This window comes from Streptomyces sp. CB02959 (genome assembly GCF_002803155.1).
In the GTDB taxonomy this organism is placed as follows: domain Bacteria; phylum Actinomycetota; class Actinomycetes; order Streptomycetales; family Streptomycetaceae; genus Streptomyces.
Genome location: NZ_NNBP01000019.1, coordinates 115,343 through 170,079, shown reverse-complemented (window position 1 = coordinate 170,079; position 54,737 = coordinate 115,343). Strand labels below are relative to the sequence as shown.

Annotated in this window: 57 protein-coding genes, 1 tRNA gene and 1 riboswitch (2 of these 59 running past the window's edge); of the genes, 17 read left to right on the top strand and 41 right to left on the bottom strand. The window is 72.5% G+C overall.

The genetic code is table 11. The annotated features are described in order from the left end of the window. Positions 1 to 905, bottom strand: the 5' portion of a protein-coding gene (locus CG747_RS28350) for an ROK family protein (RefSeq protein ID WP_374701826.1). It extends 259 nt beyond the left edge of the window; 905 of the gene's 1,164 nt are visible here — the first part of the coding sequence; it begins with the start codon at positions 903 to 905; its stop codon lies beyond the left edge, outside the window. Between the two features lie 56 nt (positions 906 to 961). Here CG747_RS28350 and CG747_RS28345 point away from each other — a divergent pair, with 56 nt between their 5' ends. Continuing rightward, positions 962 to 2,122, top strand: coding sequence for a Gfo/Idh/MocA family oxidoreductase (locus CG747_RS28345; protein ID WP_100604677.1), 1,161 nt, complete (start codon positions 962 to 964; stop codon positions 2,120 to 2,122). 382 nt (positions 2,123 to 2,504) lie between these two features. Here CG747_RS28345 and CG747_RS28340 read toward each other — a convergent pair whose 3' ends face one another. From CG747_RS28340 to CG747_RS28310, 7 genes are all read right to left on the bottom strand, one after another. Beyond that, a complete protein-coding gene (locus CG747_RS28340; RefSeq protein ID WP_100604676.1) occupies positions 2,505 to 3,362 on the bottom strand; it encodes a fumarylacetoacetate hydrolase family protein in 858 nt (285 codons plus the stop codon). 138 nt (positions 3,363 to 3,500) lie between these two features. After that, on the bottom strand, positions 3,501 to 4,505 hold the full coding sequence (gene yidC, locus CG747_RS28335; protein ID WP_100604675.1) for a membrane protein insertase YidC: 1,005 nt from the start codon (positions 4,503 to 4,505) through the stop codon (positions 3,501 to 3,503). 142 nt (positions 4,506 to 4,647) lie between these two features. Then, positions 4,648 to 4,953 (bottom strand): DUF6412 domain-containing protein, encoded by a 306-nt coding sequence (locus CG747_RS28330; RefSeq protein WP_100604674.1) that lies wholly within the window; start codon positions 4,951 to 4,953, stop codon positions 4,648 to 4,650. 242 nt (positions 4,954 to 5,195) lie between these two features. Beyond that, positions 5,196 to 6,713, bottom strand: coding sequence for a sodium:solute symporter (locus tag CG747_RS28325; protein ID WP_100604673.1), 1,518 nt, complete (start codon positions 6,711 to 6,713; stop codon positions 5,196 to 5,198). Continuing rightward, positions 6,710 to 6,973, bottom strand: a complete 264-nt coding sequence (locus tag CG747_RS28320; RefSeq protein WP_100604672.1) for a DUF3311 domain-containing protein — start codon at positions 6,971 to 6,973, stop codon at positions 6,710 to 6,712. Before CG747_RS28320 ends, CG747_RS28325 begins: the two co-directional genes overlap by 4 nt. Before the next feature lie 65 nt (positions 6,974 to 7,038). Then, complete coding sequence (locus tag CG747_RS28315) at positions 7,039 to 7,839, bottom strand: class E sortase (RefSeq protein WP_257980800.1); 801 nt, start codon at positions 7,837 to 7,839, stop codon at positions 7,039 to 7,041. A gap of 84 nt (positions 7,840 to 7,923) precedes the next feature. Next, positions 7,924 to 9,300: a DUF445 domain-containing protein gene (locus CG747_RS28310; RefSeq protein ID WP_100604722.1), complete on the bottom strand. Its 1,377-nt coding sequence runs from the start codon at positions 9,298 to 9,300 to the stop codon at positions 7,924 to 7,926. A gap of 395 nt (positions 9,301 to 9,695) precedes the next feature. On the opposite strand from CG747_RS28310, the gene CG747_RS28305 reads away from it, so the two are divergent. Further along, positions 9,696 to 11,006 (top strand): SGNH/GDSL hydrolase family protein, encoded by a 1,311-nt coding sequence (locus CG747_RS28305; RefSeq protein WP_100604671.1) that lies wholly within the window; start codon positions 9,696 to 9,698, stop codon positions 11,004 to 11,006. Positions 11,007 to 11,022: 16 nt separating this feature from the next. Here the strand turns inward: CG747_RS28305 and CG747_RS28300 are convergent, their stop codons facing one another. From CG747_RS28300 to CG747_RS28285, 4 genes are all read right to left on the bottom strand, one after another. Continuing rightward, a complete protein-coding gene (locus CG747_RS28300; protein ID WP_100604670.1) occupies positions 11,023 to 11,733 on the bottom strand; it encodes a DUF1707 domain-containing protein in 711 nt (236 codons plus the stop codon). 9 nt (positions 11,734 to 11,742) lie between these two features. Then, positions 11,743 to 12,768, bottom strand: a complete 1,026-nt coding sequence (locus CG747_RS28295; RefSeq protein WP_100604669.1) for an ATP-binding cassette domain-containing protein — start codon at positions 12,766 to 12,768, stop codon at positions 11,743 to 11,745. A 40-nt stretch (positions 12,769 to 12,808) separates the two neighbouring features. Continuing rightward, positions 12,809 to 13,573 carry an ABC transporter permease gene (locus CG747_RS28290; protein ID WP_257980804.1) on the bottom strand — a complete coding sequence of 255 codons (765 nt, stop codon included), beginning with the start codon at positions 13,571 to 13,573 and terminating at the stop codon, positions 12,809 to 12,811. An 88-nt stretch (positions 13,574 to 13,661) separates the two neighbouring features. After that, positions 13,662 to 14,456, bottom strand: coding sequence for an ABC-2 family transporter protein (locus CG747_RS28285; protein ID WP_100604720.1), 795 nt, complete (start codon positions 14,454 to 14,456; stop codon positions 13,662 to 13,664). 334 nt (positions 14,457 to 14,790) lie between these two features. Between CG747_RS28285 and CG747_RS28280 the strand changes: the two genes are divergently transcribed. Beyond that, positions 14,791 to 17,055 (top strand): transglycosylase domain-containing protein, encoded by a 2,265-nt coding sequence (locus tag CG747_RS28280; protein ID WP_100604668.1) that lies wholly within the window; start codon positions 14,791 to 14,793, stop codon positions 17,053 to 17,055. Positions 17,056 to 17,093: 38 nt separating this feature from the next. Here the strand turns inward: CG747_RS28280 and CG747_RS28275 are convergent, their stop codons facing one another. The 3 genes from CG747_RS28275 to CG747_RS28265 form a co-directional block, all read right to left on the bottom strand. Further along, the gene (locus CG747_RS28275) at positions 17,094 to 17,414 is read right to left on the bottom strand and encodes a multidrug efflux SMR transporter (protein ID WP_018542256.1); all 321 of its coding nucleotides are present in this window, start codon (positions 17,412 to 17,414) and stop codon (positions 17,094 to 17,096) included. Positions 17,415 to 17,445: 31 nt separating this feature from the next. Then, a riboswitch (guanidine-III (ykkC-III) riboswitch) is annotated at positions 17,446 to 17,507 on the bottom strand. 55 nt (positions 17,508 to 17,562) lie between these two features. Next, a complete protein-coding gene (locus CG747_RS28270; RefSeq protein ID WP_048828920.1) occupies positions 17,563 to 17,865 on the bottom strand; it encodes a co-chaperone GroES in 303 nt (100 codons plus the stop codon). 128 nt (positions 17,866 to 17,993) lie between these two features. Next, a complete protein-coding gene (locus tag CG747_RS28265; protein ID WP_100604667.1) occupies positions 17,994 to 18,314 on the bottom strand; it encodes a DUF3618 domain-containing protein in 321 nt (106 codons plus the stop codon). Between the two features lie 268 nt (positions 18,315 to 18,582). Between CG747_RS28265 and bcp the strand changes: the two genes are divergently transcribed. Continuing rightward, a complete protein-coding gene (gene bcp, locus CG747_RS28260) occupies positions 18,583 to 19,050 on the top strand; it encodes a thioredoxin-dependent thiol peroxidase (RefSeq protein ID WP_100604666.1) in 468 nt (155 codons plus the stop codon). Between the two features lie 43 nt (positions 19,051 to 19,093). On the opposite strand, the gene CG747_RS28255 is transcribed toward bcp, so the two are convergent. Then, complete coding sequence (locus CG747_RS28255; protein WP_100604665.1) at positions 19,094 to 20,371, bottom strand: sensor histidine kinase KdpD; 1,278 nt, start codon at positions 20,369 to 20,371, stop codon at positions 19,094 to 19,096. Beyond that, a complete protein-coding gene (locus tag CG747_RS28250) occupies positions 20,371 to 20,877 on the bottom strand; it encodes a hypothetical protein (RefSeq protein WP_100604664.1) in 507 nt (168 codons plus the stop codon). The genes CG747_RS28255 and CG747_RS28250 overlap by 1 nt, the downstream gene beginning before the upstream one ends. Positions 20,878 to 21,329: 452 nt before the next feature. Here CG747_RS28250 and CG747_RS28245 point away from each other — a divergent pair, with 452 nt between their 5' ends. The 4 genes from CG747_RS28245 (at position 21,330) to CG747_RS28230 (ending at position 24,453) form a co-directional block, all read left to right on the top strand. After that, positions 21,330 to 22,871: an MFS transporter gene (locus CG747_RS28245; RefSeq protein WP_100604663.1), complete on the top strand. Its 1,542-nt coding sequence runs from the start codon at positions 21,330 to 21,332 to the stop codon at positions 22,869 to 22,871. Between the two features lie 115 nt (positions 22,872 to 22,986). Further along, entirely contained in the window at positions 22,987 to 23,640 is a 654-nt protein-coding gene (locus CG747_RS28240; protein WP_100604662.1) for an HNH endonuclease signature motif containing protein, read from the top strand. Next, entirely contained in the window at positions 23,637 to 24,359 is a 723-nt protein-coding gene (locus CG747_RS28235) for an HNH endonuclease (protein WP_100604661.1), read from the top strand. Before CG747_RS28240 ends, CG747_RS28235 begins: the two co-directional genes overlap by 4 nt. 10 nt (positions 24,360 to 24,369) lie before the next feature. Next, positions 24,370 to 24,453: transfer RNA gene (locus CG747_RS28230), tRNA-Leu, on the top strand. 60 nt (positions 24,454 to 24,513) lie between these two features. On the opposite strand, the gene rdgB is transcribed toward CG747_RS28230, so the two are convergent. The 4 genes from rdgB to CG747_RS28210 all read right to left on the bottom strand — a co-directional run bounded on the left by rdgB (position 24,514) and on the right by CG747_RS28210 (position 26,870). Beyond that, entirely contained in the window at positions 24,514 to 25,149 is a 636-nt protein-coding gene (gene rdgB / locus CG747_RS28225) for an RdgB/HAM1 family non-canonical purine NTP pyrophosphatase (RefSeq protein ID WP_100604660.1), read from the bottom strand. A gap of 9 nt (positions 25,150 to 25,158) precedes the next feature. Further along, complete coding sequence (locus CG747_RS28220; RefSeq protein WP_100604659.1) at positions 25,159 to 25,578, bottom strand: hypothetical protein; 420 nt, start codon at positions 25,576 to 25,578, stop codon at positions 25,159 to 25,161. Between the two features lie 226 nt (positions 25,579 to 25,804). Further along, positions 25,805 to 26,536, bottom strand: coding sequence for a ribonuclease PH (gene rph, locus CG747_RS28215; protein ID WP_100604658.1), 732 nt, complete (start codon positions 26,534 to 26,536; stop codon positions 25,805 to 25,807). A gap of 94 nt (positions 26,537 to 26,630) precedes the next feature. After that, positions 26,631 to 26,870 carry a glucose PTS transporter subunit EIIB gene (locus tag CG747_RS28210; protein ID WP_078487387.1) on the bottom strand — a complete coding sequence of 80 codons (240 nt, stop codon included), beginning with the start codon at positions 26,868 to 26,870 and terminating at the stop codon, positions 26,631 to 26,633. Positions 26,871 to 27,092: 222 nt separating this feature from the next. Between CG747_RS28210 and CG747_RS28205 the strand changes: the two genes are divergently transcribed. After that, positions 27,093 to 28,427 carry a PTS transporter subunit EIIC gene (locus CG747_RS28205; RefSeq protein WP_100604657.1) on the top strand — a complete coding sequence of 445 codons (1,335 nt, stop codon included), beginning with the start codon at positions 27,093 to 27,095 and terminating at the stop codon, positions 28,425 to 28,427. Positions 28,428 to 28,696: 269 nt separating this feature from the next. Then, positions 28,697 to 29,962 carry a PTS transporter subunit EIIC gene (locus CG747_RS28200; RefSeq protein WP_100604656.1) on the top strand — a complete coding sequence of 422 codons (1,266 nt, stop codon included), beginning with the start codon at positions 28,697 to 28,699 and terminating at the stop codon, positions 29,960 to 29,962. A 79-nt stretch (positions 29,963 to 30,041) separates the two neighbouring features. On the opposite strand, the gene CG747_RS28195 is transcribed toward CG747_RS28200, so the two are convergent. From CG747_RS28195 to clpS, 8 genes are all read right to left on the bottom strand, one after another. After that, positions 30,042 to 30,794, bottom strand: coding sequence for an MBL fold metallo-hydrolase (locus CG747_RS28195; RefSeq protein WP_100604655.1), 753 nt, complete (start codon positions 30,792 to 30,794; stop codon positions 30,042 to 30,044). 352 nt (positions 30,795 to 31,146) lie between these two features. Further along, the gene (locus CG747_RS28190) at positions 31,147 to 32,097 is read right to left on the bottom strand and encodes a PLP-dependent cysteine synthase family protein (protein ID WP_100604654.1); all 951 of its coding nucleotides are present in this window, start codon (positions 32,095 to 32,097) and stop codon (positions 31,147 to 31,149) included. A gap of 5 nt (positions 32,098 to 32,102) precedes the next feature. After that, positions 32,103 to 32,384 carry a MoaD/ThiS family protein gene (locus tag CG747_RS28185; protein ID WP_100604653.1) on the bottom strand — a complete coding sequence of 94 codons (282 nt, stop codon included), beginning with the start codon at positions 32,382 to 32,384 and terminating at the stop codon, positions 32,103 to 32,105. Positions 32,385 to 32,549: 165 nt separating this feature from the next. Next, the gene (locus CG747_RS28180) at positions 32,550 to 32,732 is read right to left on the bottom strand and encodes a putative leader peptide (protein ID WP_100604652.1); all 183 of its coding nucleotides are present in this window, start codon (positions 32,730 to 32,732) and stop codon (positions 32,550 to 32,552) included. Between the two features lie 181 nt (positions 32,733 to 32,913). Beyond that, positions 32,914 to 33,339: a Mov34/MPN/PAD-1 family protein gene (locus CG747_RS28175; protein ID WP_100604651.1), complete on the bottom strand. Its 426-nt coding sequence runs from the start codon at positions 33,337 to 33,339 to the stop codon at positions 32,914 to 32,916. 149 nt (positions 33,340 to 33,488) lie between these two features. Continuing rightward, entirely contained in the window at positions 33,489 to 34,937 is a 1,449-nt protein-coding gene (locus CG747_RS28170; RefSeq protein ID WP_100604650.1) for an amino acid permease, read from the bottom strand. Between the two features lie 351 nt (positions 34,938 to 35,288). Further along, complete coding sequence (locus CG747_RS28165; protein WP_100604649.1) at positions 35,289 to 35,882, bottom strand: DUF2017 domain-containing protein; 594 nt, start codon at positions 35,880 to 35,882, stop codon at positions 35,289 to 35,291. After that, positions 35,879 to 36,211 (bottom strand): ATP-dependent Clp protease adapter ClpS, encoded by a 333-nt coding sequence (clpS, locus tag CG747_RS28160; protein WP_180985729.1) that lies wholly within the window; start codon positions 36,209 to 36,211, stop codon positions 35,879 to 35,881. The genes CG747_RS28165 and clpS overlap by 4 nt, the downstream gene beginning before the upstream one ends. A 160-nt stretch (positions 36,212 to 36,371) precedes the next feature. Here clpS and CG747_RS28155 point away from each other — a divergent pair, with 160 nt between their 5' ends. Next, on the top strand, positions 36,372 to 37,700 hold the full coding sequence (locus CG747_RS28155) for a nicotinate phosphoribosyltransferase (protein WP_100604647.1): 1,329 nt from the start codon (positions 36,372 to 36,374) through the stop codon (positions 37,698 to 37,700). 127 nt (positions 37,701 to 37,827) lie between these two features. After that, entirely contained in the window at positions 37,828 to 38,424 is a 597-nt protein-coding gene (locus CG747_RS28150; protein WP_100604646.1) for an isochorismatase family protein, read from the top strand. A 34-nt stretch (positions 38,425 to 38,458) separates the two neighbouring features. Here CG747_RS28150 and CG747_RS28145 read toward each other — a convergent pair whose 3' ends face one another. Further along, positions 38,459 to 38,824, bottom strand: coding sequence for a hypothetical protein (locus CG747_RS28145; protein WP_308303807.1), 366 nt, complete (start codon positions 38,822 to 38,824; stop codon positions 38,459 to 38,461). Positions 38,825 to 38,947: 123 nt separating this feature from the next. Next, positions 38,948 to 41,338 (bottom strand): immune inhibitor A domain-containing protein, encoded by a 2,391-nt coding sequence (locus tag CG747_RS28140; RefSeq protein ID WP_100604644.1) that lies wholly within the window; start codon positions 41,336 to 41,338, stop codon positions 38,948 to 38,950. Positions 41,339 to 41,749: 411 nt separating this feature from the next. On the opposite strand from CG747_RS28140, the gene CG747_RS28135 reads away from it, so the two are divergent. After that, positions 41,750 to 42,064, top strand: coding sequence for a hypothetical protein (locus CG747_RS28135; RefSeq protein ID WP_100604643.1), 315 nt, complete (start codon positions 41,750 to 41,752; stop codon positions 42,062 to 42,064). 44 nt (positions 42,065 to 42,108) lie between these two features. Here the strand turns inward: CG747_RS28135 and CG747_RS28130 are convergent, their stop codons facing one another. After that, positions 42,109 to 42,942: an RDD family protein gene (locus CG747_RS28130; protein ID WP_100604642.1), complete on the bottom strand. Its 834-nt coding sequence runs from the start codon at positions 42,940 to 42,942 to the stop codon at positions 42,109 to 42,111. 105 nt (positions 42,943 to 43,047) lie between these two features. Beyond that, positions 43,048 to 44,508 carry an RDD family protein gene (locus tag CG747_RS28125; RefSeq protein ID WP_100604641.1) on the bottom strand — a complete coding sequence of 487 codons (1,461 nt, stop codon included), beginning with the start codon at positions 44,506 to 44,508 and terminating at the stop codon, positions 43,048 to 43,050. A gap of 253 nt (positions 44,509 to 44,761) precedes the next feature. On the opposite strand from CG747_RS28125, the gene CG747_RS28120 reads away from it, so the two are divergent. Beyond that, the gene (locus CG747_RS28120) at positions 44,762 to 45,238 is read left to right on the top strand and encodes an SsgA family sporulation/cell division regulator (RefSeq protein WP_100604640.1); all 477 of its coding nucleotides are present in this window, start codon (positions 44,762 to 44,764) and stop codon (positions 45,236 to 45,238) included. Between the two features lie 68 nt (positions 45,239 to 45,306). On the opposite strand, the gene CG747_RS28115 is transcribed toward CG747_RS28120, so the two are convergent. Together CG747_RS28115 and CG747_RS28110 are read right to left on the bottom strand one after the other, a co-directional pair. Further along, positions 45,307 to 46,818: an NAD(P)/FAD-dependent oxidoreductase gene (locus CG747_RS28115; protein WP_257980797.1), complete on the bottom strand. Its 1,512-nt coding sequence runs from the start codon at positions 46,816 to 46,818 to the stop codon at positions 45,307 to 45,309. A gap of 79 nt (positions 46,819 to 46,897) precedes the next feature. Further along, positions 46,898 to 47,188: a ribosomal protein L7/L12 gene (locus CG747_RS28110; RefSeq protein WP_100604639.1), complete on the bottom strand. Its 291-nt coding sequence runs from the start codon at positions 47,186 to 47,188 to the stop codon at positions 46,898 to 46,900. Between the two features lie 141 nt (positions 47,189 to 47,329). On the opposite strand from CG747_RS28110, the gene CG747_RS28105 reads away from it, so the two are divergent. Further along, positions 47,330 to 48,952, top strand: a complete 1,623-nt coding sequence (locus CG747_RS28105; protein ID WP_100604638.1) for a hypothetical protein — start codon at positions 47,330 to 47,332, stop codon at positions 48,950 to 48,952. A gap of 310 nt (positions 48,953 to 49,262) precedes the next feature. Here the strand turns inward: CG747_RS28105 and CG747_RS28100 are convergent, their stop codons facing one another. From CG747_RS28100 to CG747_RS28085, 4 genes are all read right to left on the bottom strand, one after another. Then, positions 49,263 to 50,360 carry a methyltransferase domain-containing protein gene (locus CG747_RS28100; RefSeq protein WP_257980796.1) on the bottom strand — a complete coding sequence of 366 codons (1,098 nt, stop codon included), beginning with the start codon at positions 50,358 to 50,360 and terminating at the stop codon, positions 49,263 to 49,265. 219 nt (positions 50,361 to 50,579) lie between these two features. Beyond that, entirely contained in the window at positions 50,580 to 50,789 is a 210-nt protein-coding gene (locus CG747_RS28095; RefSeq protein ID WP_100604636.1) for a DUF397 domain-containing protein, read from the bottom strand. A 46-nt stretch (positions 50,790 to 50,835) separates the two neighbouring features. After that, positions 50,836 to 50,967: a DUF397 domain-containing protein gene (locus CG747_RS49860; RefSeq protein ID WP_308303806.1), complete on the bottom strand. Its 132-nt coding sequence runs from the start codon at positions 50,965 to 50,967 to the stop codon at positions 50,836 to 50,838. Continuing rightward, positions 50,930 to 51,874, bottom strand: coding sequence for a helix-turn-helix transcriptional regulator (locus CG747_RS28085; protein WP_257980795.1), 945 nt, complete (start codon positions 51,872 to 51,874; stop codon positions 50,930 to 50,932). Before CG747_RS28085 ends, CG747_RS49860 begins: the two co-directional genes overlap by 38 nt. A 190-nt stretch (positions 51,875 to 52,064) precedes the next feature. Here CG747_RS28085 and CG747_RS28080 point away from each other — a divergent pair, with 190 nt between their 5' ends. Continuing rightward, on the top strand, positions 52,065 to 52,385 hold the full coding sequence (locus CG747_RS28080) for a hypothetical protein (RefSeq protein WP_146022165.1): 321 nt from the start codon (positions 52,065 to 52,067) through the stop codon (positions 52,383 to 52,385). Beyond that, on the top strand, positions 52,382 to 52,756 hold the full coding sequence (locus tag CG747_RS28075) for a hypothetical protein (RefSeq protein WP_100604634.1): 375 nt from the start codon (positions 52,382 to 52,384) through the stop codon (positions 52,754 to 52,756). Before CG747_RS28080 ends, CG747_RS28075 begins: the two co-directional genes overlap by 4 nt. Before the next feature lie 140 nt (positions 52,757 to 52,896). On the opposite strand, the gene CG747_RS28070 is transcribed toward CG747_RS28075, so the two are convergent. Next, on the bottom strand, positions 52,897 to 54,261 hold the full coding sequence (locus CG747_RS28070; protein ID WP_100604633.1) for an FAD-binding oxidoreductase: 1,365 nt from the start codon (positions 54,259 to 54,261) through the stop codon (positions 52,897 to 52,899). Between the two features lie 95 nt (positions 54,262 to 54,356). Then, positions 54,357 to 54,737, bottom strand: the 3' end of a protein-coding gene (gene hppD / locus CG747_RS28065) for a 4-hydroxyphenylpyruvate dioxygenase (RefSeq protein WP_374701825.1). 777 nt of this gene lie beyond the right edge of the window; only the last 381 of its 1,158 coding nucleotides appear in the window; its start codon lies off the right edge, out of view — the gene reads right to left on this strand; the stop codon is at positions 54,357 to 54,359.

Genomic DNA, 54,737 nt, shown 5'->3' with positions numbered 1-54,737 from the left:
CCCAGCACCCGGGCCGCCGCCGGCAGATCGTCGCGGGCCACCGCCGCCAGGCAGAGCGCCTCGACGCAGCCGCGCCGCCCGCAGTCGCACCGCGGACCGTCCAACTGCACCACCTGGTGGCCGAATTCGCCGGCGCCGGTGTGCGGTCCGCGGTAGAGGGCGCCGCCGAGGACCAGCCCGGCGCCGAGCCCGGTCCCCAGGTGGAGGTAGGCGAACGAGGCGCCGCCGGGCTCCTTGGGCGCACGGCTGAGGCCGAGGGCGGCCGCGTTGGTGTCCTTGTCCAGGACGACCGGCAGGCCCAGGGCCTCGGCGAGCGCGTCCCGCAACGGGAAGCCGGCCCACTGCGGGGCGCCGGTGACCTGGCGCAGCACGCCCGTCGCGTGGTCCAGCGGGCCGGGGCAGGCCACCCCCGCGCCGAGCACCGGCGGCCCGCCCGCCGCGTCCCGCAGCGCCGCGACCTCGCGGGCGGTGGTGGCCAGTACCGTCCCGGCGCCGGCGCCGAAGTCCAGGGGCGCGCGGCGGACGGCGGCCGGCCGGCCGGTGAGGTCGGCCAGGACGCAGGTGAGCTCGTCGCGGTCCAGGTGGACGCCGACGGCGTGCCGGGCGCCGGGGACCAGCCGCAGCACGGTGCGCGGTTTGCCGCCGGTGGAGGCGCGGCGGCCCGCCTCGGCGGCCAGCCCGTCGGCCCGCAACCGGGCGGTGATCTTGCTGACCGCCTGCGGGGTGAGGCCGGTCCGCTCGGCCAGTTCCAGGCGGCTCACGCCCTGCTCCCCCGCCGCGCGCAGCAGGCCCAGCACCAGTGCGGTGTTGTGCCCGCGCAGGGCGAGGAGGTTGGCGCCGGGGGCCGCGGTGCCCTCCGGGAGGGTGCCGAGGTCCGGGCGGGCGGGGTCGTTGTCGCTGCTCACCCCTCCATTCTCCGCACTGCTTGCACTTTGGCAACAGCGTTGCGAAAGTGGAGGGCATGAGCGACCCCGAAGCACCCAGCGCCCCCGCCGCCACCGCGGCCGCCCCCCGCACCGCGCCCCTCCGCGTCGGCCTGATCGGCTACGGCCTGGCGGGCTCGGTCTTCCACGCCCCGCTGATCGCCGCCACCGACGGGCTGCTGCTCGACACCGTCTCGACCCGCAGCCCCGAGCGGCAGGCGCAGGCCCGCGCCGAGCACCCGCAGGTCCGCACGGTGGCGAGCCCCGAGGAGGTGCTGGACCGGGCCGCCGCGGGCGCGCTCGACCTGGTCGTGCTGGCGTCCCCGAACAAGACGCACGTACCGCTCGCCACCGCCGCCCTGGAAGCCGGTGCCGCGGTCGTGGTCGACAAGCCGCTGGCCGCCACCGCCGCCGAGGCCGAGCGGCTCGCCGCCCTCGCCGACCGCCGCGGACTGCTGCTCTCGGTCTTCCAGAACCGCCGCTGGGACAACGACTTCCGCACCCTGCGGCGGCTGCTCGCGGACGGGGCGCTGGGCGAGGTGCGGCGCTTCGAGTCCCGCTTCGAACGCTGGCGGCCGCAGCCCAAGGGCGGCTGGCGCGAATCCGGCGACCCGGAGGAGCTGGGCGGGCTCCTCTACGACCTCGGCAGCCACCTCGTCGACCAGGCACTGACCCTCTTCGGCCCGGCGGTCTCGGTCTACGCCGAGGCCGACGTCCGCCGCCCGGGCGCCGAGGCCGACGACGACACCTTCCTCGCCGTCACCCACGCGGGCGGCGTCCGCTCCCACCTGTGGGTGAGCGCCACCGCCGCCCAACTCGGGCCGCGCTTCCGGGTACTGGGCAGCCGCGCGGGCTACGTGAAGTACGGCCTGGACCCGCAGGAGGCCGCGCTGCGCGCCGGCCGGCGGCCGGACACCGAGGGCGACGCCTGGGGCGTGGAGCCCGAGTCCGCCTGGGGCCGGCTCGGCGCCGAGGGAGCGCCCCCCGCGCCGGCGGCGGAAGCGTCCCCGCGGACCGGCGCCGGGCAGCCGGTGCCGACCCTGCCGGGCGCCTACCCGGCCTACTACGCGGCGATCGCACGGGCCCTGCGGGAGGGCGGGGCGCCGCCGGTGACCGCCACCGAGGCCGCGGCCGCGCTGCGCGTCCTGGAGGCGGCGAGGCGCTCCGCAGCGGAGGGGCGGACGGTGTCGCTGCGCTGAGTTTCGTTGTGCGTTGGGCGTCCCGCCGTGGGGGGGTGCCGTTTGCGCCTGCGGCGCGGGCCGCTGCGCGGGGCTGGTCGGGTGGGGTGCCGGGTCTGTGGGGTGGGAGAAAGGTGAGCGGGGGCACGCCTTGGTGGGCCACTGCGGGCCCGATCACCGAGTGGTGACCGGCCACCAGCCCACCCGCCTCAACCAGCCACCCCCCCCCGTCTCCCCCACCCCCTCCGGCCCGGCACCGGCACCCAACAGCCCCGCGCAGCGGACAACCGCCCGCCGCAGGCGCAACGGCGGGAAACCCGGGACATCCGACGACGCCCCGCGCAGCGGACCCGCAGGCGCAAAGCAGCAACCAACACGGCGGGAAAGCCGACAACGTGGGAAATCAAGCCGAACGCAGTGCCTGCCGCTGGCGGCCCAGACCGTCGATCTCCAGCTCCACCACGTCGCCCGCCCGCAGGTACGGCTTGGGCTCGGGCTGCCCCATCGCCACCCCGGCCGGGGTGCCGGTGTTGATGACGTCGCCCGGGTAGAGCGTCATGAACTGGCTCACGTAGCGGACCACTTCGGCCACCGGGAAGATCTGCTCGGCGGTCGTGCCGTCCTGCTTCAGCTCCCCGTTGACCCACAGCCGGACGCCCAGCGCCTGCGGGTCCGGCACCTCGTCGGCGGTCACCAGCCAGGGGCCCAGCGGATTGAACGTCTCGCAGTTCTTGCCCTTGTCCCACTGGCCGCCGCGCTCGATCTGGAAGGCCCGCTCGGAGACGTCGTGCGCCACCGCGTAACCGGCCACCGCCGCCAGCGCCTGCTCGTCGGTGTCCAGATAGCGGGCGGTCCGGCCGATGACCACCGCCAGTTCGACCTCCCAGTCGGTCTTCACGCTGCCGCGCGGCACGAGGACCGTGTCGTCGGGGCCGACGACGGTGTCCGGCGCCTTCATGAAGATGATCGGCTCCTCGGGGGTGGCGGCCCCGGTCTCCCGTGCGTGGTCGTGGTAGTTCAGCCCGATGCACACGACCTTGCCGATCCGGGCGACCGGCGGACCGATGCGCAGTCCGGTGGTGTCCAGTGCGGGCAGGTCACCGGCGTCCGCGGCGGCCCGGACGCGGGCCAGCGCGGCGTCGTCCGCGAGGAGCGCGCCGTCGACGTCCGGGACCAGGCCGGACAGGTCGCGCAGCACGCCCGCCCCGTCGAGCAGCGCCGGGCGTTCCGCCCCCACCGGTCCGACACGCAGCAGCTTCATCGTTACAACTCCCGTGGTCGAAGGGTCGGCCCAGGAGGGTCCTCCGAGGCCGGCCGATGGGGGACGGCCATCGAGCGATTTGGCCGATCCTCCAAGAAGGCGGTCCACTCCGCAAGACCCCGTTCACGGACTGGACCGTTACTGAGGGGTAGTAACGATCGGGTCGGCTCCGGCGCCGCGGCGGTCCGGGTCGACCGGCTGCTCCGGCGTGCCCCTCCGCGCCGCGGTGTTGGCCCTGGCCCGCGCCGCCTTCTGCCGCGCCGCCCGGGTCCTGGGCCCACCCCGCCGCACCGCCCGCGGCGACGGCGACGCGGGCTGGGACCGGGTCGGGGTCTGGGACTGGGGCTGGTTCTCAGGCTGGGACTGGGGCTGGGACTGGGACTGGGACTGGGGGGCGCTGCCCGCCGTCGGCTCGGGGGCGCCGGCCGGTGTGCGGTCGCGCTGCAGCAGGGCCCGCTCGCACGCCGTCCAGGTCGTGCTCGTCACCACGTACAGCGCGGCCGCCAACGGCACCACCGCCACGGTGATCAGGGTGCCGAAGGACAGCAGCGGCATCAGCTTGTTCAGCGCGCCCATACCGGGCGCCGTGGTGCCCGCGGCAGCGGCGGGGGCCGCAGCCACCGCCGCTGCCGCCCTGGCGCGCCGGTAGTTCCAGGTGGCGACCGCCGCGACCAGGGCGAACAGCGCGAGGTAGACCAGCCCCTGCGGCCCGGTCGCCCCGCCGTCGGCGAGCGCCTGCCGCCAGGTCCCGCCGAGCGGGGCGCCCAGCAGCGTATGGCCGAGCAGGGTGCCGTTCCCGGTGGAGAAGAGGTGGTACATCACGAAGAAGACCGGGAGCTGGAGAAGGGTCGGCAGGCAGCCGGCCAGCGGCGAGGAGCCGGACGCGGCGTACAGGTCGGCCGTGGCCCGCTGGAGCCGCTCGCGGTCGCCGCGGTGCTTGCGCTGGAGGGCGGCGAGCTGCGGGGCGAGGGCGGCGCGGGCCTTCTCACCGCGGGCCGCCGCGCGGGCGAGCGGGTGCAGGGCGGCGCGCACACCGAGGGTGAACGCGACGATGGCGGCCGCGGTGGCCGCGGTGCCGAAGAGCGGTTCGATGGCCTGGGCGCCGCGCGCCAGCGCCTCGCCGAGAAAGTCGAAAACGGACATGGGTGAGCCCTCCACGGGTCTCGTCGTGCCGAAAGGGAGATACGGCGTGACGGACCGCGCGGGCACGCACCGGCGCGGGGGTGGGGCGGATCAGGGCACGCGCCGGACGGCTGCCGGGCGTGGCGGGAGTGCGCCGGAGCGGCTACGCGGCCGCCGGGAGGGCGCGGCCGGGTGCTCGCGGGCGCGGGCGGCCGGCGGCATCGGGGTCGCGTTGCGGCAGGAACGCCGTACGGCGTTCACGGTCGCGGATGGCCGTGCGTATCCGGCCCGGTGGCACCGGGCGGGCGGCGGCGGCCAGGGCGAGGGCGCTGCACAGCAGCAGCACCGCGGCGGTGGTCGCGGCGGCAGCCAGTGTCGTCGTCAGACCGGCCTGCGCCAGCAGGAGTCCGGCGAGCAGGAAGAACAGCGCGCTGGTGTAGAGCCGCCAGGCATCGGCGATGCGGTACATCCGGCGTCCCCCTCCCCGCGCTCCCCCGCGCCTCGTCGTTCATCGGTCGTCGTTCGTCGATCGGCCCTCTTCGTGCGTCGATCCGACCGTCCGTATCAGAGTAACCGGACGTGCGAGCGGTTGCGACAGTCCGTTCGGGGATTCACTCTCGGCGGTGAACGGCGGTCCGTGGCGCGGCGGGTGGCCGCGGAGGGGGCCGGAACGGGACGGCCGCCGCGGCGCGGGGCCGCGGCGGCCGGTCGTCAGCGGGTGCCGCTCGCGGCGGCCTCGGCCCGGCGGAACTCGTCCTCCAGCGCCAGGACTTCGGCGTCCGGCCGGTCGTCGACCCGTTCCCGCGGGCCGAGCCAGGTCACCGCCAGGGTCACCAGTACGTTCACCGCGAGTCCGACGATCCCGGCGTTCACGCCCCACACCGGGTCGTGGCCGCCGAAGACCAGGACGCACACCAGGGTGAAGCCCGCCACCAGGCCGCTCACCGCCGCATATATCGTCAACCGCCGCCACACCAGGCCCAGGAGCAGCATCGGCACCAGTTGCGCCATGCCCTCGTAGGAGATCAGGGAGAGCCGGACCAGGGTGTTGGGCGCGGTGTAGGTGAGCGCCAGCGCGAGCGCTCCGGCGACCACCACGACCAGCTGCGACCAGAGCTTCTGACGGGACGCCAGACGGGGCACGGCGCCCAGCACGCTCCTGCCCCACATCGTGCCGATGACCAGCATGAAGACCGCCATCGGCACGATCGAGGAGAGCGCCGCGGCCACCCCGATCACCCCGACCGCCCAGGCCGGCAGGGAGTCCACGACCAGTTTGAACAGCGCCAGGTTGGACCCGGCGCCGGTCAGCCCCGGGACGACGAACAGCGCCGCCAGCCCCAGCAGCATCGGCACGAACAGCAGGACGTTGTAGAAGGGCAGGTACATGGCGTTGCGGCGGAGCACGTCGGCGTTGCGGGCGCCCAGGTAGCCGGCCACGGTGGTCGGGAAGATCACCACCGTCAGGGAGTTGATCAGCGTCGTGCTGATGAACCAGGACTGGCCCAGGCCGCCGGAGGCGTGGCCGGGAAAGGTCAGCCACTGCGGCTTCTCGGCCACGATCCGGTCCAGGAAGGGGCCGTAGCCGCCGAAGTAGTGCAGCGGGACGTACACCGCGAGGAAGCCGAGGGTGACGATGACCAGGATGTCCTTGAGGACCGACACCCAGGCGCTGCCGCGCAGTCCGCTGACGACGACGAAGCCGGTGGTCACCGCGAAGCCTATGAAATAGGCCCAGTTGAGGCTGATCGTGCCGTAGGAGATGGTCGAGACGACCACGCCCATGCCGGCGATCTGGAGCTGGATGTAGGGCAGCAGGCAGACGGTGGCCAGGACGGCGACGGCGGCGCCGAGCCAGGGCCGGCGGTAGCGGTGGGCGACGATGTCGGTGATGCCGACCAGGCCGTGGCGGCGGGCGTAGGCCCACAGCATCGGGCCGACGACGTAGCCGATCGCGTAGCCGCAGGACATGTAGGCCAGGACGTAGAGCACCGGCGCGCCGAAGTTGTATCCCCAGCCGGCCGCGCCGAGGTAGCTGAAGCTCGTGTAGCTCTCGCCGGCCATCAGCACCCAGATGAAGACGGTGCCCAGGCTGCGACCGCCCACCGACCACTCGGTCAGGCCCGCCCGGGACGTACCCGCCCCTCGCCCGCGGACCGCGAGCAGTCCCAGGACGACGGTCAGGACCATGAACGCGGCGAAGATCGCGGTGGAGACGGTGGCGTTCACACCCGGCCCCCGATCGGGCCGTCGTCCCGGCCGCGGCCCCGCCTGAGGTCACCGCGGCGCGCCAGCCACACCGACACCGGCGTCAGCAGGGTGGCGAGCAGCATCCAGAAGAAGAGGAACGGCAGGCCGAGGACGGTCGGGGTGACCCGGTTGACGAACGGCAGCACTACCAGGAACAGCACATACGGCAGCAGCAGCCAGAGCAGCGCGGGGCGCTTTCGGGATCCCGGGGGCGGGCCTCCGGGGGACTGGTTTGACACGTGGGAAGAGCCTAGGCGACGTCCCCGCCGGCCGGGAGGGGTCCTGGGCGGCCGGCGGTCCCCGCTCACCGCGGCTGCGCCGTCCGCAGCACCGCCCAGACGACCAGGCGGTAGGTGGAGGTGTACTCCGGTGTGCAGGTCGTCAGGGTGAGGTACGCGCCCGGGGCGGTGAAGCCGTAGCCGGGGTGGACGGTGCTGCGGGGGACGGGGGCGAGGACGGTGCCGTCGCCGGGGGTGGTCTCGGGCAGCGTCGCGCGGACCACGTAGGTGGCGCGGAGGCGGGCGGTCTCCAGGACGACGGTGTCGCCGGGGCGCAGCCGGTCGAGGTGCCGGAACGGTTCGCCGTGGGTGTTGCGGTGGCCGGCCAGCGCGGTGTTGCCGGTCCCGCCGGGCTGCGCGGTGTGCGGGTAGTGGCCGACGTAGCCCTTGTCGAGGACGGCGGTGCGGCCGATGCCCTCGGCGACCGGGGCGGTCAGGCCGAGGCGGGGGATGCGCAGGATCGCGTAGGCGAGGTCGCGGGGCGGGGTCGCCGGGGCGGTGTCCCGGCCGGACGGGGGTGCGGTGGGCGGCGTGCCGCCCGGCGGGACGGCCGGCCGCGCGGCCCCGCTACCGTCCGCCGGCGGGGCGGGTGGCGGCCCGGCCGCGGCTCCGTCCCGCCACTGCCGCTCCAACCGGCCGACCTGGTCGCGGGCCGCGTCCTGGGCCTCGCGGTTGGTCCACCACAGCTGGTGGACGACGAACAGCAGCAGGACGACGCCGAGCGTGACGGCCAGCTCGGCGCCGGTCCACAGGGCCCACACGGCCGGCGAGCGGCGGTCGTACCGCCCCCGCCGCCCCTGTACGACCACCGGTATCCGCTCCCGCACGCGGGCACCGTAAGCCCTCCGGCCGCAGCCTGCCAGAGGCGGTGCGGCCGGAGGTCCGGGCGCGCGGCCCGGTGCCCGGCCGGGTCAGCCGCCGAACGCCTGGGAGACGGCGTAGATGCACAGTCCGGCGAGGGCGCCGACGACCGTGCCGTTGATGCGGATGAACTGCAGGTCGCGGCCGATGTGCGCCTCGATCTTCTTCGAGGTGTGCTCGGCGTCCCAGCCCGCGACGGTGTCGGTGATCAGTGCGGTGATCTCGCTCCGGTACGTCGTCACCACGTAGGCGGCGGCGCCCTCCAGCCAGCCGTCGACCTTGCCTCGCAGCCGGTCGTCGGCGGTCAGCCGCCCGCCCAGGGAGAGCAGTGCCGCCCGCACCCGGAGCCGGAGTTCGCTGCGCTCGTCCTCGGCGGCGGCCACGATCATCGCGCGGACCGCGCCCCAGGTGGAGGCGATCAGGTCCTGCACCTCGCCGCGGCCCAGCACCTCGGACTTGAGCCGTTCGACCTTCTCGCGGGTGCCGGGGTCGGACCGCAGGTCGCCGGCGAAGTCCGTCAGGAAGCGGTCCACCGCGCCGCGCGCCGGGTGCTCGGGCATGTCGCGCATCTCGGTGACGAAGCGGAGGAGCTCCTTGTAGACCCGGTCGCCCACCTTGCGGTCGACGAACCGGGGGGTCCATCCGGGGGCGCCGCCGGAGACCGCGGCGACGACCGAGTCGCCGTGGTCGACCAGCCAGTCGTGGGCGCGGGCGCAGACCAGGTCCACCACCCGGGTGTGGCCGCCCTCGGCGACGATCTTCTCCAGCAGCGCGCCGATGCCCGGCGCGATCTCCTGGGCGTCGGCGCGGCGGGTGATGGCCTCGCCGACCACCGCCTGGACGTCGGAGTCGCGCAGCACGGTCAGCGCGCCGCGCAGCGCGGTGGAGAGTTCGGCGGTGACCCGGTCGGCGTTCCGCGGCTCGGCGAGCCAGGCGCCGAGCCGGGCACCGACGCCGACCGAGCGCAGTCGGCGCCGGACCACCTCGCCGGAGAGGAAGTTCTCCCCGACGAACTCGCCCAGGCTCTGCCCGAGCTGGTCCTTCTTGGTGGGGATGATCGCGGTGTGCGGGATCGGCAGGCCCATCGGCCGCTTGAACAGCGCGGTGACCGCGAACCAGTCGGCCAGCGCACCGACCATGCCGGCCTCGGCGGCCGCCGCGACGAAGCCGGTCCAGCCGCCCGCACCGGCCGCGCCGGCCCACTTCGCCAGCACGTACACCGCGGCGACGACCAGCAGCAGCCCGGTCGCCAGGGCCTTCATCCGGCGGACGCCCCGCCGCTTCTCCTCGTCGGCGGCGCTGTAGCCGAAGCCGCCGGGCACCGTCCGGCCGTCCGGGGCGCCGCCCGGGGCCGGCACCGGCTCGACGGCCCGCGCCGTCCCCGGCCCCTGCGGCCCCTCCGGCCCCTCCGTCAGGGTGTGTTCCATCCGCTCCACCACTCCCACCGTGTCCCCCGCCTTCCGTACGCCATCCGGTCCGCACCGCCCGTGCCGGCCGTACGGGCCGGTGCGGAGCGGGCCGCGCGGGCCGTCCCGGGTCGCCGGGATCCGGTCGTGCCGGCCGTACGCCCGTATGTGTCCCACAGTGCCCTACTCGCGGAACCCCCCACGAGTTCCCGGTGCCCCGGACGCCGGGTGCGGACCGGGGCGGCGGGCGGTCCCCCGGCAGTCCGTGGGATCATGGATCCCCGGCCGGACCGCGACGGCACCGCCGCTCGCCGGACGTCCGCAGTCCGAACCTCCCAGGTCCGGGCGTCCGCGTCCCGCCGCCCCTGTCCGCCCGGAGCGCGCAGCTCCGCCAGCCTCCAGGAGACGCCTCCGGCATGACCAGACGTGTGGGTTACACCCTGCTCGCCTGCCTGGCGGCGGTGGTGGTGCTGATCTCGGCCGTGATATTCGTCGGCTTCGGCGGCACCCGCGGCACCCCGGGCGGCGCTCCGCACGAACCGCGGACGTCGGCGGCGCCGGCGGTCTCCGGGCAGTGGGTCGGCACCTGGTCGGCGGCCGCGGCGTCGGCCGAGCCCGGCACCCAGGACGGCTACGCCCAGATGTCGATCCGGAACGTCGTCCACACCAGCGTCGGCGGCTCCGGCGCCCGGATCCGGCTCTCCAACCTCTACGGCACCCGCCCGCTGCCGCTCAGCCATGCCTCGCTGGCGCTGTCGGCGGGCAACGGCAGCCCGATCGCCACGGCCGGCACGATGCGGCGGCTCACCTTCGGCGGCAAGCCCTCGGTGACCCTCCCGGTCGGCGGCGAGATCACCAGCGACCCGGTCCGGCTGAGCGTCCCCGGCAACGCCGACCTGCTGGTCACCACGTACTCCCCGGCCCCCTCGGGACCGGCCACCTACCACCCGTACGCCCGCCAGACGTCCTACCTGGCGCGCGGCGACCGCACCGAGGACACCACCGGCACCGCCTACACCGAGCAGAGCCCCTACTGGCGCTATCTGACCGGTGTGGACGTGTGGACCACCCAGGCGCACGGTGCGGTGGTGGCGATCGGCGACTCGATCACCGACGGCATCACCTCCACCCCGGGCGCCAACCACCGCTGGACCGACTTCCTCGCCGACCGGCTGCGCGAGGAGCCGGGCGCCCCCCGCTACGGCGTCCTCAACGCCGGCATCAGCGGCAACCGCCTGCTGACCGACAGCAGCCGCCTCGCCCCCACCAACGGGCCCAGCCTGCTCTCCCGCCTGGACCGCGACGCACTGTCCCGTACGGGCGTGAAGGCGGTGGTGGTCGAGATCGGCGTGAACGACCTGTTCAAGGCCCCGCGCCAGCTCGACGCGCAGAAGATCGTCGCGGGCATGCGGGAGGTGGTGAGCCGGGCACACGCCCACGGGGTGCGGGTCACCGGCTCCACCCTCACTCCGTTCGGCGGGCACCGCGGCTACTCCCACCAGCTCAACGCGGTACGCGAACAGGTCAACCACCTGATCCGCTCCGGCGCCGTCTACGACGAGGTCGTCGACTTCGACCGGGCCCTGCGCGATCCGGCGCACCCGCTGCGGCTGCGGCCGGCCTACGACTCCGGGGACCATCTGCACCCCAGCGACACCGGCTACCGCGCGATGGCCGACGCGGTGGACGTCGGCCGGCTCCGGCAGGTCGCGCCCGCCGCGCTCTGACCGCGGCGGCCCCGCCTCAGCCCAGTTCGCGGCGCTCCCGGCGCTCCTGCTTGAGCCGCCGCCGCTCCTCCTTGCGCTCGGCCTTCAGGCGCCGCAGCTCCTCCTTGGGCAGCTTGCGCTCCACGCCGACGCCGCCCATCAGGGCCAGCCCCGAGACGATCACCCGGGGCGCCCCGGGCTCGCCCGGCACCCCGTCCTCCCGGGAGTCGAAACCGCCCATGATGCCCAGTCCGCGCACCTCCACCTCGACACCCGGCGGCACGATGACGTTGACGCCGCCCATCAGCGCCCAGATGCTGATCTCGACCTCCCGGCCGGCGAAGTCGGCCTCGCGCAGGTCGAGTTCGCCGCCGCCCATGAGGCACACCGCGGTGAACCGGCGCCCGATCGTCCACCGGCCCTTGCGTTCGAAGCCGCCCATGACCGCGATGCCCGACGTGGAGCCCCTGGCGTCCTCGCGGACCCGCTCGGACCAGGCCGTCACCGCGCCGTCCGGCGCCGGCTCCTTGCGGAGCGACAGCGGGGCCGGGGCCGGTGCGGCCGCCGGCAGGTCGGCGGTGATCCGCTCCAGCTCGCCGTAGGTGCGGGCCTGGTAGGCGGCGTCGAACCGCTCGTCGAACTCCGCCATGTCCAGCCGTCCCTCGGCGAGGGCGTCCCGCAGGATCTCGGCGACCCGCTCACGGTCGGCGTCGGAGGCGCGCAACTGGGGGAGGCGTTCGTCAGTCATACGGACAGATTAGAGCGCGGCCCGCGCCGAGTCGCCCGGCTCGCGGCGGGCGGCGCCACCGCCCGCGTACAGCTCGGCGATCAGGGTCTCGATGTCGGGTTCGCGGACCGAGAGGTCCACCAGCGGATAGCGCGCGGCGACCGCCGTCACCAGGGGCGCCGCGCTGCGCGCCGCCGGGAACGCCAGCCACTGCCGGGGGCCGTCCACCTTGACCGTGCGGGCCCCGGGGACGCCGTCGATGGGCGGGAGTTCCTCCGCCAGGTCCACCACCAGCATCCGTTCGCCGTCCGCGGCCGCCCGCAGCCCGGCCAAGTCCCCGTCGAAGACCAGCCGCCCGTGGTCGATCACCATCACCCGGCGGCACAACTGCTCGATGTCGGTGAGGTCGTGGGTGGTGAGCAGGACCGTGGTACCCCGCTCGGCGTTGACCTCGCGCAGGAACGCACGGACCTTGGCCTTGCTGACGACGTCCAGGCCGATGGTCGGCTCGTCGAGGTAGAGCACCTCGGGGTCGTGCAGCAGTGCCGCCGTGATGTCGCCGCGCATCCGCTGGCCGAGCGAGAGTTGACGGACCGGTACGTCCAACAGCGGTGCCAGGTCGAGGAGTTCGACGCAGCGGTCGAGGTTGGCGCGGAAGACGGCGGCCGGGACCCGGTACATCCGGCGCACCAGCTCGAAGGAGTCCTTGAGCGGCAGGTCCCACCACAGGGTGGTGCGCTGCCCGAAGACCACGCCGATCCGGCGGGCGAGGCGGGTGCGTTCGCGGGACGGGTCGACGCCGGCGACCCGCAGCCGGCCGCCGCTGGGCACCAGGATGCCGGTCAGCATCTTGATGGTGGTGGACTTCCCGGCGCCGTTGGGCCCGATGTAGCCGACCATCTCGCCGCGCGGCACCTGGAAGGTGAGGCCGTCGACGGCCCGCACCTCGTGCCGGGTCCGGCGCAGCCGGCCCGCCCGGCGCCGGACGGTGAAGACCTTCTCGACGCCGGCCACCTCGATCAGCGGCTCCGCGGCCACCCCGTTCGCGCCCTCCATGGCCGCAACTCCCTTTTCTTCTTGGCTTGTCGATGTGGTGTCAGCTGCCGGTGCTGCGATAGGCGCGGATGCCGTGCCGCCAGGCCAGCGCGGCGCCCGCGACCATCAGGGCGGCCACCGCCGGCCCCAGGAAGGCGGTCCAGACCGGCAGTCCGAGGGGGTAGGGGCGGCCCAGCAGCCACAGCGCGGGCAGCCAGTTGACGAAGGCCAGCGGGACGATGAAGGTGACCCCGCGCACCAGGTCCCGGGCGAAGACCGTCGGCGGGTACTGGAGCAGGGCGTTGCCGCCGTAGGTGACGGAGTTCTGCAGCTCGGCGGCGTCCTGCGCCCAGAACTGGAAGGCCGCGCCGAAGGTGTAGACCGCGCCGAAGATCACCGCGCCGGTCACCACCATCAGCGGCACCATCAGGACCCGCCCCGCCGTCCACTCCACGTCGAGCCGGCCGGTCGCCCAGAGCAGCACCAGCAGGCTCTGGGCGGTACGGCCCAGGCGGCGCAGCGCGAAGCGGTCCGCGGCGATCTGGACGTAGACCGGGACGGGGCGCAGCAGCAGGGTGTCGAGGGTGCCGTCGCGGATCCGGCGCCCGAGCCGCTCGACGTTGCCGACCGCCAGGTCCGCCAGGCTCAGCGCGAGCCCGCAGGTGCCGTAGAGGAAGGCGACCTCGGGGAGGGTGAAACCGCCGAGCGCGTCGACGCGGGAGAACATCAGCAGGATCGCGACGAAGTCCAGCCCGCTGGCGGCGAAGTTGCCGAGCGCCATCAGGGCGAACGACGTCCGGTAGGCGAGCGTGGAGCGCACCCACATCCAGGCGATCAGTCCGTACGCGAACAGCGCGTGCCCCAGGGCGCGCAGCCGGCCCTCCGGTGCGCCGAGGGGAGGGTGCGGGCGGGCGCTAGCCACCGTGGACCACCACCTTGCGGGTGGCGGCGGACTGCACCAGCCGTCCCAGTGCCAGCAGCGCCACCGCCCAGGCCGCCTGGAACGCCAGCCCGCGCAGCAGCGCCCCGCCGGTCCGCGCGCCGATCAGGATGTCGGCCGGCACCTGCAGGAGCGCCGCCCACGGCAGCAGTTGGGCAAGGTCGGCCAAGCCGCCGGGGAAGACCCGCAGCGGCAGCACCATCCCGGAGAAGAACATGCACGACAGCCCGCTGACCATGGCCATTCCGGAGCTGTCCAGCAGCCAGAACGCCGACAGCGCCACGAGGTAGCGCAGCGCGAAGCTGACCACCACGCCCAGCAGCGCCGACAGCAGGAACCAGCCCCAGGTCAGCGGGTTTTCGGGGAGCGCCAGCGGGAACGCCAGGGCGCCCACCGCCATCGGCGCCACCCCGCGCCCGATCAGCTGGAGCCCGGCCCGGCCCAGGTCCGCGGCGAGCCACCACAGCTGGAGGTCGGCCGGCCGGTAGAGGTCGACGGCGACGTCGCCGCTGCGGATCCGGTCCTGGAGCTCGTCCAGGCCACCGGTGGCGATCATGGCGGTGGCCAGCAGCGCCTGCCCCGCCCAGGCGAAGGTCAGCGCCTGGGCCTGGCCGTAGCCGCCCAGATGCGGCCGCTGGTCCCACAGGGCGAGGTAGGTGTAGGCGATGATGAAGCCGAAGACGGTGTTGGTGGCGACGCCCGCGACGGTGGCGACGCGGTAGGTGGCGTACCGCCGGAAGCTGCCGGCCGCCACTGCCCCGTACAACACGCCGCGCACCCCTCGCTCTTGGTCGACCCCGTCCGGGGTCATGCGGACGGCAAGGCTCCGGAGCCTAAGGCGCGCCTGCCGTGGGCACCATCGATTTATCACTCGTCCGGGTGAGGCATGGGCGCCATTCAGCCGGGCACCGGGCGGACGCGGGTGCGCGCCACGCCGGGCGACCGGGACGGATGATGCGAAAGTTACCTATCGGGTGTCCGTCACCTTTCCGGCACAGCGTAGAACACGCCGCACCGCACCCCGTACGACCCCGCACCGGTCCTGACACGACACCGCTCCGCCGCGGCACAACCTTCGGCGGCGGCCGAGGAGTCACACAGACATGAGCGACGACGCGCGGCACGACGGCACGGACAGCGAGCCCGACGAGGAGACCGCCGCCCGCCCCCGGCGCACCGGTTGGCGCCGGCTGCTGCCCACCTGGCGGATGGTGCTGGGGGCCGCCGTGCTCTTCCTGCTGCTGATCGTGGGCGGACTGACCGCCGGCTACCTCCTCGTCGACATCCCGCCCGCCAACAGCGCGGCGAAGGCGCAGAGCAACGTCTACCTCTACTCCGACGGCACGGAACTGGCCCGCGACGGCGACGTCAACCGCGAGAACGTACCGCTCGGCCAGGTCCCCAGGACCGCCCAGCGGGCCGTACTCGCCGCCGAGGACCGGGACTTCTACTCCGAGTCCGCGATCGACCCGGCCGCGATGCTGCGAGCCGCCTGGAACACCGTTACAGGCAAGGGGAAGCAGTCCGGCTCCACCATCACCCAGCAGTACGTCAAGAACTACTACCTCGGCCAGGAGCAGACCCTCACCCGCAAGGCCAAGGAGTTCTTCATCGCCATCAAGCTGGACCGCGAGGTGAGCAAGGACGAGATCCTTCAGGGCTACCTCAACACCAGCTACTACGGCCGCAACGCCTACGGCATCCAGGCCGCCGCCCAGGCGTACTACGGCAAGAACGTGGACGCCCTCACCACCGCCGAGGGCGCCTACCTCGCCGCGCTGCTCAACGCCCCCAGCGCGTACGACATCACCGCCCACCCCGAGAACCGGCCGCGCATCCTGGCCCGTTGGAACTACGTCCTGGACGGCATGGTCAAACAGAAGTGGCTCGGCCACGCAGAACGCGCCGGACTGGCCTTCCCCGCCCTCACCAAGGCGCGCGCCTCCGCCGGCCTCTCCGGCCAGCGCGGCTACCTCGTCGAGGCGGTCCGGGACTACCTCACCGACCACGACGTCCTCGACGAGGACACCCTGCGGGCCGGCGGCTACCGCATCACCACCACCATCGACCGCAAACGGCAGAACGCCTTCGTCAAGGCCGTCCGCACCCAGCTGATGGACCAGCTCAGCGACGGCCGCGAGGTCGACGGCTACGTCCGGGCCGGCGGCGCCTCCATCGACCCCGCCACCGGCAAGGTCGTCGCCCTCTACGGCGGCATCGACTACGCCAAGCAGTACGTCAACAGCGCCACCCGCCACGACTACCAGGTCGGCTCCACCTTCAAGCCGCTGGTCTTCGCCTCCGCCGTGCAGAACGGCTCGGTCACCCAGAACGGCACCCCGATCACCCCCCACACCGTCTACGACGGCACCGACAAGCGGATGACGGTCAGCCACGGCCGCCCCACCGGCTTCGCCCCCGGCAACGAGGACGACCGCTCGTACGGCCCGATCACCGTCACCGAGGCCACCGACAAGTCCGTCAACGCGGTCTACGCCCAGATGGGCATCGACGTCGGCCCGGACACCGTCCGCAAGACCGCGGTCGCCCTCGGGATCCCCGCCAGAACCCCCAGCCTGGCCAGCTCCCAGGGCGCCATCTCCCTGGGCACCGCGACCCCCAGCGTGCTGGACATGACCCAGGTCTACGCGACCCTCGCCCACCACGGCCGGCAGCTGCCCTACACCCTGGTCGACCGCGTCGCCAAGGACGGCGAGGCCCTCGACCTCCCGGAACGCGAGGAGACCACCGCCGTCGAGCGGGCCGCCGCCGACACCACCACCCAGATCCTGCGCAGCGTCGTCGACGGCGGCACCGGCACCGCCGCCCAGGGCGCCGGCCGCCCGGCGGCCGGCAAGACCGGCACCGCGGAGAACGACAAGGCCGCCTGGTTCGCCGGCTACACCCCCGACCTGGCCACCGTCGTCGCCGTCCTGGGCCAGCACCCGGAGACCGCCGTCCAGGAGCCGCTCTACGGCGCGGCCGGGCGGGACCGCCTCAACGGCGGCGACTTCCCCGCCCAGATCTGGGCCGACTACACCGCCGCGGCGCTCACCGGCCGCCCCGCCCACGACTTCGACCTGCGGCTCCAGGACGGCGCCGGGCCGAGCCTGTCCGCCTCGCCGTCCGCCGACGACTCGGAGTCGGCGAGCGCCTCGGCCCCACCGAGCACCGGCCCGTCCGGCAGCGCCGACCCGACCGGCACCGGGGCGCCGACCGGGACCGGCGCCCCCACCGGGCCGACCGGCGCACCGACCCTCCCGCCGATGCCCACCGACGTGCCGACGACCGACGCGCCCATCGAGGAGTTCCCGACCGTGGGCCCGCCCGACGTCGACGACTACGCGCAGCGGTGGGGCGGCGGATAGCGGTCGGAGGCGGGCCGGCGGCCGTCCGGCGGCCCGCGTCAGTGACCGGACGTGGCCTTCAGCCCGACCACGGCCACCAGCAGCAGGCAGATGAAGAAGATCCGCGCGGCGGTCGCGGGCTCGCCGAGCACCAGCATCCCGACCACCGCCGCGCCGGCCGCGCCGATGCCGACCCAGACGCCGTAGGCGGTGCCGATCGGCAGGGTCCGGGCCGCGTAGGACAGCAGCACCATGCTGGCGACGATGCCCGCGCCGGTGGCGACGCTGGGCCACAGCCGGGTGAATCCGTCGGTGAACTTCATTCCGATCGACCAGCCGACCTCCAGCAGGCCGGCGACGAGGAGCAGGATCCATGCCATGACGGCACCTCCGTGAAAGGACTTCAACAGGGGTGCGTCGTCTTGTCGTGACCCGGTACGGCGCGTCTCGTCGGGTTGCCCCCGAGGCTAGCAAAAGGCTCCCCCGCAGGTGGTGACGCGGGTCACCGCCTGCGGGGGAGCCGATCGACTAGAGGTACAGGCCGGTCGCGTCCTCCGCGCCCTCCAGGCGCTCGGCGGCCACCGCGTGCAGATCGCGCTCGCGCATCAGCACGTACGCCACCCCGCGCACCTCGACCTCGGCCCGGTCCTCGGGGTCGTACAGCACCCGGTCGCCCACCTCGACGGTCCGGACGTTCTGCCCCACCGCGACCACCTCGGCCCAGGCCAGGCGGCGGCCGACCGCCGCGGTCGCGGGGATGACGATGCCGCCGGACGAGCGGCGCTCGCCTTCGGGGATGTCCGTCCGGACCAGCACGCGGTCGTGCAGCATCCGGATCGGCAGCTTGTCGTGGGTGTCCTTGGCGTTATTCGGGCTCACGGCACGACCGTACCTGCCCGGCGGCGACGATCATGCACCGCGGGCCGGTTCGGAAGGGCCGGACGGCCCCCGCGAGCGGGCTACTTGTGCCGCTTCCGGGAGCCCAGCGCCAGCAGGCCCACCACGGCCACGCCGATCACGGCCACCGGGATGATCCGCTCCAGGCGGGGCGCCCCGTCCTCGGACACCAACTGGCCGCGCACGTCCGAGACCAGGCGGTTGACGGCCACGTAGGCCCGCCCCGCCGTGCGGTCCACGGCCGCGGACGCCTTCGCCTTCGCATCGTCCATGATCGTCTTCGGGTGCAGTCGAACGCCGATCTCGTCGAGCGTCACGGCGAGATCCTGCCGCCTGCGGACGATGTCCGCCTCGATCTGCGCAGGGGTCCTGGCTTCCGACACCGCGCCGCCTCCGTCATCTCGTGCCGATGCGTACAAGGGCCGGACACGTTCCGGATCTGCCCCGTACGGAACCGGCCACCGCGATCAGCGGCCGATTCGTGAAGGACAGTCTGTCAGCTCGCACCGGCGGGCGCCCCACAGCACCCCCGTTTCGCGCCGCCGGAGCGCCCCCCACCGCCGGCCGGCGCATGCCGCGGCGGCCCGCTGGCCTAATGTCGGGGGCGTACCGCCCCACCCTCAGGACCCTGCAAGGAGACGGAGACCCACCATGAGCGAGCGACTCCAGCCCGGCGACACCGCGCCCGCCTTCACGCTCCCCGACGCCGACGGCAAGCAGGTCTCGCTCGCCGACCACAAGGGACGCAAGGTCATCGTCTACTTCTACCCGGCCGCACTGACCCCCGGCTGCACCAAGCAGGCCTGCGACTTCACCGACAACCTCGACTTCCTCGCCGGCCACGGCTACGACGTCATCGGCATCTCCCCCGACAAGCCGGAGAAGCTCGCGAAGTTCCGCGAGAAGGAGGAGCTCAAGGTCACCCTGCTCGGTGACCCGGACAAGGAGATCCTCACCGCCTACGGCGCCTTCGGAGAGAAGAAGCTCTACGGCAAGACGGTCACCGGAGTGATCCGCTCCACCGTCATCGTCGACGAGGACGGCAAGGTCGAGCGCGCGCTGTACAACGTCAAGGCCACCGGCCACGTCGCCAAGATCATCAAGGATCTGGCGCTGTAACACCGTTACAGCCGTCGGGCCGGCGGCGGACCGGGCCGTGCCCCTACGGCGCCGCCACCGCCTCCGGGACCGTCACCACGGCCCGGTCCGGCAGCTCCAGCACGGCCTCGGCGCCGCCGCCCTCGGCGGCGCCGAACTCCAGCCGCGCCCCCAGCACCTCCGCCTGCCCGGCCGCGATCGTCAACCCCAGGCCGTGCCCCGTACCGCGCTCCGGCGCCGCCGTACGGAACCGCCGCGGCCCCTCCGCACGCAGCTCCGCCGGATACCCCGGCCCGTGGTCCCGCACCACGATCCGCGCTCCGGAGACCACCACCTCGATCGGCGGCCGACCGTGCTTGGCCGCGTTCGCCAGCAGGTTCACCAGCACCCGCTCCACCCGCCGCCGGTCCGTCTCCACGATCCGCGGCTCGCCCTCGACCGTCACCGACACCGCGAGGTCGTCCACCCCGCGCTGCCGCGCCGCCCGCTTCACGATCCCCCGGACCAGCGACGGCAGCTCACAGGCGTCCAGATCGGCCCGCTCCACCCCCGCGTCCAGCCGCGACACCTCCAGCAGGTCCTCCACCAGCCGCCGCATCGCCTGCGCCCGGTCCCGCACCAGCTCCACCGCCCGCGGCTCCGGCAGCAGCTCGGCCGCCGCCACCAGACCCGCCACCGGCGTCCGCAGCTCGTGCGCCACATCCGCGGTGAACTCCCGCTCGGCCTCCACCCGCGCCGCCAACGACGTCGCCATGTGGTGCACACTGCGCCCCAACTCGGCCACCTCGTCCCGGCCGTTGCTGGACAGCGCCTCCGCGTCCGGCGGCTCCCCCGCCGCGATCCGCCGCGCCGCCGCCGCGCTGAGCCGCAGCCGCCGCGACAACCGCTGCGACACGAACCACGACACCACCGCCATCAGCACGACCGTGCCGCACCCGGCGATCAGCAGCGCCCGGTCCAGCGCCATCTGCGCCGGATCGTCGGCCGGATACGCCGCCGACACCGACAGCGAGCGCGTCGGCCGGTCGGCGTCCCCGCCGACCCCGGTCGCCGCCCACACCCGCGGGTCGTCGCCCCCGCTGAGATACGTCCCCGAACGGTTGTGGAACACCGCCTCGCGCAGCGGCGACGGCAGCGTCGCGTCGTCCAGCTGCGCACCCAGCGCCAGCGTCCCGTCCCGCTCGTAGACGAGCAGGGCCGCACTCAGCCGCTCATCCTGATAGGAGCGGGCCGACCGCTCCCGCTCGACGTCCGCGATGTGGTGCACGGCGAAGCCGAGCACCACCACGGCCAGCGCCGTCATACCCGAAATGGCCAGCGCGATCCGGCCTCGAATGCCCATCACGCGAGGTTGTACATCTCCGTCGTGTCACCGAGCGGCGTGGAGCCCTCGTAGGTCACTTCCAGGCCCGTGAAGGCCCGCGCACCGTCGACCTCCTTCGCACCGTAGAGCCGGAACGTCGCCCGGTACCCGGCGTCCGTGCCGACCCCCGCCGCGGTCTTCTCGACCTGCACCACGCCCCGGCCCTCGGCCTCGTCGGCGTCATAGCGGTCCCAGGTGATCGCGGTGGCCACCATCCCGGCGTCGGCGCAGGTCAGCGTGATCACCTGGGGCCTTATCTCCGGCTCCCCGATCCCGCAGTCACGGACGCCCGGGAGACCTTCGGTCGGCTGACCGTCCGACTTCACGTCCTGGACGGCCGAGGTCTTCGGCGCGGCGTCCACCGCCGACGCCCGGTCCGACGCCTGGCCGAACCACACCCCACCGGCCGCCAGCGCGGTCACCACGACAAAGGCCAGCAGGGCGGTGCGCCCGCGCCTCCAGCGGGCCCCTTCGCGGTCGGTCATCACACACTCCTCCCGGGGCACCTTCGCCCCGTCAACCCCACCAGCAAACACGACCGCCGCGGCAGCCCCGCACCGGCCCGGAACCCGGCCACGGCGCTCCGACACCACACGACGGCCGCCACGTCCCGCGCCGAAAGGGCACCCTTCGACGGGCCTGCGACAAAAAAGTGCGGTTTCGTCACCGCCACTCTCCTCTCCCCCCGACACAGGCTGATTGCCCGAATGCCGCGGTGAACGCTCGGCTCTGTACCAGTCGTGTAACAAGCCACCGCCGCACGACAACCCTCCACCCCGTCTGACGTGCGCCGTACGGACCGGCTCCAGGTGACATACCGCGCGTTCGCCGGCCACAGTGTTTTGACCCGCCCTCCAGCGTGCAGGCGCACCCGTCGTAGCCCCAACGCCCCGTCCGCGTACCCGAACGCGCGCCGACCGACCGGGAGGACCACCGCGTGCCGCACCTCAGTACCGAAGACAGCCACTCCGCGCCGGAGCCGGACCGGGAGGCACGCAGACGCCACTGGGCGCTCTTCCGCGCCATCGACCGACGCCGCAACCCGCGGCTCCGCCGCACCGACATCACCGTCACCGACGAACCGACCGTCCGCCGCGCGGTGAAGGCCGCCGCCCTCGGCAACGCCATGGAATGGTTCGACTTCGGGATCTACAGCTACCTGGCCCTCACCATCGGCAAGGTCTTCTTCCCCGGCGGCAGCGCCACCACCAGCCTGCTGTCCTCCTTCGCCACCTTCGCCGTGGCCTTCCTCGTACGGCCCCTGGGCGGCGCCTACTTCGGCCCCCTCGGCGACCGCATCGGGCGCAAGAAGGTGCTCGCCCTCACCATGATCATGATGGCGCTGGGCACCCTCTGCATCGGCCTCATCCCGTCCTACGCGGCCATCGGCCTGTGGTCCCCCGCCCTGCTCATCCTCTTCCGCATGATCCAGGGCTTCTCCACCGGCGGTGAATACGGCGGCGCCTCGACCTTCATCGCCGAATACGCCCCCGACAAGAAGCGCGGCTACTTCGGCAGCTTCCTGGAGATGGGCACCCTGATCGGCTACACGGGCGCCGCGGGAATCGTCCTCGTGCTCAACACCGTGCTGGGCCCGGACGCCATGCTCTCCTGGGGCTGGCGCGTGCCCTTCCTCATCGCCGGCCCCCTCGGCCTGGTCGGCCTCTACCTCCGCCTCCGGCTGGACGAGACCCCGGCCTTCCAGAAATTCGAGGCCGCGCAGAACCACGCCCCCGCCGACTCCCCCGCCCGGACCGAGGAGGAATCCCCGCAGTCCCCCGCCGGCACCGCGGGAAAGAAGCTGGGCGAAATCCTCACCGGGCACTGGCCCGCGCTCATCCTCTGCATCGCCCTGGTCGGCGCCTACAACATCACCGACTACATGCTCCTCTCCTACATGCCGACCTACCTCACGGACACCCTCAAATACAACGAGACCCACGGCCTGCTGATCCTGCTGGTCACCATGGTCGTCCTCACCTGCCTGCTCCCCACGGTCGGGAAACTCAACGACCGCTACGGCCGCAAACCCCTCCTCATGACCGGGATGCTCGGCTTCCTGATCCTCGCCATCCCGGCGTTCCTCCTGGTCAAACAGGGCTCCCTGCTCACCGTTTCGTGCGGCACGGCCCTCCTCGGCCTCTCCCTCCTGTGCCTCCTGGGCACCATGTCCGCGGCCCTGCCCGCCCTCTTCCCCACCAGCGTCCGCTACGGCTCCCTGTCCATCGGCTACAACCTCGCGGTCTCGCTGTTCGGCGGCACCACCCCCCTGGTCATCACCGCCCTCATGGACGCCTTCGACAAGAACGTGATGGTGCCCGCGTACTACACGATGGGCGCCGCCCTCGTCGGCGTCGTCGCCGTCGCCTGCATGAAGGAGACGGCGCAGCAGCCCCTGGAGGGCTCCCCGCCCTCGGTCGCCACCAAGGAAGAGGCCCTCGAACTGATCGCGTCCCAGAACCCGGAACCGCGCTTCTGACCGCTCGCCCGACCGGCTCCGGCGTGACCGCAGGCCCCTTCGCTCGTTCTCCAGTTCGGCAGTCGGGAGAACGCACGGAGGGGCCTGCGGCTCTCCTGCCCACGAAGGGGGAGGCATGCCGACGAGTCCGTACACCCGCGGGCGGCTGGAGGCCGCCGCGACGACGTCCAGGACGCTGTCCGAGGCGCTGGGAAAGCTGGGGGTCGACCCGCGCAGCGCCAAGCGGAACTACCTCAGGGAACGCATGAGGAAGCTGGGCGTCGACACCGCGCACTTCGAACGGGAGGGCACGAAGTGGACGCGGGAGGCACTCCGGACCGCGGTGGCGGACTCGACGAACATGTGCGAGGTCCTGCGCCACCTGGGACTTGAGGTGGTCGGCGGACACCACACGCACATCAGCCGCCGGGTCAGGGCTTACGGCATCGACACGTCGCACTTCACGCCGCCCGCCCGACGCGGCAGGCCATGGCACCCGCGGACGCCCGAGGGCCTCCTCGTCGAGCAGCCGGCCGCCCGGGCCCGCCGCGTTCCCGGCGACCGCCTCAAATGGGCCATGACCGCCTCGGGGATCCCCGAGCGCTGTGCGCGCTGCGGGACGGGAGCGGTCTGGCGCGGACGGCCGCTGCCGCTCGAAGTCGACCACGTCGACGGCAACTGGCGGGACAACCGCCTGGCCAACCTGCGGCTGCTGTGCCCCAACTGCCATGCGACGACGGACACCTACCGCGGACGGGGCAAGGGGCGCTCCGGAGGCGGCGCCGCATGAGCGGTGGTGTGCGCTACACCCGCGAGCGGTTGGCCGAAGCGGCCGCGCGGTGCTCCGACATCGACGAGGTCATCGCGTTCTTGGGCACGCAGCCGTACGGCAACCTCCGCCGCCATCTCTTCCGCCGGTTCGACCACTTCGGGATCGACGTCGCGCACCTGCCCCGTCAGCGGCGGGCCACCGGGGCGTCCGGGAAGCCGGCCGCGGACGAACTGCGCCGGGCGGTCGCGGGGGCGACGTCCATCGCCGGCGCCCTGCGCGCGCTCGGCAGGGAGCCGTACAACAGCCGGCTCCGCGCGCTGTTTTCCGTGTGGGTCGCCGAGGACGGCCTCGACACCTCGCACTTCCTGGGGCAGGCGCACCAGCGCGGCAAGCCGGGGGCGACTCCTCCCAAGCGTCCGGAGGACATCTTGATCAAGCACGAGGGCAGGCGCCGGACGCGTACCCTCCTCCTGCGTCGGGCGCTCCGCGAGGTCGGCACCCCCGAGGCGTGCGCCGCATGCGGCGTCGGCCCGGAATGGCTGGGGAAGCCCATGACCCTGGAGATCGACCACATCAACGGCGACTGGCACGACGACCGTAGGGAGAACCTTCGCTTGCTATGCCCCAACTGCCATGCGGTCACGGACACTTGGTGCCGGGGCGGCCACCCGGACGGCCGCAGCCGCAAGAGCCGCCGATCCGCACCCGCCACGTCGGTGACGGGGCCGGTACGATGACTGGGAGCTGGCGGCCGTGGCGGAATTGGCCTACGCGCAGCACTTAGGATGCTGTGGGAGAAATCCCTTGAGGGTTCGAGTCCCTCCGGCCGCACTCACAAATGGCCTGCGAATCGAAGGTTCGACGCGCAGGCCATTGTGCTGTCCGGACGCCTCAGCCCAACAACTCCCGCACCACCGGTGCCAGCGCGCGGAACGCCTTGCCGCGGTGGCTGATGGCGTTCTTCTCGGCGGGCGTCAGTTCGGCGCAGGTCCGGCCTTCGCCGTCGGGCTGGAGGACCGGGTCGTAGCCGAAGCCGCCGGTGCCGGCGGGGGTGCGGCGGAGGACGCCGTCGAGGGTGCCCTCGACGACCCGCTCGGTGCCGTCGGGCAGGGCGAGGGCCGCGGCGCAGGCGAAGTGCGCGGCGCGGTGTTCGTCGGCGATGTCGGAGAGCTGGGCGAGGAGCAGGTCGAGGTTGGCCTGGTCGTCGCCGTGCCGGCCGGCCCAGCGGGCGGAGAAGATGCCGGGGGCGCCGCCGAGGACGTCGACACAGAGGCCGGAGTCGTCGGCGACGGCCGGGTGGCCGGTGGCCTGGGCGAGGGCGTGCGCCTTGAGGAGGGCGTTCTCGGCGAAGGTGACGCCGGTCTCCTTGACGTCGGGGACCTCGGGATAGGCGTCGGCGCCGACGAGTTCGACGTCGAGGTCGGCCGCGGCGAGGATGGCGCGAAGCTCGGCGATCTTGCCGGTGTTGCGGGTGGCGAGGACGAGGCGGCGGTGGGCTGCGGGGCGGTCGCCGGTTTGTGACTCCATGGGACGCGATTATCCCTTGTCGCCCGGGGTGCAGGCGGTGGTGATCCGGTTCGCCGCCTGGCCGATGGGAGTGAGGTCGGGGGCCCGGTTGTCGTCGATGGCCTTGCGGGCGTCCTTGATGCCGGCGTTCATCGCGGCGACGGCCTTGGTGAGCTCGGGATCGTCGGTGGACGCGCCGAGCTCGCGCAGGTCGCTGTCGAGGGCGTCCAGGGCCTTGTCGGCTTCCTTGGGGTCGTCGAGGGCCTGGTCGGCGGCCTTGCGGAGGTGGTCGACGCCGTTGACGAGGGTGCCGGCGGTGTGGGCGCAGTCCACGGCCTTCTGGACGGCTCCGCAGGCGGCCAGCAGCGGGAGCGCGAGGGTGGCGGCGGCCAGTGCGGCGAGCGCGGTGGCGGCGGGACGGCGCGGGCGGAGGCGGTGGGGGCGGGCCATGGGGCGTTTCCTTCCCTCGGGGCGTACGGGGGACACGTACGGGTGCCGGGAGCGGTGGTGCGGCACGGCGGTGGCGTACGGCGGGCTCGGCACCGAGGGAAACGCAGGGCGGGGAAAGGGGGTTGCCCGGTGAGCGGGGGCGGGGGCGTGAATCGGCCGGCGGGCGGACGGGGAAGCGGGGCGGAGGGCTGTGTTCCGGCCCCGCTCCCCCGGTGGGCGCGTCCGGTCAGAGGGTGCGGGCCAGCGCTTCCTGCTGGGCGGCGTCGAGCGAGGTGCAGCCGGCGACGGCGAGGTCGAGCAGGGAGTTGAGTTCGTCGCGGGCGAAGGGCGCGGCTTCGGCGGTGCCCTGGACCTCGACGAAGCGGCCGTCGCCGGTGCAGACGACGTTCATGTCGGTCTCGGCGCGGACGTCCTCTTCGTAGCAGAGGTCGAGGAGCGGGATGCCGCCGACGATGCCGACGCTGACGGCGCTGACGGTGCCGGCGAGCGGGCGGCGGCCGTGCTTGATGAGCTTCTTGCCCTGGGCCCAGTTGATGGCGTCGGCGAGGGCGACGTAGGCGCCGGTGATGGCGGCGGTGCGGGTGCCGCCGTCGGCCTGGAGGACGTCGCAGTCCAGGACGACGGTGTTCTCGCCGAGGGCCTTGAAGTCGATGACGGCGCGCAGCGAGCGGCCGATCAGGCGGGAGATCTCGTGGGTGCGGCCGCCGATCTTGCCGCGGACGGACTCCCGGTCGCCGCGGGTGTTGGTGGAGCGGGGCAGCATCGCGTACTCGGCGGTGACCCAGCCCTCACCGGTGCCCTTGCGCCAGCGCGGTACGCCTTCGGTGACCGAGGCGGTGCAGAAGACCTTGGTGTCGCCGAAGGAGACGAGGACGGAGCCTTCGGCGTGCTTGCTCCAGCCGCGTTCGATGGTGACGGGGCGGAGCTGTTCGGGGGTGCGGCCGTCGATGCGAGACATGGCCCCGACCCTATCGGCTGTACGAAGGGCCTCGTCTCCGGTGCCGGGAACGCCGAGAAGGCCGGAGACGAGGCCCTGTGTCATGAGCGGTGGCTCACATCATGTCTTCGATCTCGGCGGCGATGGGGTCGGCGTCGGTGCCGATGACGACCTGGATGGCAGTGCCCATCTTGACGACGCCGTGGGCGCCGGCGGCCTTGAGGGCGGCCTCGTCGACGAGGGAGGCGTCGTTGACCTCGGTGCGGAGGCGGGTGATGCAGCCCTCGACCTCCTCGATGTTGTCGAGTCCGCCGAGCCCGGCGACGATCTTCTCAGCCTTGGTGGCCATGTCCACTCCTGCTTGTCTCGGCCGTCGGCGGTTCCGCCGCGCGGTTTTCACACGGTAACGCACGTTCAGCCCAGCTCCGTGGGCGTTTGTCCGTCACCTGGCGAAGGATGGCGATCATCGGAGCAGGCGTCCGGGACGCACCCCGATAAATGGTCTACACCACCAGTATGCGGCAAGCGGCGGGCCGGGCGCCGCCGGGCCGGCGCCGGGAGCGGGCGGAGGGCGCGGATGAGTTCGGACGCAGCGGGCGCGGCAGCGGGGAAGGGGGCGGCGAGGCCGGCCAAGAGCCGGGCGGCGGGCCTCTTCCAGGGGTTGCAGAAGATGGGCCGCAGCCTTCAGTTGCCGATCGCGGTGCTGCCGGCCGCGGGCATCCTCAACCGGCTCGGGCAGCCGGACGTCTTCGGCGACAAGGGCCTCGGCTGGAACGACGTCGCCAAGGTGTTCCTGGGGGCCGGCGGGGGGCTGCTGGATTCCGGGCTGGGGCTGCCGCTGCTGTTCAGCATCGGTGTGGCGATCGGGATGGCGAAGAAGGCGGACGGCTCGACGGCGCTGGCGGCGGTGGCCGGTTTCCTCGTCTACTACGCGGTGCTGCACCAGTTCCCGGTGCACTGCCCGCCGGGGCAGGCGTACACGCAGGCCGGACTGTGGAGCGGGGTGTGCGTCGACGCGAAGGGGAAGGCGACGCAGGCGACGTTCCAGAACCCGGGGGTCTTCGGCGGCATCGTGATGGGCTTCCTGTCGGCGTGGTTCTGGCAGCGGCTGCACCGGGTGAGGCTGGTGGACTGGCTGGGCTTCTTCAACGGGCGGCGGCTGGTGCCGATCGTGATGGCCTTCGTCGGGCTGGCGTTCGCGGTGGTCTGCCTGTGGGTGTGGCCGCCGATCGGTGACGCGCTGACGAGCTTCAGCCAGTGGCTGACGGCGCTGGGCTCGTGGGGTTCGGGGATCTTCGGGGTGGCGAACCGGGCGTTGCTGGTGGTGGGGCTGCACCAGTTCCTGAACACGTTCCTGTGGTTCCAGTTCGGGGACTTCACCAAGCCGGACGGGACGGTGGTGCACGGCGACATCAACCGGTTCCTGGCGGGCGATCCGACGGCGGGCCAGTTCACCACCGGATTCTTCCCGATCATGATGTTCGCGCTGCCGGCCGCGGCGCTGGCGATCGCGCACTGCGCCCGCCCGCACCGCCGCAAGGAGGTGGCGGGAATGATGCTGTCGGTCGGGCTGACCTCGTTCGTGACCGGGGTGACCGAGCCGGTGGAGTACTCGTTCCTGTTCATCGCGCCGGTGCTGTACGGGATCCACGCGGTGCTGACGGGTGTGTCGATGGCGGTGTGCTGGGCGCTGGGGGTGCACGACAGCTTCAGCTTCTCGGCGGGGCTGATCGACTACGTCATCAACTGGGGGCTGGCGACCAAACCGTGGCTGATCATTCCGATCGGGCTGGCGTTCGCGGCGGTCTACTACGCGCTCTTCCGCCTGGCGATCACCGCGTTCGACCTGCCGACGCCCGGCCGGGAGCCGGACGAGGTGGGGGACGCCATGGAGCGGGACAACGTCGCGTAGGCCGCGCTCCCGGGTCCGGCCGCGGCCGGGGCGGACACCCCGGTTCCGAACCCCGCCCCTCCCCTTCGCTTCGGCAGCCTTTGGGACCTTTTCGGCTGCCATGAACAGGTTCGTGTATTCCGCGGGTTCCTCGCACCGCCTCCCCCGTGCTACAACAGGTCTACACCACTCACGGGTGTAGACCATACGGCCGATCCGGCCGAGTCCCCCGAGACGTCGCCACCCCCCACCCCTTGACCCGGGCGGCGTCTTGCCCACTGGAGGAAGTTGTGTCCACGGCCAGTGCCGCTCCCGCGGCCGACAAGAAGAAGGGTTCCGGCGCGATGGCTGTCATGCAGCGCATCGGCCGCAGCCTCATGCTGCCGGTCGCCGTGCTGCCCGCAGCCGCCCTGCTTGTCCGCCTAGGCAACAGTGACATGCTCGGCCGGGAGTCGTTCCCGACGGTCATCACCAAGATCGCCGGCTATATGGCCGCCGGCGGCGGCGCGATCCTCGACAACATGCCGCTGCTGTTCGCCGTCGGCATCGCGATCGGCTACGCGAAGAAGTCGGACGGCTCGACCGCGCTGGCCGCGGTGACCGGTTACCTGGTCTTCCAGAAGGTGCTCGCCACCTTCACCGACAAGAACCTGCCGAAGGTCGCCGCGGTCGTCGACGGCAAGATCGTCATGAACGACGCACCGGTCAACGCCGGCGTCCTCGGCGGTGTCGTGATGGGACTCGTCGTGGCGCTGCTCTACCAGCGCTTCTACCGCAAGAAGCTGCCCGACTGGCTGGGCTTCTTCGGCGGCCGCCGGCTCGTCCCGATCCTGTCGGCCTTCGCCGGCCTGGCCATCGGCATCGTCTTCGGCCTCATCTGGCCGGTGCTCGGCACCGGGCTGCACAACTTCGGTCAGTGGCTGGTCGGTTCGGGCGCCGTGGGCGCGGGCATCTTCGGTGTCGCCAACCGCGCGCTGATCCCCGTCGGCATGCACCACCTGCTGAACTCCTTCCCGTGGCTCCAGGCGGGCGACTACCACGGCAAGCACGGCGACATCGCGCGCTTCCTCGCCGGCGACCCCTCCGCCGGGCAGTTCATGACCGGGTTCTTCCCGATCATGATGTTCGCCCTGCCGGCCGCCTGCCTCGCGATCGTCCACTGCGCGCGCCCCGAGCGCCGCAAGGTCGTCGGCGGCATGATGCTCTCGCTCGCGCTCACCGCGTTCGTCACCGGTGTGACCGAGCCGATCGAGTTCACCTTCATGTTCATCGCGCCGGTCCTGTACGCGATCCACGCCGTGCTCACCGGCGTCTCGATGGCGCTGACCTGGGCGCTGGGAATGAAGGACGGCTTCGGCTTCTCGGCCGGCGCGATCGACTACCTCCTCAACCTGGGCATCGCGTCCAACCCGTGGGGCCTCGCCCTGGTGGGCCTGTGCTTCGCGGTGCTCTACTACGTGGTCTTCCGCTTCGCCATCACCAAGTTCGACCTCCCCACGCCGGGCCGCGAGTCCGACGAGGAACTGGCGGAGCTGCAGAAGGCCGAGGCCAAGTAGGCCGCACCGGCAGCGCCACCGACCGGGCCCCCCGTCCATGGAGGACGGGGGGCCCGGTCTTCTTGTCCCTCGGTGCCGTTCAGACCTCGTAGACCGCGCCGGCCTTGGCGACCTCGACCGGTCCGTCGTAGGCCTTCTGGGCGTCGCGGACGCTGATGTCCGGATCGGTCCACGGCGGGATGTGGGTCAGCACCAGCCGCCCCGCGCCGGCCTGCCGGGCGTGCTCGCCGGCCTCCCGGCCGTTGAGGTGGAGGTCGGGGATGTCCTCCTTGCCGTGGGTGAAGGACGCCTCGCACAGGAAGAGGTCGGTGCCCTCGGCGAGCCGATCCAGCGCCTCGCAGGGGCCGGTGTCGCCGGAGTACGTCAGGGTGCGGCCGCCGTGCTCGATGCGGAAGCCGTACGCCTCGACGGGGTGGCGGACCCGTTCCGTGCGGAGGGTGAACGGGCCGATGGTCATGGTGCCGGGGGTCAGCGTGCGGAAGTCGAAGACCTCGCTCATCGCCGCCTCGTGCGGCAGGTCGGCGTGGGCGACGGTGAGCCGGCGTTCGGTGCCGGTCGGCCCGTAGAGCGGCAGCGGCTCGCAGCGGCTGCCGTCCGGGCGGTAGTAGCGGACGACGAAGTAGCCGCACAGGTCGATGCAGTGATCGGCGTGCAGGTGCGACAGGAGGATGGCGTCCAGGTCGTAGAGACCGCAGTGGCGCTGCAACTCGCCGAGGGCGCCGTTGCCCATGTCGAGGAGCAGCCTGAAGCCGTCGGCCTCCAGGAGGTAGCTCGAACAGGCCGATTCCATGGAGGGGAACGACCCCGAGCATCCGACGACGGTGAGCTTCATGCGGGCGTGAACCTCCATGGGCTGGGGGCACCTCCCAGCGGTAGCTGGGGGAGGATGGCGGCCGGCGGCCCCGTACGGGTTGTCCCGGTGGTGCCGTGCCGGGCTGCTGCCGGGTCCGTGGCGGTCGGTGCGGGTGCCCCCGAGCGTAAGGCGCGAAGGGGCGTGTGGCGCCTTAGGTGGGGCGAGCTGTGGGCGGAATCACCAGTCCGGGTGGGGGTTCGGCAGCGGGCCGCGCACCGGGCTTCCGGTGGGCGGAAAGTCGGCCGGCCCGCGCCCGCGGCGGGCCGACGCGGCAAGGGGTGGCTCCGGCGGACGCCGGCAGCCACCCCCTGGGATCCCGGGGCCTACGGGCCTACGCCCAGAGCTGCCCGTGCAGCGTCGCGATCGCCGCCTCGGTCGACTCGGCGGTGTAGACGCCGGTGGAGAGGTACTTCCAACCGCCGTCGGCGACGACGAAGACGATGTCCGCGGGCACGCCGGCCCGGTCCGCCTTGCGGGCCACGCCGAGGGCGGCGTGCAGCGCCGCGCCGGTGGAGATGCCGGCGAAGATGCCTTCCGTCGCGAGGAGTTCACGGGTGCGGCGGACCGCGTCCTCGGAGCCGACGGAGAAGCGGGTGGTCAGGACCGTCTCGTCGTAGAGCTCGGGGATGAAGCCCTCGTCGAGGTTGCGCAGGCCGTAGACGATGTCGTCGTAGCGGGGTTCGGCGGCGACGATCTGGACGCCGGGGACGTGCTCGCGCAGGTAGCGGCCGACGCCCATCAGGGTGCCGGTGGTGCCCAGACCGGCCACGAAGTGGGTGACCGAGGGCAGGTCGGCGAGGATCTCGGGGCCGGTGGTGGCGTAGTGGGCACCGGCGTTGTCGGGGTTGCCGTACTGGTAGAGCATCACCCAGTCGGGGTGCTCGGCGGCGAGCTCCTTGGCGACCTTCACGGCGGTGTTGGAGCCGCCCGCCGCGGGCGAGGAGATGATCTCGGCGCCCCACATGGCGAGCAGTTCGCGCCGCTCGGCGGAGGTGTTCTCCGGCATCACGCAGACGATGCGGTAGCCCTTGAGCTTGGCCGCCATGGCGAGCGAGATGCCGGTGTTGCCGCTGGTGGGCTCCAGGATCGTGCAGCCGGGGGTGAGCCGGCCGTCCTTCTCGGCCTGCTCGATCATGTGGAGCGCGGGCCGGTCCTTGACGGAGCCCGTGGGGTTCCGGTCCTCCAGCTTCGCCCAGATGCGGACGTCCTCGGAGGGCGAGAGGCGCGGGAGGCGGACGAGAGGGGTGTTCCCGACCGCCGCCAGCGGGGAGTCGTACCGCACGTCCGTCAGACCCTTCCACCGGCCACGGCCGGCAGGATCGTCACGCTGTCGCCGTCGCCGAGCTCGGTGGTGATGCCGGCCAGGAAGCGCACGTCCTCGTCGTTGAGGTAGACGTTCACGAAGCGGCGCAGCTCCCCGCCGTCGTCGACCAGGCGCTCGCGGATCCCGGCGTGCCGGCCGTCCAGGTCCTTGAAGAGTTCGTCGAGAGTCGCGCCGCTGCCCTCGACGGCCTTCTCGCCGTCGGTGTAGCTGCGCAGGATGGTCGGGATGCGGACCTCGATGGCCATGGGAGTGCTCCTGTCGGAGTTCGGGATGCGGTGGCGGGTGCCGTGTGCGGGCGGTGCGTGAACGGTGTACCGCGGCGGTGCGGGAGGTGTGGGAGGTGCGGGGCGCCGGACGGCGCGGGGCCCGAGCGGGGCGGGTGCGGCATGGCGCCGCGGGGCCGGCAGCGGTCAGCCGGCGGCGCAGCGCGGACAGATGGCGCTGGACAGGCGGCACAGGTCGACGTGCAGCCGGGCGGCTCCGCAGCCGAAGGCGCCCAGGAGGGCGGATGCGGAGCGGCGCGTGGCGAGCGGGGCGTGCGGCAGCACACCCGGCCGCTGCTCGCTCACTCCCCACACGACATGCTCAACCATGCGGTCATCGTATCGATTCCCGGTCCGGGTTCTGGAACCTCGTCCCATGATGCGGACGTTCGCTGTACGACAGGTGGGACGCGGGGCGCGCCCGGTCTTCCGTACGTGCCATGACCGGGGGTGAACCCCCAGGTCACGGCCGCCGGCCGACGCCGGCATGAGGTCGGCCACTCGCCACTTCTCAGGCGTAGCTCTCCACGATCCGGACCTCTTCCTCGGTGACCTCACCGTCCACGATGCGGAACGAGCGGAACTGGAAGGGGCCGGCGTCGTCGGTGTCGGCCGTGGAGACCAGGACGTAGTGCGCGCCGGGCTCGTTGGCGTAGGTGAGGTCGGTGCGCGAGGGGTATGCCTCGGTGGCGGTGTGCGAGTGGTAGACGATGACCGGCTCCTCGTCCCGGTCGTCCATCTCGCGGTAGAGCTTGAGGAGATCGGCGGAGTCGAACTCGTAGAACGTGGGCGAGCGGGCGGCGTTGAGCATCGGGATGAACCGCTCGGGGCGGCCGCTGCCGGCCGGGCCCGCGACCACGCCGCAGGCCTCGTCGGGGTGGTCCTGGCGGGCGTGCTCGACGATCCGGTCGTGGAGGGCCTTGGTGAGGGTCAGCATGCGGCCAAGAATAAGGAGGCGCGTGCGAAGCACTCCGGCAAGGGTGGTGGTGGGCGACGGGCGGGCGGGCCCGCGCGTACCGAGGGGTGGTACGCGCGGGCCCGAATGCTGGACAGCCGGGGGATCTACCGCCGGTTTTCCGCGGGGTGTCAGCCCTTCTCGGCCGGCTCCGCGGGCGTCCCGGAGAGCTGTGCGGCGTCCCGGCGCTTGATCGCCAGGTAGCCCGCGGCCAGGATGATCGCCCACACCGGAGCCGCGTAGAGCGAGATCCGGGCGTCCTTGTCGATGCCCATCATCACGATCACCATGCCGATGAAGGCCAGCGCGAAGATCGAGGTGTACGGCGCACCGGGGGCCTTGAACTCGGACTGCGGCAGCTCACCGCGGTCCGCCTTGACCCGGTAGCGCAGCTGCGAGAGCAGGATGACGATCCACGCCCACATACCGGAGATGGTGGCGAAGGAGACGACGTAGTTGAACGCCTCACCGGGCCACTGGTAGTTGATGTAGACCCCGGCCAGCATCAGGGCGGCCGAGACGGCGGTGCCCCAGGTGGGCACGCCGGCCTTGCTGAGCCTGGTGAAGATCTTGGGCCCCTGGCCGTTGAGCGCCAGGTCGCGGAGCATCCGGCCGGTGGAGTACATACCGGAGTTGGCCGAGGACAGCGCCGCGGTCAGCACGACGAAGTTGACGATGCCCGCGCCGGCCGGCAGGCCGATCTTGGCGAAGGCCGCGACGAAGGGGCTGACGCCCGGCTTGAAGTACGTCCAGCTGACGACGGACAGGATGATGACGAGCGCGCCGATGTAGAAGAGGCCGATCCGCCACGGCACGGTGTTGATGGCCTTGGGGAGCACCTTCTTCGGCTCGTTCGCCTCGCCCGCGGTGACGCCGACGAGCTCGACGGCGAGGAAGGCGAACATCACGATCTGCAGCGTCATCAGCGTGCCGCCGATGCCCTTGGGGAAGAAGCCGCCGTGCGACCACAGGAGGCTGAACGACGCGGTGTCACCGGCCTTGGAGAAACCGAGGAGGATGACGCCGAGGCCGATCAGGATCATGCCGATGATCGCGGTGACCTTGACCATGGAGAACCAGAATTCCAGTTCACCGAAGATCTTCACCGAGATCAGGTTGATGCCGAAGAGCGCGATGGTGAAGACCAGCGCCGAGACCCATTGGGGTATGCCTTCGTTCCAGTAATGGACGTAGGTGGCCGCGGCGGTCACTTCGGTGATGCTGGTGACGACCCAGAAGAGCCAATAGGTCCAGCCCGTGACAAACCCGATGAACGGGCCGAGGAATTCCCGGCCGTACTCGGAGAACGAGCCGGAGACGGGCCGGTACATGAGCAGTTCGCCCAGGGCCCGCATGATGAAGTAGATGACCAGACCGACGATGGCGTACGCCAGGATGATGCTCGGCCCGGCCATGGAAATGGCCTTGCCTGCTCCGAGGAACAGACCGGTACCGATGGCGCCACCAATGGCGATCATCTGGATCTGGCGATTGCCCAGACCCCGCTGGTAGCCCTCTTCGGAGCCTTCGCCAGCGGCCTCGTTGCCGTCGCGTTGCTTGTCGACCTGCACAGAGGTCATGAGTGGTGCGCCTTTCTCCATACCGACCCGGTTCTTTCCGGATCGGGTCCCGATCCCCCCGGATGGAGTTCCTGCACGCCGACGGTCGGCCGGCTCAGCGCTCCCGCAGCGACAGGGGTGGCGTCGCTGACGGCAGGTCGAGAACTTTTATCACGGCCTGCCGGAGATCGACCAGAGTCGACGTGACCCATCCCACAGCGAAATCAGGACAAAGAGCGAAATCTACAACACGGCGCACGGGGTCGGTAACGCGATCGTTATCCGGATTTGAGCCTCCGCTGAGCGAACGCGGGGTGGGCGATCAGCCCCTTACGCCCCGGTTCGCGCCGGAGCCGCCCGGCCGGACCGCGGTCAGCCCGTCAGCGCCTCGACGAGCGTCTCCTGGAGGCCGCCCAGCCAGAAGTAGGCCAGCACCATCGGCTTGCGCGGATCGCTGTCCGGCAGCCGCAGCAGCTCGCCGCCGTCGTCCTCGTCGCTGACCTCCAACCGGGTGCCGATGGCCAGCCGCAGGTCGTTGAGCGCGCCGAGCCACTGCCGGCACTCGTCGGGCTTGAGCCGCAGCACCGCGCCGCCGCTCTCGGTCGACAGCGCGTCGAGCGCCCGGACCAGCGCCAGGGCGTCCTCGCGCTTGCGGGCCCGCAGGTCGTTCTCGGTGTAGCGGCGGAACTCCGCGGCGGCGGCGCGGACGTCGTCGTCCGGGACGAGGTCGGGGCCGCCGTAGGCGTCGGGGAAGAGGCGGGCCAGCACCGGGTCGGACGGCGGCTCACTGGGGCCCTCGGCGAAGAGCGCGGCCAGCATGTCGTCCTCGCTGGAGCCGGCCGGCTCCGTGCCCGGGCCGATGAGCTCCAGCAGCTGGACGGCGAGGCTGCGCAGGATGGAGATCTCGACCTCGTCGAGCGGGGCGGCCGCACCGCCGCCGGGCAGCGGTTCGAACTGGCCGGTCATCCGCGGTCCTGCTGGAGGGTCGCCCACAGGCCATAGCCGTGCATGGCCTGCACGTCGCGTTCCATTTCCTCGCGGGTGCCGCTGGAGACGACCGCGCGGCCTTTGTGATGGACGTCGAGCATCAGCCGGTGCGCCTTGTCCTTGGAGTAGCCGAAGTACGTCTGGAAGACATAGGAGACGTAGCTCATGAGATTCACGGGGTCGTTGTGAACGATCGTGACCCATGGGATGTCGGGCGACGGTACGGCGAAGGGTGCCTCGCTCGCCTCCGGACGCTCGATCTCGACCGGGACGCTGAGGCTGCCGTAGTACGGCCGGAGGGTGCTCATGGGTGACGGGTGGGCGCTCACAGGGCCCATGCTGCCACCCGGGGGCGGGCGACGCACAAACGGCCCCGGCGCGGCCCGTACCGGCGCGGCGCACGGCCGGCGGGCGCACCCCGGGCCTACTATCGTCAAAGTGACGAGTATTGGGGGTAGCATCTCCCCCATGAACACAGCAGACCTGGGGCTGCCGGTGGCCGTGCCGTCGACGGCACTCTTCACCGACCAGTACGAACTCACCATGCTGCAGGCCGCGTTGCGGTCCGGGACCGCGGACCGCCGGTCGGTCTTCGAGGTCTTCACCCGGCGGCTCCCCGAGGGCCGCCGCTACGGCGTGGTGGCGGGCACCGGGCGGGTGCTGGACGCGGTGGAGAACTTCCGCTTCGACGACACGATCCTGGGCTTCCTGCGGGAGCGCGGCATCCTCGACGAGCCGACACTGGACTGGCTGGCCGACTACCGCTTCCGCGGCGACATCTGGGGCTACCCGGAGGGCGAGGTCTACTTCCCCGGCTCGCCGATCATGCGCGTCGAGGGCACCTTCGCCGAGGCGGTGGTGCTGGAGACGGCGATCCTGTCGATCCTCAACCACGACTCGGCGGTGGCCGCGGCGGCGTCCCGGATGGCGGTGGCGGCCGGCGACCGGCCGCTGATGGAGATGGGCGCCCGGCGCACCCACGAGCTCTCGGCGGTGGCCGCGGCCCGCGCCGCGTACGTCGGCGGCTTCCACGTCACCTCCGACCTGGCGGCCGGCTTCCGCTACAACATCCCCACGGTCGGCACCAGCGCGCACGCCTTCACCCTGCTGCACGACAGCGAGCGGGACGCCTTCACCGCACAGGTCGACACGCTGGGCAGCGGGACCACGCTGCTGGTGGACACCTTCGACGTCACCACGGCGGTGCGCACCGCCGTGGAGGTGGCCGGGCCCGGCCTGGGCGCGGTGCGGATCGACTCCGGCGACCTGCTGCTGATCGCGCACCGGGTGCGCCAGCAGCTGGACGAGCTGGGCGCGACCAAGACCAGGATCGTGGTCACCAGCGATCTGGACGAGTACGCCATCGCCTCGCTCGCCGCCGCTCCGGTGGACGCGTACGGCGTCGGCACCCAGCTGGTCACCGGCAGCGGGCATCCGACCTGCTCGATGGTCTACAAGCTGGTCGCGCGGGCGGACAGCAACGAGCCGGGCGCGCCGCTGCGGCCGGTGGCGAAGAAGTCGATGGGCGCCAAGTCCTCGATCGGCGGCCGCAAGTGGGCGGCCCGCCGGCTGGACGAGGACGGGGTGGCGGAGGCCGAGGTGGTCGGCACCGGCCCGGTGCCGGCCGCGCTGACCGACCAGCTGCTCCAGGTGCCGCTGGTCAGCGGCGGCAAGGTGGTGGCCCGGGAGCCGCTGGACGCGGCCCGCAGCCGGCACATCGCGGCCCGCGCCGGGCTGCCGCTGTCGGCGACGCAGCTGTCCCGCGGCGAGCCGGTGCTGCCCACCGAATTCGCCTGAGCCCCGGCGGGCGGCGGGGCGGGCGCGGCCGGACCGCGCGCACCCCTCCCGCCGTCCGCCCGCAGTGGCTACCCTCGGTCACACCACGTCTCGCGCCCCTCGAACCTCCAGCCGGAAGGCACGCACCATGCACCGGGCACTGATCGTCGTCGACGTACAGAACGACTTCTGCGAGGGCGGCAGCCTCGCGGTGGCGGGCGGCGCGGACGTCGCGGCGGCCATCACCGATCTGGTGGGTGCCGCGGCCGGCAGCGGCTACCGCCACGTCGTGGCCACCCGCGACCACCACGTCGACCCCGGCGACCACTTCTCCGACCGGCCCGACTACCGCACGTCGTGGCCCGTGCACTGCGTGGCCGGCACCGAGGGCAGCGGCTTCCACCCGAACTTCGCGCCGGCCATCACCTCCGGCGCGATCGACGCGGTGTTCTCCAAGGGCGCCCATGCGGCCGCGTACAGCGGTTTCGAGGGCGCGGACGAGCACGGCACGCCGCTCGCGCAGTGGCTACGGGAGCGGGGCGTCACCGAGGTCGACGTGGTCGGGATCGCCACCGACCACTGCGTCCGGGCCACCGCCCTGGACGCGCTGGCCGAGGGCCTGCGCACCCGGGTCCTGCTGGACCTGACGGCGGGCGTCGCCGCGCAGACCACCGAGGCGGCCCTGGAGGAGCTGCGCGCGGCGGGCGCGGAGCTGACCGGCAAGCCGGTGGTGGCCGGCGGCTGACGGCCCCGTACGGCGGCGTGGCGGCCGCCCGTGCTCACCCGCCGGAGGGGCCGGCGGACGCGGGCGAGCCGACCTTCTGCCGCAGGAGGGCCCGTATCGGGTGCCAGGACTCGGTGTCGTCGTCGGGGGTCTCGCGCCAGACCAGGCCGTCGGGGTGGTGGAGCACCGCGGTGATCTCGTCGGGGGTCGGCGGCTCGGTGTTGCCGCGCAGGTAGACCGCGCGCAGCCCGAGGTTGCGCAGCCTGGTCAGGGCGCGCTGGCGGTTCACCGCGTGTACCAGGACCCGGATGCGGCAGCCGCCGTCGTACGGCCCGCAGAGCGGGCCGTGGCCCGGTCTGGGCAGCGAGAGGGCGACCACCACGCTTCCGCCGGGAAGCCTGATGAAGCCGCCTCTGGTCATCGTCATATCTCCCCCGTGAGACTCGGCGTCAACAAGGAACTGTAGGACGCATCTAAACGCCTATCGGCCGCCGCCCGCTAGGGGGCGACGACCGATAACGCCTTGACCTGCGGTTTTTACTTTCTACTTACTCGCGGGGCCCACCGTGAGGTTCACCGTGGAGCCGTCCTTGGCCTCCTTGGTGATCGCGATCTTGGTGTTGGTGTCAGGAACCACCACGCCGCCGGTCGGGTTCGCCTTGTCGTAGTAGACGCCGTTGCGGTCGTCGAAGACCCGCACGCCGGGCTTGGACGCGATCTTCACCTCGGCACCGTCCTTGTGGAGGGTGAGGGCGTCCGTCCGGGCGCCGGTGAAGGTCGCGTCGTAGGTCTGGAAGCGGTTGCGCATCAGGGAGCCGTCGGCCCAGCGCTCGGCCCGCGGGTGCGCGTCGACGGGGAGGATCCGCCCGACGCCGGGGTGCATGCCGACGTTGTTGTCCCGCTGCGAGGTGTCCCAGAGCCAGATCAGCACGCCGTTCTGGAACGGGAAGTGCTCGACCCAGCCCGGCCGGGCGGTCTTCCAACCGAAGTTGTACGGGCCGGACTTGAGGGTGTTGTCGTAGGAGACGTACTGGCGGTTCTCGGCGAGGTAGTACTGCGGGTAGTCCTTGGTGAAGGACGCGCCGATCCGCGAGAAGCCCTTGCTGGTCCAGCCGTTGTCGCCGTGCTCGGCGTCGTCGGTGAACAGCGGGGCGCCGTCGGCGGTGAGGGTCAGGGCGTCGGCGGTGAAGCCCTTCTGGGCGACGCCGCCGTCGGTCTGGTAGCGGAAGCGCAGGTCGATCTTCTTGCCGGCGTAGGCGTCCAGCGGGAAGGCCAGGTCCTGGTGGTCGGTGACGGTGCCGCTCAGCGCGGGCTTGCCGGAGGCGTCGCGGGGCAGGGGCTTGCCGTTCGCGGTGCCGTCCAGGGGCGTCCAGTTGGCGCCGCCGTCCGTGGAGACCTCGGCGTAGACGTAGTCGTAGTCCTTCTCGGTGTCCCACCAGCCCTTGAGGGTGAGCGCCGCACGGGACTTGCCGGTGAGGTCGACCGGCCGGGCAAGGGTGTTGGAGAGGTCGTCGCCCATGCCGCTCCACCACTGCGTGGCGCCTTCGGCGGGCTTGACGACCTCGGTGGTGACCTTCTTCGCGGGCAGGTCGACGACGAGCGCCTGCTTGTTCTTGGTGTTGTACTCGGCGACGCCCAGGGTGTGCCGGGACGGCGTCGCGGCCTTGGCCTTGGCGTAGTTGAGCCAGCCCAGCTGGAGCTTGTCCCAGGCACTCATGTCGCCGGGCAGGTCGCCGATGGCGTCCTTGCCGCGGCCGAGCCAGGAGCCGGCCGACATCAACGACCAGAAGTCCACCGAGGATTCGCCCTTGCCGGTGGTGTCGTACTCGTCCGGCAGGCCCAGGTCGTGGCCGTACTCGTGGGCGAAGACGCCGAGTCCGCCGTTCTCCGGCTGCATGGTGTAGTCGCCGACCCAGAAGCCGGTGTCGCCGATCTGGGTGCCGCCCGCCTTGTTGTCCGCGGGACCCGTCTTGCCGGCGTCGGTGCCGTACGCGTACCAGCGGTGCGCCCAGATGGCGTCGGTCTTCTGGACGCCGCCGCCGGCCGACTCGTCCTCACCGGCGTGCACGATCTGGAAGTGGTCGAGGTACCCGTCCGGCTCGTTGAAGTTGCCGTTGTGGTTGTAGTCGTTGCGGTCCCACTGGTCGTACTGGGCGAGGTCGGCCTTGATCTGGGCGTCGGTGCGGCCCTGGGCCTTCTGGTCGGTGACCCACTGGTTGACCGCGTCGCGGATCAGGTCCCAGGCGCTGGGGCAGTTGGTGGAGCCGCAGTAGTTGGAGCCGTAGCGGGCCTCGTTCCACGGGACCCGGACCCAGTCGGAGACCTGGCCGTTCACCGAGTAGCGGCCCGAGGACTGCCGCTCGTAGTACTTGGCGAGCGACTCCTTCTTCTTGTCGTGCGAGAAGTACAGGTCCTGGAAGTGCTGCCGGTTGAAGTCCTTCTGCCAGGCGGTGCTGTTGTCCTTGGCCCGGTCCGGCTCGGCTATCTGGTTGTGCGCCGGGCCGGGGGTGCCGCCGTACTTCTTGACGGGGGGCAGCGGGCCGTCGCCGTCCGGGTCGTACATCGTGGTGTCGTCGACCTTGTCCCCGAAGTCCACGAGGATGGTGAAGATCTTGTCGGTCTTCTCCCGGGCCAGTTCGACGTACTTGCCCTTGCCGAGCTTGACGACCTTGGAGCCGTTGCGCTCGGTCGCCTCGGCGTCGCCGGATATGACCTGCTGGAGCGCCTCGGTGCGCTGCGCCCGCTGCCGGTCGCTGAACGGGCCCTTGAGGTCGTGGGCGTCGGCCCGCTCGGGCGCCGGGTCGGTGCGGACGGCGGGTGCGGCAGGCCGGGTGGCGTCGGCGGCGGCCACCCCGGGAGAGAGAACGGCCGCCCCGGTCGCGGCGATCGCCGTGGCCAGGACGGCCGTTCCGAACAGTCTTCGGTGCTTTCTCACTTGGTCAAGTCCTCCCCATCAACTGGCCAATGCTGGAGGGCATTCGACCGGATGTGGGGAAGAAAAGACAGATCTTGACGTGTGTGTGAACTCCCAAGTACGTTATCCGGCTTGCTTGTCACAGCTATCGGACAGCGGACGCACAGGTTCCGCATCGCCCGGCGAGCCGGCGGAACGCCGCGGGGTATATGCCTGGCGGGCATGCGCCCCCGCCGTCAGCAGGCCGGACGCCACCCGGGGCGACTTGTCGCACGGATCCGCGACCGCGCCGTGCGCCCCCGTGCTCCGAGCCGGTGGGTTAGGTCACGCTTACCTGCCGTTCCGCTCGGGCACAAGGGACCGTAGGCTCGTTCGGTGGCGCGCCGCCGGACGCCCGACACCCCCGCCGACCCTCCGAGGACGGATTCCGCCATGCCTCGTCCGACCGCCACCCAGCTCGTCTACGGTTCGGCCACCGTCTTTCTCTCCACCCTCGCGATGCTGCTGCTCTCGCAGACGCAGACCGGGATCGGGGTCGCGGTCATCGCCCTGGCCGGCCTCGGGCTCGGACTGCTGGTCGCGATGACGGTGCCGATGCCGGGGATGTCGCGGGTGGTGCGCCGGGGCGGCCAGAGCGCCGCGGCCCCCGACCGGGCCGTCCCGCTGCGAGCCGTGCCGGACCCGGCCGAGCAGCTGCCGCGGCGGCGGGCCGGCGCCCGGATCGGCGAGCACGCCGCGGATATCTGACACCTCGTCAATTCACGTGCCGCGGCGGACCGGTCCGCCGCACCTCAGTCCGTGGCGACCACCACGGTCCTGGCCGCCTTGTCGTGCAGGCACTGCTGGTACGGCTTGTCCCAGGTGCACCACAGGACGTTGATCAGCCAGAAGATGAAGCCGCAGCACGGGACGATCTCCGGCAGCGTGTAGACGGCGGCCCGGGTCCAACCGGCCTGCGGGGTCGGGATGGCGCCGTCGGAGAGCATCGCCACCCGGATCCGCATCGCCATCTTGCCGAGCGTCTGGCCGCGGCTGGTCAGCATCAGCCCCTCGTAGATCAGGTACGCCAGCATCGTCACGCCGGACACCGTCGCCTGCTTGCTGGTCTCCACGCTGCTGGTGCTGAAGTAGTCCACCCAGCCGACGATCGCGTTCATGATCAGGGTGACCGGAACGCCGATGATGATCGCGTCGATGATCCGCGCCACCAGGCGCTTGCCGCGGTTGGCCAACGGCGGCATTCCGGCCAGCGGATCGGCCCCGTACTCCCCGGCACCGCCGTAGGGGGCGCCGTAGGGACCGCCGCCATGGGGGCCACCGCCATAGGGAGGCGGGGGGCCGGCGCCGGGCGGCGGCGGGGGCGGCGGGCCGCCGGGAGGCGGGGGGCCGGCGCCGGGCGGCGGCGGGGGCGGCGGGCCGCCGGGGGGCGGGGGGCTGCCGGGGGGCGGAGTGCCGCCAGGGGGCGGGGGGCCTGCGCCTTCGCCCGGGCCCGCACCGTACGGGGAGCCGTTGCGCGGGGCGCCGTCGTGCGGAGCGCCGCCCGCCGGGGGCTCCTGCGGCTGCTTCAGGAACGGATCGTGCTCCGGTGGTTCACCGGGGCCGGGCCGGGGCTGGTCGGTACTCATGGCCCGAGTCGACCCCTTGCGGACGGGCGCCGCATCCGCCGACGTCCGATCGGGGTACCCGGGCCGTCAGGGCGGGTGACGGCCCGGGCAACGACCGGGTGACGGTCAGTCGGACGCCGCCTCGGAGGCGACGAAGGTGCGAGCCACCTTGTCGTGCCAGCACTGCCGCCACGGCTGGTCGAACAGGCACCACAGGGCGTTGACCACACCGACCACCGCGACCCCGAGCACGCCGTAGACCAGCCAGCGCTTGATGGCCTGCGCCAGCTCCGGGGTGCCGTGGCTCTCGATGTCCAGCACCCGTACGCGGCAGAGTTTCTTGCCCAGCGTGTGGCCCCACTTGAGGGTCGGCAGCACCTCCAGGAGGCCGCCGCCGATCAGGATGACGGCCAGGACGGTGAGGTAGACCGGGGCGGTGGTGCCGTCGACCAGGTACACCGTCACCTGGCGGCCGGACTGCTTGGCCGCCTCGACCTTGGCGGCGATGTGGTCGGTGACCGTCGACCACATGGGCAGCGCCACCGCGAGGGTGACCAGGGCCAGCACCAGGTTGTCGATCAGCCGGGCCGCGAACCGGCGGCCGAGCGCGGCGGGATGGCCCTGCGCGGCCTGCGCGGCGGCGAAGAAGACATCGGTGGTCGGCGGCTTCCAGGGGATGACGCCGTCGTCGCCGGGGGCGCCGCCCTGCGGCGGGAGAGCGGGGCCCGGCGCCGGGGCCGGGGTCGGGGTCGCCGGGGCAGCCGGGGCCTGCTGCGCGGCCGGAGGCTGCTGGACCGGGCGGGCCGCCTGCTGGGCCGGTGCCCCGGTGGCGGGCAGGGCCTGGGGTGCGCCGCCGGCGGCCGGGCCGACCTTGGGGCGGTCGCCCGCCGGGAGCCGGAAGGCCATCGTCGCGTTCTTGGCGGCGGGTCGGCCGCCCTCACCGGCGTCCGGCCGTACGGCGCGGAAGGCGGTGGTGCCGCGGTCCGCGGCGGGCGGCGTCGCGGGCGCGTTGCCGGGCGGGTTCCCGGGCCGCACCGCGCGGATCGCGGTGGTCCCCTGGTCTCCGGACCCGCGGCGGGCCCCCGGGTTGACGGCGCGGAAGGCGACCGTCCCGTCGGCCGGGGCGTCCGGCGTGCCCGGGGCGTTGGGCGCGGCACCGGAGGCGGCCTCGTCGGTCCCCGCGGCGCGCTGCGGCGGGAGCCCGCCCCAGGAGACCCGGCCGTCCTCGCCGAAGCCGGCCTGCCGGGAGGCGTCGGCGTGCCAGGAGGCCGCCGCTCCCGGGCTGGTGCCGTGCGGCCGCGCCGGGTCGTCCCAGCCCGCGCCGGGGGCCTCGGCCCCGCCGCCGGGGCGGATGGCCGGGTCCGCCTCGTCCAGGAAGACCGGGCCGGTCTCCTCGACGCCGGCGGGCGCGGGGGCCGCGCCGGGCGGCGGCGCGGGCATCGGCTCGCCCTCGGCGGGGGCCGGACGACTGGTGCCCGGCGCCCATGCGGCACCGTTCCAGTACCGGATGTAGCCGGGGATGGACGGGTCCGGGTAGAAGCCTGGCGTGGGGCTGCCGCCGGCGGATCCTGAGGTAGGGGCGCTCATGTCCGAAGTCCCGTATCTGTTCTCGGCCTGGTGGGTGTCGGGGTGCAGTCTGCCGCAACGCGGCGTCCACATCTATCAGACCCAGCGTCGTATCCGTGTTCCTCCCCTGCCCCGGCAGCCGTCGGCAACTCCCGGAGAACTCCCGGAAAAAAGTTGCCCGAAGTCGTGTAAGAGTCCGGCCGCCACCCGCTCTCTCCCCGTGCGGGCCCGCACACGGGGCCCCGCGCAGCGTGTCGAAGAGAGGCGGAAACCCATGCACACCGTGGTGGAACGAGAGCTTGAACTGGGTCTGGTCCTGTCGCCGGAGCGAAGCATTCCGGTACCGGCCCGGTTGACCTACCGGACGGACGACCCCTACGCCGTCCACGTCGCCTTCCACGTCGGATCGGACTCCCCCGTCCACTGGACGTTCGCCCGCGAACTGCTCGTCGAGGGCGTGTTCCGGCCGTCCGGCGAGGGTGACGTACAGGTCTGGCCGAGGAAGCTGGACGGCCGCAGCCTGGTCTGCATGGCGCTGAGCTCACCGGACGGCGACGCGCTGCTGGAGGCGCCGGCCGCCGCGGTGTCGGCCTGGCTGGAGCGCACCCTGCGGATCGTGCCGCCCGGCTCCGAGAGCGTGCACCTGGGCATCGACAAAGGGCTGAGCGCGCTGCTCGCGCTGGCCTCCCGGGACGACGCCGGGCCGGACGGCCCCTGGCCGTCGGAGGAGTCCCCCGAGCCAGGGGCGTAGCGGTGGCGTCGGTCCACCACCCGGCGACCGCCGACCCGGCGGCCGCCCGCCCGGAGCCGTTACCCCGTTCAGTCGCCGCGGTACGCCTCCAGCAGCCGGAGCCAGACCTCGCTGATCGTCGGATAGGCGGGGACCGCGTGCCAGAGGCGTTCGATCGGGACCTCCCCGGCGACCGCGACGGTGGCCGAGTGCAGCAGTTCGCCGACGCCCGGCCCGACGAAGGTGACGCCCAGCAGCACCTCGCGGTCCGCGTCGACGACCATCCGGGCGCGGCCTCGGTAGCCCTCGGCGTACAGGAACGCGCCGGCCACCGCGCCCATGTCGTAGTCGACGACGCGGACCCGGTGCCCGGCGCGTTCGGCCTCGGCGGCGGTCAGGCCCACCGCGGTGGCCTCGGGGTCGCTGAAGACCACCTGCGGGACGGCGTGCCGGTCCGCGGTGGCGACGTGCGCGCCCCAGCGGTCGGTCTCCAGGAGCGGCACCCCGCGGGCCCGGGCGGCGATCGCGGCGCCGGCGATCCGGGCCTGGTACTTGCCCTGATGGGTGAGGAGGGCGCGGTGGTTGACGTCGCCGGCGCCGTACAGCCAGCCGCCGGGCACGCCGGTGACCCGCAGGGTGTCGTCGACGTCCAGCCAGGCGCCGGGCGTCAGGCCGACGGTCTCCAGCCCCAGGTCCTCGGTGCGCGGTGCGCGGCCCGTCGCGATCAGCAGCTCGTCGGCGACGATCTCGTCCCCGGCGTCCAGGCGGACGGTGACCGGGCCGCCCGGCGCCTCCCGGCGCACCTCGCGCACCTCCACGCCGGTCCGCAGGAACACGCCCGCCTCGGCCAGCGACTCGGCGACCAGGTGCCCGGCGAACGGCTCCATCCGGGGCAGCAGCCCGTCGCCGCGCACCAGGAGGGTCACCGAGGCGCCCAGCGCCCGCCAGGCGGTCGCCATCTCGACGCCCACCACCCCGCCGCCGACGATCACCAGCCGGCCCGGCACGGTCTTGGCGCTGGTGGCATCGCGGCTGGTCCACGGCTTGGCCTCGGCCAGCCCGGGGACGTCCGGCAGCACCGGGCGGCTGCCGGTGCACACCGCGACCGCGTGCCGGGCGGTGAACGTCCGCCCGCCGTCGACGGCCACCCGCCGCGGCCCGACCAGCCGCGCACGGCCGCGCACCAGGTCGATCCCGGCCGAGTCCAGCCAGCGGACCTGCCCGTCGTCCTTCCAGTAGGCGGCGGCCGCGTCCCGGTGGGCGAGGACCGCGGGCGCGTCCAGCGGCCCGGCGGCCGCGTCCGGCAGCCCCGGCACCCGGCGCGCCTCGGAACGGGCGGTGACCGGACGCAGCAGCGCCTTGCTGGGCATGCAGGCCCAGTACGAGCACTCGCCGCCCACGAGTTCGTGCTCCACCAGCACCGCGCTCAGACCGGCGGCGTGCACCCGGTCGGCGAGGTTCTCACCGGTCGGCCCGCCGCCCAGCACGATGACGTCGTACGTGTCGTGGGTGCCGGCGGCCGTCCCACCGGTTCCGGTCGTCCGCGTCCCCTCGACCGTTTTCGTGCCTTCGGTCGCTTCGGTCGCTCGGTTCGCTGCCATCTGCGCTCGCTCCCTGCTGCTGCGCGTGGGTGGGCCGGGGTCCCGCGGCCCTAACGGCCATCCTCGGCCCGGCGCGGGCTCAGCGCATCCGGCGTTCCACCGCTTCCTTGGCCTCGACGAGTCCGGCGCCGGTCACCTCGCGGTAGACCTTGATCGCCGCGACCGTCTTCTTCTCCGCCAGCAGGGCGTCGACCTCCGCCATCCGCGGGTCCTCCGGCTCCTCCACCCCCAGGTGGGCCATCAGCAGGTCCACCTTCTGCTCCAGTCGCGCCATGCGCCGCTCCAACGGCTTGGTACGGCGGTCGAAGGAGGAGGCGAGCACGGCGACGGCGAGCACGAAGACCGCGAGGGCGGTGAAGGTGGTGTCCATGCCAGAAAGCCTACGATCCCGTGACCTGGACGAAGGACCACTCCCGCGCGCCCCGCACCCGCACGGCCCCGACTCCCGTGCAAACCACCGGAGTTGCTCCTCTAGGGTCGATCCCCATCGACGTCTACACGGGGGAAAGACATGGACGGCAACACGGCGGACGACGCCTACACGGCGGACGGCGTCTACATGGCGGGCCGGCACGCCCCGGAGGGCTCACCCGCCCACCGGCTGTACCTCTGGATCGAGTGCCTGCACGAGTTCATGACCCGCTTCTACGACCAGTTCACCTACGAGGAGTGGGAGCACGACTACGCCGCCCGCTCGCTGCCGGAGCTGGAGGAGGCGCTGCTCGACTTCTGCTCGCTCGACGACGGCGGCGACGGGAACGCGATGTACGTCGAGTCCGCGGCGGCCTACCTGGGCGAGACACTGATCGAGGAGGCGGGCGGGCGCTGGGACTGGGACGAGACCGCGGGAACCGACGGGCTGCCCGTGGTGTGCCCGGACCCGGTCCTCGGCCTTCCGCCGGTCGCGCCGCTCCTCGTCGTCGGCCGGGCGCTCACCGACAAGTCGGGGCAGGTCCTCGCCACGGTCGCGCGGCTGCTGCGCAAGGCGGTCAGGGACCGGCAGCGGGAGCATCCGGAGTGGTGGCCGCGGCGGGTACCCACCCCCTGGGTGCGCTACGGGACGATCCTGACCGCCTGCAACACCCCGCGGCGCTGGAAGGACGCGCGCATCCTCGACCGCCTCCAGTGGTGGGGCGAGGAGGCCGGCGGCCGCGCACTCTGGGACTTCGCCCCCGCGTCCCTGGACACCCTCCAGGCCCTGCTGCGCAAGAACTTCTCGACGGTCGAGGACTACGACCGGGTCGCCCACGAACCGTTCTGGACCATGGCCGCCTGGTACCTGGGCCAGTACGTCGTCGAGAACAAGGACGCCCTGTGGCAGTACCGCGAGGTCAACCCCGGTGCCCCGCCCGGCACGTGGTACGCGGAGGACTGCTACTGGGCCGGCAGCATCTTCGTCAGCCAGCGGCTCCGCTACGACGGCCACGCCGAGCACCCCTGGGTGATGCTGCGGGAGGCCGTCGCCGGTGTGCCGCTGCGCGACGTGGTGGGCCGCTTCCCGGACCCCGTGCCGCGCGATGGGTTCACCAAGGGGGCGACCTGGCCCGAGGCACTGTGGGCGGTGGCCCGTCCGGAACACCTCCAGGCGCCGCCCGTGCCGCCCCTCACCGAAGCGGAGCTCACGGAACTGACCGCGGCCGACGACCTGGCGGGCCCGGACTGGCACGACAACCACCGGTTGAACACCTGGCTTGCCGCACGGCGCGACGCCTTCGCCGCATGGGCCGCCGAAGCGGGCGGGGGAACCGCGGAGTGGGACTTCTCCCCCGCCTCGCTGGACCGGCTCGAAGCGCTGGTGCGCGGCCGGTTCGCCAGCTACGAGGAGATGGTGGCCGCGCACGGCGATCCGTTCCTGGTCGGCGCGGCCTGGTACTTCGGCGAGGTCCAGGTCCGGGAGTGCGGCGCCGTGTGGAGGTGGCGGCCGCGGCCCTCCGAGAATCCCGACGACACGTACGACGTCCCCATGGTGGAGGGCCCCGAGGCCGTCGACGAGGACGACGTCGACGAGGACGACGAGTACGACGACCCCGAGGACGACCACCTCCACATCTGCGACCCGACCGGCGAACTGCGGGCGCTGCACCTGCGCGGGCCGGACGACCACCTGCGGGACGCGTTGGCGGCGTACGCCTAGCCGCCGCGCCGGAGCACGCATCGGGGGGCGCGGGCGGGCCCGTGCGGCGGTGGTCTGCGAGGTGTTCCGCCCGTTCTCCGGCTACGCCCAACTGCCGGACCGGGTCGAGGGCCGGCTCTGTCACCGCATCGAACGCCCCGGCTTCCCGGCCGAGTTCCCCGAGGGGTGACGTAGAAGCCTCGGCGTAGAGAGGCGGACGGCGGGGCGGCCGTGACGGTCGGTACGGGCCGACGACGCCCCGACGACCCCAACAACGCGAAAGCCGCCGACCGGCACACACTCCGGTCGGCGGCGTCATTCCCGCTCCGTTTCACGACTCCATATCCGGTACCGGAGTCCCAGGAGAATCCAGCCACCATCGTGTACTGGATTCCGTCGCCGTCACCCCGAACCGTTCCCGCTCCGGGCGCCCGCGGCTGTTCCACCAGCCGTAGGCGCGCTCTACGGCGTTCCACAAGGGGCGCGGCCCGGCCTGGCGAACTTCCCTGTCCTGGACACGCGCCCATGACCCGTCACATGCCCACAGCCGGCACCCGGTCCGCGCACCATCCGCGCCGGTCTCATGTGCCCACGCGATTTCCGGCAGCACCAACGACAGCGCAAACCACATGCCGTCATCCTCGACGTCCAGGTAATCGACATGCGTTTGCCGCATGGTGACCTCTGCCGGGTCTCCCGGATAGGGAATCCGGCCGTTACCCCCTTCCGACCGGACTCCCATAAAATACGAGCCCCCGGGAAGAAACCGCCCCTCGGCGCGTTCGTCGTGACCGACAACCAGTCGGGCATTTCCCCGCCCCAGCGGGCATACGATGATTCCACCGGGCCGCACTTGCTGAATCCACGCAGGCGGCACCGACGTGAAACCGCATGTCGCGATCAACCGGTCATACGGGGCCCCTTCGGTGAGCCCCTTCCGACCGTCACCCGTCACGACCACCGGGTTGTACCCGCAGTTGACGAGACGATCCCGGGCATCGCGGACCAACTCCCGGTCCACTTCCACTGTGTACACCCGGTCGCTTCCCAGACGCTCGCTCAGCAACGCGGCGTTGTACCCTGCGCCGGTCGCGATTTCCAGCACCCGGTTCCCGTCCTGCACATCCAGTGCGTCGAGCATGTGGAGCATGAGCGACGGTTGCGACGATGACGAAGTGGGAATGCCGTCGGTGACCTGCGTGGTGAGCGCGGTATCCGAGTACACCGCAGCGAAGAATCCCGGATCTTCCGAGCTGATCTGACACCATTTCCCAGTACCGTCCTGACGGTAGAAGAACGGCACCAGAACGTGACGGGGGACCATTTCCACGGCGCTCCGCCATTCGGCACTCAGGTCCCCGGAATCGAGGAGACTCCGGGCGAGACTCATTCGTAGTTCTCGCCCCGGGTCGCCGTCCAGTACGGTCACCTCACCGCCCCTTCCAAGAGTTCAGCGTGCGGCTGCCGCGATGACCTCGACGTAACGAGGGGCAGCGGGCGGCCCGTCGCCCCTTCCGCGGCCAGCTACCGGACCACGGGCACGGCGCCCGAGCGTCAATCGGCGACGACGACTGATGCGGCTGGGACCGGATTATTCGCGACCGGGGCATCCCGGTCGACATCGCAGTCGCGTCTCACCATGGCTAGTTCAGAAGGGGAGTTGTCCGCCCTTGACGACGGCAACGAAGGAGGACCAACCGGCCTCCGGGAAGACCAGCGTCGGGCCGTGCGGGGCCTTGCTGTCACGAACGGGGACGACGCCGGGGAAACCGGGGGCCACCTCGACGCAGTTGCCGCCGTTATCGTCGCTGTAGCTGCTCTTGATCCACGTCGCGGAGTTGAACTCGTGCCCGTCCATGGCGCCGGTGTCCTTCCATCTGGAGTGGAGCAGCCGCGTACCGACCTCAGGCGGTGAACTCCCCGCCCTTTATGGCGACAACGAAGGACGACCAGCCGTCCACCGGAACCACCAACACGGGACCGCGCGGATCCTTCGAGTCACGAACGGGGACGACGCCGGGGAAACCGGGGGCCACCTCGACGCAGTTGCCGCCGTTGTCTCCGCTGTAGCTGCTCTTGATCCACGTCGCGGAATTGAACTCGTGCCTGTCCACGGTGTCCGTACCCTTCCATCGCTTCTTCGATCAGAGCGGCAGACTCACGGGCTGACAGAGCGTCGGCCCTGAGCACATCATAGGTCTGGCTGTGGCGGGCGTGGACGGCCGGATCGTCGTTGAAATGTCCACGGTCCAGCGATTCCGAGTAGACCCAGTCATGCCCGTCGGGCAGCGTGATCAACGACATGGACGCGTTGGGGCGCACGAGCCCAGCGCGGCCGGAAGAGGCGATCTGCACCCGGATGTTGGGGCTTTCCCCCACGGCCAGCAGATGCGCACACTGGCCGTACATGACCTCTGGTCCCCCCACGACATTACGCAGACAGCTCTCATCCAAGACGACGACGTAGAGGGGGCCATCCGGGACGAGGAACCGTTGCTGCCGGCTCAGCCGCGCCCTGACGCGCTCCGTCACTTCGTCACCGGTCGCGACGCGGGAGAACAGCGCATGCGCGTAGTCCTCCGTCTGCAACAGCCCGGGCATGACCCGCTCTTGATACTCCCGCAGCGCAACCGCCACCGCGTCCATCTCCGCCCGGCGCTTGAACCAATCAGGATGCGCGACCTCCGGATACCAGTCGATGCGGCCCCACAGTTTCTTCAGCACCCCACCGGTACCCAGCAGTTCGTCGCACTTCTCGGCGGAGGTCTCGTGCGGGACCCGCGTCCCCCGCTCGACTCTTGCCACCTGCGACCGATCGCACGGAATCTTCCTCGCCAGCTCCTCCTGGGTGAGTCCCGCCGCCTCGCGGAAGTGCCTCAGCACCTCTCCGAACACGGCGGCGTTGGTGGCGGCTGTTCCCCCCGTGGCGTTGCGTCGGCTCACGCATCCCCCTTTGTGACAGTCGGCGAGTGGCACGCGTCCGGCATTGCACCCCGGCACTCCGCAGAGCAACGCTGTACCTACCCAACGTAACTGGCCCGGGTGCGAACGGCCCGCCCTTCGCACAAGACCCCCGCGACCGTGCGACCGGTCCGGGGGCATGGCCACCAACTACCACGGAGTTGACGACGTGATGAACCGTATCGCGAGCCTGTTCCTGCCGCTGCTGCGGCTGTTATTTCCGGCCCCCGGGCGGCATCGGGCGCCCGGATCGCCGGCCGTCACCGCGCCCCGCGAGGTCGCGCCGCAGGCGGTCGCACCGCTCCGCGCGCCCGCCCGGCCGCCGGTGCTGCTCCGCGGCGAGGACGTCCCCCTCGTCCGCCCGTACGTCCTCACCGAGGCGGACCGCCGGGAGCGGCGGCTGCGGCGCGGGCGGCGGCGGGCGCTGTGGCTCGCGGTGCACGGCGTCGACGTCGGGCCGCGCCGCATCCACGGGATGGAGGTCGCCGCATGAGGGACCACGCCGACCGCACGCCACGGCTGCTGCCCTGGACGACCCCGGAGGGGAACCCGTGCTTCCTGCTCCCCAGCGACGGGACCGGGTACGTCTCCCGCCTCGCCGACCGGTTGGAGGCCGAGCAGCTCGGCTCCGCCGCCGTCCTCATCGAGGACGCGGAACGGGTCCTGGCCGACCGGTCCTGGACGCCCGGTGAACTGCACCTGCTGACCGTGGAATTGAAGAACTCCCTGGTCACCACCCATCGGGTCGCGGAGAGCCGGGGAGCGCGGTTGCCGGTGCCCGCCTACGAGCCGTACGAGGACCCGGACGACGACCCGGAGGACTACCCGGAGGACGCTCCCGACGACGGGCCGCGTCGGCCGTAGTCGCCGCGGGCCCGCCCCCAGACGTGGTGTCCCCCGACGGGAACCAGCGCGGCGGCGGCAGACGTGCCGCTCGCCCCGCCCCGTCCGCCCCCGTACGCGGGGTGCCGCCTCCGGGCGGTGAGGGACGCCGCCCCCGGGCCCTAGAACAGCTTCCCCGGATTGAGGATCCCCAGCGGGTCGAAGACCTGCTTGATGCCGCGGTGCAACTCCACGGTGTCCGGGCCCAGTTCGCGGGCCAGCCACTCCTTCTTCAGGACGCCGACGCCGTGTTCGCCGGTGATGGTGCCGCCCAGCTGGAGGCCGAGCGCCATGATGGCGTCGAACGACTCGCGGGCCCGCCGCTCCTCGTCGGGGTCGGCCGGGTCGAAGCAGACCAGCGGGTGGGTGTTGCCGTCGCCGGCGTGCGCGCAGACGCCGATGGTCAGGTCGTACTTCTCGGCGATGGCGGCGGCGCCCTCCAGCATCGCGGTGAGCTGCGAGCGGGGCACGCAGACGTCGTCGATGAGCATCGCGGGCTTGATCCGCTCCAGCGCGGTGAAGGTCAACCGCCGGGCCTGGAGGAGCATTTCGGACTCGGCTTCGTCCTCGGCGGGGACGACCTGGGTGGCCCCGGCCGCCTCGCAGAGGGCGCCGACGGCAGCGAGGTCGGCCGCCGGGTCGGGGGTGTCGAAGGCCGCCAGCAGCAGCACCTCGGTGGTCTCCGGCAGGCCCATCTGCGCCATGGCGTTGACCGCCCGGATGCTGGTGCGGTCCATCAGCTCCAGGAGGGACGGGGCGTGCCCCTCGGCCATGATCCGGCAGACCGCGTCGCCGGCCGCCGCCACCGAGCCGAACTCGGCGACCAGGGCGAGCTGCCGGGGCGGCTCGGGCTTGAGCGCCAGGGTGGCGCGGACCACGACGCCGAGGCTGCCCTCGGAGCCGACGAAGAGCCGGGTGAGGTCGTAGCCGGCCACGCCCTTGGCGGTGCGCCGCCCGGTCCTGATCAGCCGGCCGTCGGCGAGGACCACCTCCAGGCCGAGCACGTACTCGGCGGTGACGCCGTACTTCACGCAGCACAGGCCGCCCGCGGCGGTGCCGATGTTGCCGCCGATGGTGCACGTCTCCCAGCTGGAGGGGTCCGGCGGGTAGTACAGGCCGTGCTCGTTGACCGCGCGGGAGAGGACGGCGTTGACGACGCCCGGCTCGACGACCGCGATCCGGTCGACGGGGTTGATCTCCAGGATGCGGTCCATCTTGACCAGGGAGAGGACGATGCAGCCGTCGACGGCGTTGGCGGCGCCGGAGACCCCGGACCGCGCGCCCTGGGGGACAACCGGGACGCGCAGCGCGGTCGCCGTCCGCATCACGTGCTGGACCTGCTCGACGGTGCGCGGCAGGACGACCACGGCGGGGGTGCCGGCGTCGCAGAAGTTGGCCATGTCCCGGGCGTAGGAGCCGGTGACGTCGGGGTCGGTGAGCAGCGCTTCCCCGGGGAGCCCGGCGCGCAGGCGTTCGATGAGGTCCATGTCCTCAGCGTGGCACCCGTGGGCCGTACACGGAAGATCGCGTACGGCCCACTGGCGGCGGTTCCGGCCGGCAGACCAGTGCGGCCGGAACCGGGTCAGAGGTTGCCGCGCCGGTCCTGCTCGCGCTCGATGGCCTCGAAGAGGGCCTTGAAGTTGCCCTTGCCGAAGCCGAGGGAGCCGTGCCGCTCGATCATCTCGAAGAAGACGGTCGGGCGGTCCTGGACCGGCTTGGTGAAGATCTGCAGCAGGTAGCCGTCCTCGTCCCGGTCGGCGAGGATCTTCAGCTCGCGCAGCTCGTCGATCGGGACCCGGGTCTCGCCGACCCACTCGCCGAGGGTGTCGTAGTACGAGCCGGGCACGTCGAGGAACTCCACGCCCGCGGCCCTCATCTGGCGGACCGACGCCACGATGTCGTTGGTGGCCAGCGCGATGTGCTGGACGCCGGGGCCGCCGTAGAACTCCAGGTACTCGTCGAT

Bases quoted from the DNA above. Each gene is read 5' to 3' on its own strand.
- CG747_RS28345 (WP_100604677.1), top strand. From the start codon at position 962: ATGAGCGACCCCGAAGCACCCAGCGCCCCCGCCGCCACCGCGGCCGCC.
- CG747_RS28340 (WP_100604676.1), bottom strand. From the start codon at position 3,362: ATGAAGCTGCTGCGTGTCGGACCGGTGGGGGCGGAACGCCCGGCGCTG.
- yidC (WP_100604675.1), bottom strand. From the start codon at position 4,505: ATGTCCGTTTTCGACTTTCTCGGCGAGGCGCTGGCGCGCGGCGCCCAG.
- CG747_RS28330 (WP_100604674.1), bottom strand. From the start codon at position 4,953: ATGTACCGCATCGCCGATGCCTGGCGGCTCTACACCAGCGCGCTGTTC.
- CG747_RS28310 (WP_100604722.1), bottom strand. From the start codon at position 9,300: ATGGAACACACCCTGACGGAGGGGCCGGAGGGGCCGCAGGGGCCGGGG.
- CG747_RS28305 (WP_100604671.1), top strand. From the start codon at position 9,696: ATGACCAGACGTGTGGGTTACACCCTGCTCGCCTGCCTGGCGGCGGTG.
- CG747_RS28300 (WP_100604670.1), bottom strand. From the start codon at position 11,733: ATGACTGACGAACGCCTCCCCCAGTTGCGCGCCTCCGACGCCGACCGT.
- CG747_RS28295 (WP_100604669.1), bottom strand. From the start codon at position 12,768: ATGGAGGGCGCGAACGGGGTGGCCGCGGAGCCGCTGATCGAGGTGGCC.
- CG747_RS28290 (WP_257980804.1), bottom strand. From the start codon at position 13,573: ATGTGGGTGCGCTCCACGCTCGCCTACCGGACGTCGTTCGCCCTGATG.
- CG747_RS28280 (WP_100604668.1), top strand. From the start codon at position 14,791: ATGAGCGACGACGCGCGGCACGACGGCACGGACAGCGAGCCCGACGAG.
- CG747_RS28275 (WP_018542256.1), bottom strand. From the start codon at position 17,414: ATGGCATGGATCCTGCTCCTCGTCGCCGGCCTGCTGGAGGTCGGCTGG.
- CG747_RS28270 (WP_048828920.1), bottom strand. From the start codon at position 17,865: ATGCTGCACGACCGCGTGCTGGTCCGGACGGACATCCCCGAAGGCGAG.
- bcp (WP_100604666.1), top strand. From the start codon at position 18,583: ATGAGCGAGCGACTCCAGCCCGGCGACACCGCGCCCGCCTTCACGCTC.
- CG747_RS28255 (WP_100604665.1), bottom strand. From the start codon at position 20,371: ATGGGCATTCGAGGCCGGATCGCGCTGGCCATTTCGGGTATGACGGCG.
- CG747_RS28250 (WP_100604664.1), bottom strand. From the start codon at position 20,877: ATGACCGACCGCGAAGGGGCCCGCTGGAGGCGCGGGCGCACCGCCCTG.
- CG747_RS28240 (WP_100604662.1), top strand. From the start codon at position 22,987: ATGCCGACGAGTCCGTACACCCGCGGGCGGCTGGAGGCCGCCGCGACG.
- CG747_RS28235 (WP_100604661.1), top strand. From the start codon at position 23,637: ATGAGCGGTGGTGTGCGCTACACCCGCGAGCGGTTGGCCGAAGCGGCC.
- rdgB (WP_100604660.1), bottom strand. From the start codon at position 25,149: ATGGAGTCACAAACCGGCGACCGCCCCGCAGCCCACCGCCGCCTCGTC.
- CG747_RS28220 (WP_100604659.1), bottom strand. From the start codon at position 25,578: ATGGCCCGCCCCCACCGCCTCCGCCCGCGCCGTCCCGCCGCCACCGCG.
- rph (WP_100604658.1), bottom strand. From the start codon at position 26,536: ATGTCTCGCATCGACGGCCGCACCCCCGAACAGCTCCGCCCCGTCACC.
- CG747_RS28205 (WP_100604657.1), top strand. From the start codon at position 27,093: ATGAGTTCGGACGCAGCGGGCGCGGCAGCGGGGAAGGGGGCGGCGAGG.
- CG747_RS28195 (WP_100604655.1), bottom strand. From the start codon at position 30,794: ATGAAGCTCACCGTCGTCGGATGCTCGGGGTCGTTCCCCTCCATGGAA.
- CG747_RS28185 (WP_100604653.1), bottom strand. From the start codon at position 32,384: ATGGCCATCGAGGTCCGCATCCCGACCATCCTGCGCAGCTACACCGAC.
- CG747_RS28180 (WP_100604652.1), bottom strand. From the start codon at position 32,732: ATGGTTGAGCATGTCGTGTGGGGAGTGAGCGAGCAGCGGCCGGGTGTG.
- CG747_RS28175 (WP_100604651.1), bottom strand. From the start codon at position 33,339: ATGCTGACCCTCACCAAGGCCCTCCACGACCGGATCGTCGAGCACGCC.
- CG747_RS28170 (WP_100604650.1), bottom strand. From the start codon at position 34,937: ATGACCTCTGTGCAGGTCGACAAGCAACGCGACGGCAACGAGGCCGCT.
- CG747_RS28165 (WP_100604649.1), bottom strand. From the start codon at position 35,882: ATGACCGGCCAGTTCGAACCGCTGCCCGGCGGCGGTGCGGCCGCCCCG.
- clpS (WP_180985729.1), bottom strand. From the start codon at position 36,211: ATGAGCACCCTCCGGCCGTACTACGGCAGCCTCAGCGTCCCGGTCGAG.
- CG747_RS28155 (WP_100604647.1), top strand. From the start codon at position 36,372: ATGAACACAGCAGACCTGGGGCTGCCGGTGGCCGTGCCGTCGACGGCA.
- CG747_RS28150 (WP_100604646.1), top strand. From the start codon at position 37,828: ATGCACCGGGCACTGATCGTCGTCGACGTACAGAACGACTTCTGCGAG.
- CG747_RS28145 (WP_308303807.1), bottom strand. From the start codon at position 38,824: ATGACCAGAGGCGGCTTCATCAGGCTTCCCGGCGGAAGCGTGGTGGTC.
- CG747_RS28135 (WP_100604643.1), top strand. From the start codon at position 41,750: ATGCCTCGTCCGACCGCCACCCAGCTCGTCTACGGTTCGGCCACCGTC.
- CG747_RS28130 (WP_100604642.1), bottom strand. From the start codon at position 42,942: ATGAGTACCGACCAGCCCCGGCCCGGCCCCGGTGAACCACCGGAGCAC.
- CG747_RS28125 (WP_100604641.1), bottom strand. From the start codon at position 44,508: ATGAGCGCCCCTACCTCAGGATCCGCCGGCGGCAGCCCCACGCCAGGC.
- CG747_RS28120 (WP_100604640.1), top strand. From the start codon at position 44,762: ATGCACACCGTGGTGGAACGAGAGCTTGAACTGGGTCTGGTCCTGTCG.
- CG747_RS28115 (WP_257980797.1), bottom strand. From the start codon at position 46,818: ATGGCAGCGAACCGAGCGACCGAAGCGACCGAAGGCACGAAAACGGTC.
- CG747_RS28110 (WP_100604639.1), bottom strand. From the start codon at position 47,188: ATGGACACCACCTTCACCGCCCTCGCGGTCTTCGTGCTCGCCGTCGCC.
- CG747_RS28105 (WP_100604638.1), top strand. From the start codon at position 47,330: ATGGACGGCAACACGGCGGACGACGCCTACACGGCGGACGGCGTCTAC.
- CG747_RS28095 (WP_100604636.1), bottom strand. From the start codon at position 50,789: ATGGACGGGCACGAGTTCAACTCCGCGACGTGGATCAAGAGCAGCTAC.
- CG747_RS28080 (WP_146022165.1), top strand. From the start codon at position 52,065: ATGAACCGTATCGCGAGCCTGTTCCTGCCGCTGCTGCGGCTGTTATTT.
- CG747_RS28075 (WP_100604634.1), top strand. From the start codon at position 52,382: ATGAGGGACCACGCCGACCGCACGCCACGGCTGCTGCCCTGGACGACC.
- CG747_RS28070 (WP_100604633.1), bottom strand. From the start codon at position 54,261: ATGGACCTCATCGAACGCCTGCGCGCCGGGCTCCCCGGGGAAGCGCTG.